This window comes from Constrictibacter sp. MBR-5 (genome assembly GCF_040549485.1).
GTDB lineage: Bacteria > Pseudomonadota > Alphaproteobacteria > JAJUGE01 > JAJUGE01 > Constrictibacter.
Genome location: NZ_JBEPTK010000007.1, coordinates 170,360 through 225,917, shown reverse-complemented (window position 1 = coordinate 225,917; position 55,558 = coordinate 170,360). Strand labels below are relative to the sequence as shown.

Annotated in this window: 52 protein-coding genes (2 of these 52 cut by a window edge); 28 read left to right on the top strand and 24 right to left on the bottom strand. The window is 69.7% G+C overall.

The genetic code is table 11. The features are described 5' to 3' along the window. Positions 1-850 carry the 5' portion of a 4-hydroxybenzoate octaprenyltransferase gene (gene ubiA / locus ABIE65_RS16395; protein ID WP_354079096.1) on the bottom strand. 95 nt of this gene lie to the left of the window's left edge, so only the first 850 of its 945 coding nucleotides appear in the window; the start codon lies at positions 848-850; its stop codon lies off the left edge, out of view. A 110-nt stretch (positions 851-960) separates the two neighbouring features. Between ubiA and ABIE65_RS16390 the strand changes: the two genes are divergently transcribed. The 7 genes from ABIE65_RS16390 (at position 961) to ABIE65_RS16360 (ending at position 8,160) form a co-directional block, all read left to right on the top strand. Further along, complete coding sequence (locus tag ABIE65_RS16390; RefSeq protein ID WP_354079095.1) at positions 961-1,725, top strand: 16S rRNA (uracil(1498)-N(3))-methyltransferase; 765 nt, start codon at positions 961-963, stop codon at positions 1,723-1,725. 13 nt (positions 1,726-1,738) lie between these two features. After that, positions 1,739-3,103 carry a glutamate--cysteine ligase gene (locus tag ABIE65_RS16385; RefSeq protein WP_354079094.1) on the top strand — a complete coding sequence of 455 codons (1,365 nt, stop codon included), beginning with the start codon at positions 1,739-1,741 and terminating at the stop codon, positions 3,101-3,103. Between the two features lie 17 nt (positions 3,104-3,120). Continuing rightward, the gene (locus ABIE65_RS16380) at positions 3,121-3,891 is read left to right on the top strand and encodes an SDR family oxidoreductase (RefSeq protein WP_354079092.1); all 771 of its coding nucleotides are present in this window, start codon (positions 3,121-3,123) and stop codon (positions 3,889-3,891) included. A gap of 192 nt (positions 3,892-4,083) precedes the next feature. Next, positions 4,084-4,683 carry a hypothetical protein gene (locus tag ABIE65_RS16375; protein WP_354079091.1) on the top strand — a complete coding sequence of 200 codons (600 nt, stop codon included), beginning with the start codon at positions 4,084-4,086 and terminating at the stop codon, positions 4,681-4,683. A gap of 37 nt (positions 4,684-4,720) precedes the next feature. After that, positions 4,721-6,406, top strand: coding sequence for a methyl-accepting chemotaxis protein (locus tag ABIE65_RS16370; protein WP_354079090.1), 1,686 nt, complete (start codon positions 4,721-4,723; stop codon positions 6,404-6,406). 150 nt (positions 6,407-6,556) lie between these two features. Further along, positions 6,557-7,102, top strand: coding sequence for a PAS domain-containing protein (locus tag ABIE65_RS16365; RefSeq protein WP_354079089.1), 546 nt, complete (start codon positions 6,557-6,559; stop codon positions 7,100-7,102). Positions 7,103-7,221: 119 nt separating this feature from the next. Then, positions 7,222-8,160 carry an AEC family transporter gene (locus tag ABIE65_RS16360; protein ID WP_354079088.1) on the top strand — a complete coding sequence of 313 codons (939 nt, stop codon included), beginning with the start codon at positions 7,222-7,224 and terminating at the stop codon, positions 8,158-8,160. Between the two features lie 3 nt (positions 8,161-8,163). On the opposite strand, the gene ABIE65_RS16355 is transcribed toward ABIE65_RS16360, so the two are convergent. Beyond that, positions 8,164-9,042, bottom strand: coding sequence for a metallophosphoesterase family protein (locus ABIE65_RS16355; RefSeq protein ID WP_354079087.1), 879 nt, complete (start codon positions 9,040-9,042; stop codon positions 8,164-8,166). A gap of 101 nt (positions 9,043-9,143) precedes the next feature. Here ABIE65_RS16355 and ABIE65_RS16350 point away from each other — a divergent pair, with 101 nt between their 5' ends. From ABIE65_RS16350 to lpdA, 3 genes are all read left to right on the top strand, one after another. Continuing rightward, positions 9,144-9,476, top strand: a complete 333-nt coding sequence (locus tag ABIE65_RS16350; protein WP_354079086.1) for a four-helix bundle copper-binding protein — start codon at positions 9,144-9,146, stop codon at positions 9,474-9,476. A 156-nt stretch (positions 9,477-9,632) separates the two neighbouring features. Next, a complete protein-coding gene (gene odhB, locus ABIE65_RS16345; protein ID WP_354079085.1) occupies positions 9,633-10,853 on the top strand; it encodes a 2-oxoglutarate dehydrogenase complex dihydrolipoyllysine-residue succinyltransferase in 1,221 nt (406 codons plus the stop codon). Positions 10,854-10,878: 25 nt separating this feature from the next. After that, positions 10,879-12,282: a dihydrolipoyl dehydrogenase gene (gene lpdA, locus ABIE65_RS16340; RefSeq protein ID WP_354079084.1), complete on the top strand. Its 1,404-nt coding sequence runs from the start codon at positions 10,879-10,881 to the stop codon at positions 12,280-12,282. A gap of 115 nt (positions 12,283-12,397) precedes the next feature. Here lpdA and ABIE65_RS16335 read toward each other — a convergent pair whose 3' ends face one another. Genes ABIE65_RS16335 through ABIE65_RS16325 form a run of 3 tightly spaced genes read right to left on the bottom strand, consistent with a single transcriptional unit; the run spans position 12,398 to position 15,086 of the window. Then, positions 12,398-13,375, bottom strand: coding sequence for an NADPH:quinone oxidoreductase family protein (locus tag ABIE65_RS16335; RefSeq protein WP_354079083.1), 978 nt, complete (start codon positions 13,373-13,375; stop codon positions 12,398-12,400). Positions 13,376-13,377: 2 nt separating this feature from the next. Further along, positions 13,378-14,607 carry an MFS transporter gene (locus tag ABIE65_RS16330; RefSeq protein ID WP_354079082.1) on the bottom strand — a complete coding sequence of 410 codons (1,230 nt, stop codon included), beginning with the start codon at positions 14,605-14,607 and terminating at the stop codon, positions 13,378-13,380. Next, positions 14,604-15,086, bottom strand: coding sequence for a nuclear transport factor 2 family protein (locus ABIE65_RS16325; RefSeq protein WP_354079081.1), 483 nt, complete (start codon positions 15,084-15,086; stop codon positions 14,604-14,606). The genes ABIE65_RS16330 and ABIE65_RS16325 overlap by 4 nt, the downstream gene beginning before the upstream one ends. Before the next feature lie 181 nt (positions 15,087-15,267). On the opposite strand from ABIE65_RS16325, the gene ABIE65_RS16320 reads away from it, so the two are divergent. Then, positions 15,268-16,269, top strand: a complete 1,002-nt coding sequence (locus tag ABIE65_RS16320) for a glutathione S-transferase N-terminal domain-containing protein (RefSeq protein WP_354079080.1) — start codon at positions 15,268-15,270, stop codon at positions 16,267-16,269. Here ABIE65_RS16320 and cydC read toward each other — a convergent pair whose 3' ends face one another. The 3 genes from cydC to ABIE65_RS16305 form a co-directional block, all read right to left on the bottom strand. Then, the gene (cydC, locus tag ABIE65_RS16315) at positions 16,270-19,845 is read right to left on the bottom strand and encodes a thiol reductant ABC exporter subunit CydC (protein ID WP_354079079.1); all 3,576 of its coding nucleotides are present in this window, start codon (positions 19,843-19,845) and stop codon (positions 16,270-16,272) included. It lies immediately after the preceding gene. Positions 19,846-19,959: 114 nt separating this feature from the next. Beyond that, the gene (locus ABIE65_RS16310; protein WP_354079078.1) at positions 19,960-21,354 is read right to left on the bottom strand and encodes a class I SAM-dependent methyltransferase; all 1,395 of its coding nucleotides are present in this window, start codon (positions 21,352-21,354) and stop codon (positions 19,960-19,962) included. Continuing rightward, positions 21,351-21,581: a hypothetical protein gene (locus ABIE65_RS16305; RefSeq protein ID WP_354079077.1), complete on the bottom strand. Its 231-nt coding sequence runs from the start codon at positions 21,579-21,581 to the stop codon at positions 21,351-21,353. The genes ABIE65_RS16310 and ABIE65_RS16305 overlap by 4 nt, the downstream gene beginning before the upstream one ends. Before the next feature lie 243 nt (positions 21,582-21,824). On the opposite strand from ABIE65_RS16305, the gene ABIE65_RS16300 reads away from it, so the two are divergent. Further along, complete coding sequence (locus ABIE65_RS16300) at positions 21,825-23,420, top strand: hypothetical protein (RefSeq protein WP_354079076.1); 1,596 nt, start codon at positions 21,825-21,827, stop codon at positions 23,418-23,420. Here ABIE65_RS16300 and ABIE65_RS16295 read toward each other — a convergent pair. Together ABIE65_RS16295 and ABIE65_RS16290 are read right to left on the bottom strand one after the other, a co-directional pair. Continuing rightward, on the bottom strand, positions 23,417-24,046 hold the full coding sequence (locus ABIE65_RS16295) for a 2-hydroxychromene-2-carboxylate isomerase (protein ID WP_354079075.1): 630 nt from the start codon (positions 24,044-24,046) through the stop codon (positions 23,417-23,419). The genes ABIE65_RS16300 and ABIE65_RS16295 overlap by 4 nt on opposite strands. 5 nt (positions 24,047-24,051) lie before the next feature. After that, positions 24,052-24,789 carry an SDR family oxidoreductase gene (locus ABIE65_RS16290; protein ID WP_354079073.1) on the bottom strand — a complete coding sequence of 246 codons (738 nt, stop codon included), beginning with the start codon at positions 24,787-24,789 and terminating at the stop codon, positions 24,052-24,054. Between the two features lie 96 nt (positions 24,790-24,885). Between ABIE65_RS16290 and ABIE65_RS16285 the strand changes: the two genes are divergently transcribed. The 3 genes from ABIE65_RS16285 to ABIE65_RS16275 all read left to right on the top strand — a co-directional run bounded on the left by ABIE65_RS16285 (position 24,886) and on the right by ABIE65_RS16275 (position 27,792). Continuing rightward, the gene (locus ABIE65_RS16285; protein WP_354079072.1) at positions 24,886-25,344 is read left to right on the top strand and encodes a winged helix-turn-helix transcriptional regulator; all 459 of its coding nucleotides are present in this window, start codon (positions 24,886-24,888) and stop codon (positions 25,342-25,344) included. A gap of 649 nt (positions 25,345-25,993) precedes the next feature. Next, positions 25,994-27,259, top strand: coding sequence for a thiolase C-terminal domain-containing protein (locus ABIE65_RS16280; RefSeq protein ID WP_354079071.1), 1,266 nt, complete (start codon positions 25,994-25,996; stop codon positions 27,257-27,259). 14 nt (positions 27,260-27,273) lie between these two features. Beyond that, positions 27,274-27,792 (top strand): Zn-ribbon domain-containing OB-fold protein, encoded by a 519-nt coding sequence (locus tag ABIE65_RS16275; RefSeq protein WP_354079070.1) that lies wholly within the window; start codon positions 27,274-27,276, stop codon positions 27,790-27,792. Positions 27,793-27,794: 2 nt separating this feature from the next. Here ABIE65_RS16275 and ABIE65_RS16270 read toward each other — a convergent pair whose 3' ends face one another. The 7 genes from ABIE65_RS16270 to pehA are packed head-to-tail and all read right to left on the bottom strand — an operon-like array spanning position 27,795 to position 35,628. Then, the gene (locus ABIE65_RS16270) at positions 27,795-28,538 is read right to left on the bottom strand and encodes a glycerophosphodiester phosphodiesterase family protein (protein WP_354079069.1); all 744 of its coding nucleotides are present in this window, start codon (positions 28,536-28,538) and stop codon (positions 27,795-27,797) included. Between the two features lie 26 nt (positions 28,539-28,564). Continuing rightward, the gene (locus tag ABIE65_RS16265; protein WP_354079068.1) at positions 28,565-29,455 is read right to left on the bottom strand and encodes an ABC transporter permease; all 891 of its coding nucleotides are present in this window, start codon (positions 29,453-29,455) and stop codon (positions 28,565-28,567) included. Between the two features lie 7 nt (positions 29,456-29,462). Continuing rightward, positions 29,463-30,398, bottom strand: a complete 936-nt coding sequence (locus tag ABIE65_RS16260; protein ID WP_354079066.1) for an ABC transporter permease — start codon at positions 30,396-30,398, stop codon at positions 29,463-29,465. Positions 30,399-30,403: 5 nt separating this feature from the next. After that, the gene (locus ABIE65_RS16255; RefSeq protein WP_354079065.1) at positions 30,404-31,399 is read right to left on the bottom strand and encodes an ABC transporter ATP-binding protein; all 996 of its coding nucleotides are present in this window, start codon (positions 31,397-31,399) and stop codon (positions 30,404-30,406) included. Continuing rightward, a complete protein-coding gene (locus tag ABIE65_RS16250) occupies positions 31,396-32,409 on the bottom strand; it encodes an ABC transporter ATP-binding protein (protein WP_354079064.1) in 1,014 nt (337 codons plus the stop codon). Before ABIE65_RS16250 ends, ABIE65_RS16255 begins: the two co-directional genes overlap by 4 nt. Positions 32,410-32,419: 10 nt before the next feature. Beyond that, positions 32,420-34,048 (bottom strand): ABC transporter substrate-binding protein, encoded by a 1,629-nt coding sequence (locus tag ABIE65_RS16245; RefSeq protein ID WP_354079063.1) that lies wholly within the window; start codon positions 34,046-34,048, stop codon positions 32,420-32,422. A 20-nt stretch (positions 34,049-34,068) separates the two neighbouring features. Further along, positions 34,069-35,628 carry a phosphoric/sulfuric ester hydrolase PehA gene (gene pehA / locus ABIE65_RS16240; protein ID WP_354079062.1) on the bottom strand — a complete coding sequence of 520 codons (1,560 nt, stop codon included), beginning with the start codon at positions 35,626-35,628 and terminating at the stop codon, positions 34,069-34,071. A 151-nt stretch (positions 35,629-35,779) separates the two neighbouring features. Between pehA and ABIE65_RS16235 the strand changes: the two genes are divergently transcribed. From ABIE65_RS16235 to ABIE65_RS16225, 3 genes are read left to right on the top strand one after another with little or no spacing between them, the layout of a single operon-like run. Next, the gene (locus ABIE65_RS16235) at positions 35,780-36,748 is read left to right on the top strand and encodes a WD40/YVTN/BNR-like repeat-containing protein (protein ID WP_354079061.1); all 969 of its coding nucleotides are present in this window, start codon (positions 35,780-35,782) and stop codon (positions 36,746-36,748) included. Between the two features lie 41 nt (positions 36,749-36,789). Then, positions 36,790-37,758 carry an NAD(P)H-dependent flavin oxidoreductase gene (locus ABIE65_RS16230; protein WP_354079060.1) on the top strand — a complete coding sequence of 323 codons (969 nt, stop codon included), beginning with the start codon at positions 36,790-36,792 and terminating at the stop codon, positions 37,756-37,758. A gap of 12 nt (positions 37,759-37,770) precedes the next feature. Beyond that, complete coding sequence (locus tag ABIE65_RS16225; protein WP_354079059.1) at positions 37,771-38,172, top strand: lysozyme inhibitor LprI family protein; 402 nt, start codon at positions 37,771-37,773, stop codon at positions 38,170-38,172. Positions 38,173-38,193: 21 nt separating this feature from the next. Here the strand turns inward: ABIE65_RS16225 and ABIE65_RS16220 are convergent, their stop codons facing one another. The 3 genes from ABIE65_RS16220 to ABIE65_RS16210 form a co-directional block, all read right to left on the bottom strand. Next, positions 38,194-38,439: a DUF1272 domain-containing protein gene (locus ABIE65_RS16220; protein ID WP_354079058.1), complete on the bottom strand. Its 246-nt coding sequence runs from the start codon at positions 38,437-38,439 to the stop codon at positions 38,194-38,196. A 29-nt stretch (positions 38,440-38,468) separates the two neighbouring features. After that, positions 38,469-40,031, bottom strand: a complete 1,563-nt coding sequence (locus ABIE65_RS16215; protein ID WP_354079057.1) for a helicase HerA-like domain-containing protein — start codon at positions 40,029-40,031, stop codon at positions 38,469-38,471. Between the two features lie 68 nt (positions 40,032-40,099). Then, the gene (locus ABIE65_RS16210; protein WP_354079056.1) at positions 40,100-41,692 is read right to left on the bottom strand and encodes a PAS domain-containing sensor histidine kinase; all 1,593 of its coding nucleotides are present in this window, start codon (positions 41,690-41,692) and stop codon (positions 40,100-40,102) included. A gap of 373 nt (positions 41,693-42,065) precedes the next feature. Here ABIE65_RS16210 and ABIE65_RS16205 point away from each other — a divergent pair, with 373 nt between their 5' ends. Continuing rightward, a complete protein-coding gene (locus tag ABIE65_RS16205; protein ID WP_354079054.1) occupies positions 42,066-42,758 on the top strand; it encodes a Crp/Fnr family transcriptional regulator in 693 nt (230 codons plus the stop codon). A 16-nt stretch (positions 42,759-42,774) separates the two neighbouring features. Here the strand turns inward: ABIE65_RS16205 and ABIE65_RS16200 are convergent, their stop codons facing one another. Beyond that, complete coding sequence (locus tag ABIE65_RS16200; RefSeq protein ID WP_354079053.1) at positions 42,775-43,650, bottom strand: universal stress protein; 876 nt, start codon at positions 43,648-43,650, stop codon at positions 42,775-42,777. A 208-nt stretch (positions 43,651-43,858) separates the two neighbouring features. Between ABIE65_RS16200 and ABIE65_RS16195 the strand changes: the two genes are divergently transcribed. The 8 genes from ABIE65_RS16195 to ABIE65_RS16160 all read left to right on the top strand — a co-directional run bounded on the left by ABIE65_RS16195 (position 43,859) and on the right by ABIE65_RS16160 (position 52,396). After that, positions 43,859-46,102 (top strand): TonB-dependent receptor, encoded by a 2,244-nt coding sequence (locus ABIE65_RS16195; RefSeq protein WP_354079052.1) that lies wholly within the window; start codon positions 43,859-43,861, stop codon positions 46,100-46,102. A 69-nt stretch (positions 46,103-46,171) separates the two neighbouring features. Beyond that, a complete protein-coding gene (locus tag ABIE65_RS16190; RefSeq protein ID WP_354079051.1) occupies positions 46,172-47,338 on the top strand; it encodes a PepSY-associated TM helix domain-containing protein in 1,167 nt (388 codons plus the stop codon). Beyond that, positions 47,335-47,529, top strand: coding sequence for a hypothetical protein (locus ABIE65_RS16185; protein WP_354079050.1), 195 nt, complete (start codon positions 47,335-47,337; stop codon positions 47,527-47,529). Before ABIE65_RS16190 ends, ABIE65_RS16185 begins: the two co-directional genes overlap by 4 nt. Positions 47,530-47,622: 93 nt before the next feature. Continuing rightward, the gene (locus ABIE65_RS16180) at positions 47,623-48,777 is read left to right on the top strand and encodes an alpha/beta fold hydrolase (RefSeq protein ID WP_354079049.1); all 1,155 of its coding nucleotides are present in this window, start codon (positions 47,623-47,625) and stop codon (positions 48,775-48,777) included. After that, entirely contained in the window at positions 48,774-49,367 is a 594-nt protein-coding gene (locus ABIE65_RS16175; protein WP_354079048.1) for a hypothetical protein, read from the top strand. The genes ABIE65_RS16180 and ABIE65_RS16175 overlap by 4 nt, the downstream gene beginning before the upstream one ends. A 31-nt stretch (positions 49,368-49,398) precedes the next feature. Continuing rightward, positions 49,399-50,421, top strand: a complete 1,023-nt coding sequence (locus ABIE65_RS16170; RefSeq protein WP_354079047.1) for an efflux RND transporter periplasmic adaptor subunit — start codon at positions 49,399-49,401, stop codon at positions 50,419-50,421. A 5-nt stretch (positions 50,422-50,426) separates the two neighbouring features. After that, the gene (locus tag ABIE65_RS16165; RefSeq protein WP_354079046.1) at positions 50,427-51,689 is read left to right on the top strand and encodes an ABC transporter permease; all 1,263 of its coding nucleotides are present in this window, start codon (positions 50,427-50,429) and stop codon (positions 51,687-51,689) included. Next, positions 51,686-52,396 carry an ABC transporter ATP-binding protein gene (locus ABIE65_RS16160; protein ID WP_354079045.1) on the top strand — a complete coding sequence of 237 codons (711 nt, stop codon included), beginning with the start codon at positions 51,686-51,688 and terminating at the stop codon, positions 52,394-52,396. The genes ABIE65_RS16165 and ABIE65_RS16160 overlap by 4 nt, the downstream gene beginning before the upstream one ends. 5 nt (positions 52,397-52,401) lie before the next feature. On the opposite strand, the gene alkB is transcribed toward ABIE65_RS16160, so the two are convergent. Beyond that, positions 52,402-53,043 carry a DNA oxidative demethylase AlkB gene (gene alkB, locus ABIE65_RS16155; RefSeq protein ID WP_354079044.1) on the bottom strand — a complete coding sequence of 214 codons (642 nt, stop codon included), beginning with the start codon at positions 53,041-53,043 and terminating at the stop codon, positions 52,402-52,404. Positions 53,044-53,048: 5 nt separating this feature from the next. Beyond that, complete coding sequence (locus ABIE65_RS16150; protein ID WP_354079042.1) at positions 53,049-53,765, bottom strand: 2OG-Fe(II) oxygenase; 717 nt, start codon at positions 53,763-53,765, stop codon at positions 53,049-53,051. 230 nt (positions 53,766-53,995) lie between these two features. Between ABIE65_RS16150 and ABIE65_RS16145 the strand changes: the two genes are divergently transcribed. After that, positions 53,996-54,856, top strand: a complete 861-nt coding sequence (locus ABIE65_RS16145) for a DUF2189 domain-containing protein (RefSeq protein WP_354079041.1) — start codon at positions 53,996-53,998, stop codon at positions 54,854-54,856. Positions 54,857-54,901: 45 nt separating this feature from the next. Here the strand turns inward: ABIE65_RS16145 and ABIE65_RS16140 are convergent, their stop codons facing one another. Continuing rightward, positions 54,902-55,558, bottom strand: partial view of a glucose 1-dehydrogenase gene (locus ABIE65_RS16140; protein ID WP_354079040.1) — the 3' portion only. The gene runs 138 nt beyond the window's last position; the window shows 657 of its 795 coding nt (coding positions 139-795); the start codon falls outside the window, past its right edge; the stop codon is at positions 54,902-54,904.

The window sequence follows — 55,558 nt, the reverse complement described above, 5'->3', positions numbered from 1 at the left end:
GACGCTCGATGTCGACCGCGCGGATCTGCCACCCCATGTGAACCGCCGCCGCGGCAATGCCGATCAGGAAGGGGAGGCCCAGCCCCGCGACGGCTCCCGCCGCGGCGAGCAGAATGGCCGTCAGGCCGTAGAACATGACGAGCCAGCGCTTCGTCCGCGCGCCGAACAGCAGGGCCGTGGAGCGGACCCCGATGAGCGCGTCGTCCTCCTTGTCCTGGTGGGCGTAGATGGTGTCGTAGCCGAGCGTCCAGGCGATGCCGGCGGCATAGAGCAGCAGCGCGGGCGCATCGAGGCCGCCGGTCACCGCCGCCCAGCCGACCAGCGCGCCCCAGTTGAAGGTGATGCCGAGGAAGGCCTGCGGCCACCACGTCACCCGCTTCATGAAGGGGTAGATCGCGATCAGCGGCAGCGCGCCCAGCCCGACGGCGATCGCCGTCCCGTTCAGCGAGAACAGGACGAGCGCGCCGACGGTGAGCTGGACGGCCAGGAAGACCCAGGCGCCGCGCAGGGTCACGGCGCCGCTCGGCAGCGGGCGCAGGGCGGTCCGGGCTACCTTGGCGTCGAAGTCGCGATCGGCGATGTCATTGAAGGTGCAGCCGGCACCGCGCATCACGACCGAGCCTATGGCGAACAGGAGCGCCAGCCAGAGAACCGGCATGCCGTCGATCCCGGGATCCGCCGCCCAGGCCATGCCGGCGCCCCACCAGCAGGGGAACAGGAGCAGCCACGTCCCGATCGGCCGATCCAGCCGTGCCAGCCGTGCGAACGGCAGCAGCGGGGCCGGCAGCAGCCGGTCGATCGGGCCGCCGACGCCGATGTCGGTCGCAGTCGAGGCGTCCTGCCGAGCCATCGCGTCTCTCTCGTGTCTCGCCGCGCGCCGCCGACGCGGTGGCGCCGGATCCGACGAAGCCGTAGCCTAGATGCAGGCTCGCGAGGGCCGTGGCAATAGGATGGGACGACGTGACGCCGCGCCAGCCGAAAGTGCGCCTGTTCGTAGAGGCCGATCTCGCATCGGGCGTGGCGTCGCCGCTGTCGGCGGACCAGGCGCACTACGTCACGCGCGTCATGCGCCTGACCGACGGCACGCCGCTCGCCGTCTTCAACGGGCGCGACGGCGAGTGGTCGGCGGTGCTGGCGGTTGCGGGGAAGGCGCGGTGTGCGGTCGTGCCGGATGTGCGACTCCGGGCGCAGACGGCGTCGCCGGACGTCCACCTGCTGTGCGCGCCGATCAAGCGCCAGGCGTTCGATCTCGTGGTGCAGAAGGCGACGGAACTGGGCGTGGCGGCGATCCGGCCGGTGCTGACCGAGCGCACGGTGCCGGAGCGCGTCAACCTGGATCGGCTGCGGGCCATCGCCGTCGAGGCGGCCGAGCAGTGCGAGCGGCTCGACCTGCCGGACGTCCGCGAGCCGGCGGCGCTCGGCACGATTCTCTCCGGCTGGGACCCGAACCGGCGCATCCTCGTCTGCGACGAGCGGGGTTCGGTGCCGTCGATCGCAGCGGCCTTGGGCGAGGCGGCGCGCGGCTCCTGGGCAATCCTGACGGGTCCGGAGGGCGGCTTCGCGCCGCGTGAGCTTGACGGCCTGCGCGATCTGCCTTTTGTTACCGCGATTGGGCTGGGGCCGCGCATCCTCAGAGCCGAGACTGCGGCGATCGCCGCCCTGTCCGTATGGCAGGCACTCCTCGGCGACTGGGCGAGTGCACCGTCGTCAGACCCTCTCCGATAGGACAGGACCGAGCATGGCTGCACCACCGGCGCCAGGCGGCACGCCGATCACCGACCGGCGTCAGCTCGTCGAATGGTTCGAGCAGGGCAACAAGCCGGCCTCGGCATGGCGAATCGGCACCGAGCACGAGAAGTTCGCCTTCCGGCGCAGCGACCTCCGCCGCCTGCCCTATGAGGGGCCGGACGGTATCGGCGCCGTGCTGAACGGGCTGCTGCGCTTCGGGTGGGAACCGATCAGCGAGGGCGGCAACATCATCGCCCTGGCCAAGGACGGCTGCAGCATCACGCTGGAGCCCGGCGGCCAGTTCGAGCTGTCCGGCGCGCCGCTGGAGACGCTGCACCAGACCTGCGACGAGGTGCATACGCATCTCGCCCAGGTGAAGGCCGTCGGCGATGAACTCGGCATCGGCATGGTCGGCCTCGGCTTCGATCCGAAGTGGCGGCGCGAGGACATCGGCTGGATGCCGAAGGGCCGCTACCGCGTCATGCGCGAATACATGCCGAAGAAGGGCAAGCTCGGCCTCGACATGATGCTGCGCACCTGCACCGTGCAGGTGAACCTCGACTATTCCAGCGAAGCGGACATGGTACGCAAGTTCCAGGTCTCGCTGGCCCTGCAGCCGGTGGCGACGGCGATCTTCGCGAACTCGCCCTTCATCGAGGGCAAGCCGGCGGGAATGCTGAGCGCCCGCAGCCACGTCTGGACCGACACCGATCCCGATCGCTGCGGCATGCTCGACTTCGTCTTCGAGGACGGCTTCGGCTTCGAACGCTACGCCGACTACATCCTCGACGTGCCCATGTACTTCGTCTATCGCGACGGGAAGTATGTCGACGCGAGCGGCCAGTCCTTCCGCGACTTCCTGGAGGGCAGGCTCCCGGCGCTGCCGGGCGAGAAGCCGCTGATCACCGACTGGGCCGACCACATCACCACCGCCTTTCCCGAGGTTCGGCTGAAGCGCTACCTGGAGATGCGCGGTGCCGACGGCGGCCCCTGGCGGCGCATCTGCGCGCTGCCGGCGCTCTGGGTCGGGCTGCTGTACGATCAGGCCTCGCTCGACGCCGCGTGGAACCTGACGAAGGACTGGACGCGGGAGGAGCGCAACGCCCTGCGCGACGAGGCGCCCCGGCTCGGGCTGGCGACGCCGTTCCGCGGCGGCACCCTGCGCGATATCGCGGTCGAGGTCCTGAAGATCGCGCGCGCCGGCCTTCGTGCCCGGGCCCGCCTCGACCGCGCTGGCGAGGACGAGAGCGGCTTCCTGACGAGCATCGAAGAGGTGGTGTCCAGCGGCAAGACACCGGCCGAAGTGCTTCTCGACGCCTACGCGACGCGCTGGAACGGCTCGGTCGATCCGATCTACCACGAACTCGCCTACTGACGGGCGTCCCGACCGCCATGCCGGCGCCCGCCGCCTTCGCGCTCGACGGCCGGGTCGCCCTGGTGACCGGGGCGAGCCGCGGCCTCGGCTTCGAGATGGCGCGGGGGCTGGCGGCCGCCGGTGCGCGGGTTCTGCTGAACGGACGGGATCCGGCGGCGCTCGAGCGCGCCTGCGCCGCGATCGCGGCGGAAGGCGGCGTCGCGGAGCCACTGGCGTTCGACGTGGCTGACAGCGGGGCGGCGGATGCGGCGGTCGCGGACCTGCTGGCGCGCTCCGGCCGGTTCGACATCCTGGTCAATAATGTGGGGCAGCGCGACCGCCGGCCGCTCGACGCCTTCGCCCTGGACGACCTGCGCGCGCTGCTGGAGGTCGACCTGCTCGCGCCTTTCGCCCTGGCGCGGCTGGCGGCGGCGCCGATGCGGCGCGCGGGCCGCGGGCGGATCATCAACGTCACCTCCATCGCAGGACCTCTCGCGCGTGCCGGCGATGCCGCCTACACGATCGCCAAGGGCGGGCTGGCCGCGCTCACCCGGGCGCTCGCCGCCGAACTCGGGCCCGCCGGCATCACGGTCAATGCCATCGCTCCCGGCTTCTTCGCCACCGAAGCCAATGCCGCCATGGTCGCCGACCCGTCGATCGAAAAATGGGTCCACGGCAGAGCGTCGCTGCAGCGCTGGGGACGACCGGGGGAGATCGCGGGTGCGGCGGTCTTCCTCGCGTCGGATGCCGCGTCATACGTCACGGGCCATACTCTGATAGTGGATGGCGGAATCTCCGCACACTTCTGAAGGCTCAACTACAGATCACGCGCGCGTGATCCGTATCCGTGATTGCCGGCCAGCAAGACAATCCCTGACGAGACGGAATGGCAGGTCATTTTGTCCGCCTGTTTATGCGGATCGTTAGGCAGGTCTTATCGGATTGCGGGCACTTATCATCAAAGCGTTAGTCCAACGATTTGGTGCCCAATGAAACGCTTCATGCCGAACCTGATCGCCGCGGGCGCGGTCACTGTCTTGCTGGCAGCACCGGCTCTGGCGGAGAAGCCGTCCACCCAACTGATCGACGCTCGGTTTCTCGAAGAAATCCGCTCCTGGGCGGCGGCGCCGACGGTCCATCTGATCCTGCGTGCGCAGAACGAGCGCAACAGGGACATAACCGAAGAGCAGATCCTCGCGCTCGACAAGCAGTGGCGGGACGAGACGAAGGCCGACGCGCAGCCGATCATCGCGCAGCTCATCGGCAACCCGCTGTCGCAGTATCTGCTGCAGATCCAGGCGCGGTCGCTCGGTCTCTATCCGGAGATCTTCATCATCGACGCGAAGGGCCTGAACGTCGGGCAGAGCAGCGTCACCACCGACTATTGGCAGGGTGACGAGGCCAAGTGGCAGAAGACCTTCGCGGTCGGCCCCGAGGCCGTCTTCATCGACGAGGTCGAGTTTCACGAGAAGACCCGCACCCACCGCGTGCAGGTCAATATGACGGTGATCGATCCGGTGACCGCCAAACCTTCCGGTGCCATCACCGTCGAGGTGAACCTCGACGAACTGCAGCGGCGCAAGGCCGCTCCCACGACCTGATCTTCCGATCGCCTCGCGTATCTCTGGAGCCGACCCCATGAACGCTCTCGCCAACCTGCGCGTCGCGCACAAGCTGTTGCTCGCCTTCGCGATCCTGCTCGCCGTTATCGCGGCGACGAATGCAACGATCTTCTTTCAGGTCCGGACCATCGAGGAGGTACGCGATGCCGTGGCCGAGATCGAGGTGATTTCCGACGGGGCTGTCATGCTTCAGGAGGCGGCCGAGGATCAGCTCAACAGCATCCGCGGCCTGCTGATCAGCGGAGATCGCGCGCACGCTGCCGCATTCGAATCGTCGGTGGGCGACTTCGACGCACGACTGGCCCATCTGATGATGCTGCTCGCCGACGAGCCGGTGCTGCGAGCCGAGGTCGAGGCGTTGGCCACGACGGTCAGCGCATGGCAGTCGGGGGTCGCGCGGGTGCAGATCGACCGCACCCTCCACCCGATGACGCTGAACGAAGCGCGTGCCATCGAGGCGACGGGCGCGGGCGACGCCTTCCACAGGTCGATGCGCGAAGCGGCGCATCACATCAAGCGCGATCTCGCCGAGCATGAGGCCGAACTCGACGGTGCGATGCAGGGGGCCGTCGCGACGGCCGTGACCGCCGTGCTCGCCGGCGCCGCCATCTCGATCGTCCTGGCGGTCGGTGCCGTGCTCGTGCTGATCCGCGCCATCGGCGGGCCGATCCGCAGCATCACGTCCACCATGCGTACCCTGGCCGACGGGGACACTGGCGTCGTCGTGCCCTTCGCCGACCGCCGCGACGAGATCGGCGCCATGGCCGCCGCCGTAGAGGTCTTCAAGAACAATGCGGTCGAGCGGACCAAGCTCGAAGCCGAGCAGGCCGTCGAGCGCGAGGTCAAGGAGCGCCGTGCGGCGCAGGTGCAGGCGCTCGCCTCGGCCTTCGGACAGGCGGCCGAAGGCGCACTGGCAGCGGTCACCGGTGCCGCGACGGAACTCGAGGGAACGGCGCGGAGCATGAGCAGCATCGCCGAGGAAACGACGCGTCAATCCAGTGCCTCGGCCGCGTCGGCGCAGCAGACCTCTGGCAACGTGCAGACGGTGGCCGCGGCGGCGGAGGAGATGGCGTCGTCGCTGGGCGAGATCGCCCGCCAAGTGTCGCGTGCCTCCGAAGTGGTCCAGAATGCGGTTCGCGAGGCGGATCAGACCAACACCCAGGTCGGTGCGCTGAACGACGCCGCGCAGCGGATCAACGAGGTCGTGCGCCTGATCTCCGACATCGCCTCACAGACCAACCTGCTGGCGCTCAACGCGACCATCGAGGCGGCGCGGGCCGGCGAGGCCGGCAAGGGCTTCGCGGTGGTGGCCTCGGAGGTCAAGAGCCTCGCGAACCAGACCAGCAAGGCCACCGACGAGATCGCGGCGCAGATCGCGGCCATGCAGTCGGCCACCGGCAGCGTCGTGAGCGCCATCGGCGGCATCGGCAGGACGATCAGCTCCATCGACGAGATCACGACGACGATCTCGGCGGCGGTCGAGGAGCAGAACGCGGCGACGGGCGAAATCTCGTTCAGCGTGCAGCAGGCGGCGGCCGGCACGATGGAGGTCTCGCGCACGATCGAGGGCGTCCGTGAGGCCGCCGACGAGACCGGCAACGCAGCAAGCCAGGTTCTCGAAGCGGCGGACAGCATGGCCCGCGAGGCCAACACGCTGCGCGGCGAGATCGAGAAGTTCCTGTCGGGGCTGCGCGCGGCATAGGGACCGGCCGGGTCGCGGAGCCGAGGGCGAGAGAGCGCCGAAGGTGGGCCCTCTCGCCCACCGTCTCCGACGGTCGCCCTATCCGCACCCGCGCCTTACCGCGGAGTGTCGCCGCCTGTAATCTTCCCGTGTGGGGTGGGACCGAGTGTCATGCAGACGGAGCAGCCCTGGATATTCGACAACCTGAGCAAGGCCCTGGCGGACCCGGCCGCATGCGTGCCGACGGCCTTCTCTGGTGACGAGATCCGGGGCCGGATCCGGGAGGAGCGGACCCGATCCCTGCTGACCTTCTACGAGTGGCTGCCTGCGGTCGCCGGCCCCCCGCAGCGAAGCCTCGCCGACGCCTTCTCGCTGAAGCCGTGGCTGGGCAGCCTGATGATCCTGGAGCCGCTCGAAGACGGCGCCGACTTTCGCTATCGCCTCTACGGCAGTGCGATCGTCGAGGTGGCCGGCTTCGACATGACGGGCCGGAAGGTGAGCGATTTCGGCAGCCGGACCGGCGCGTTCTTCATGAGCATCTACCGGCGTTCCCTCTCCTCCGACAAGGTCTGGCTCACGCACAATCTCGGGGAGCACGCCAGGCGCTTCGTGGTGTGGGAGCGGCTGATCCTGCCTTTTGCGACCAGTGCGGGCGGGCGGCATCTCGTGGTGTCGAACATTCCCATCGCGGTGGCGCTGCCATCGGGCAAAGGCTAGTCCGACCGAACCGCGCGGGTTAGTGTCCCGGTCTCCCTTCGCCGCTTCGGGCGCGGAATGACCGCAAAAGCCATCTTTACGGGCTTCGGCGCCGGATGGCGCCGAAGCGGGACCGCCGCATGAGCGCGGTGGTCGAGATCGTCGTCCCCGTCTTCGCCCTCATCCTCTGCGGCTGGGGATTCGCGCGCGGCGGACTGCTTCCGCCGGGCGGTGCCCGCGCGGTCGGCGTCTTCGTCTTCAATCTCGCGATACCGGCGCTGCTGTTCCGGGCGATGGCGCGCGGCCTGCCGCCGTTCGGCGAGTCGGGCGGCCTGCTCGCCGCCTATTACGGCGGCGTGGCGCTGATCTATCTCACGGCCGAGCTGCTCGGTCGGCGCCTTTTCCGGATCGGCGCCGCCGAGCGCGCCGTCATGGGCATGAGCGCCGGCTTCTCGAACGTCGCCGTCATCGGATTACCGCTTGTGGCGCTCGCCTACGGCCATGACGGGCTGATCCCGGCCGTCCTGATCATCGCCTGCCATTCCCCCACCCTCATTACGACGACGACGATCCTGGTCGAAGCGGCCACGGGGCGCGGCGAGGGCGGACTGCGCGTGGCGCTGGCGACATTCGGATCGCTGCTCCGCAATCCCATCGTGGTCGGCGTGCTGGCCGGCATCGTCTGGGGCGGCGTCGGCCTCGGCATTCCGGGACCACTGCAGCGTTTCCTCGACCTGCTCGCGGGGGCCGCACCGCCGGCGGCGCTGTTCGCGCTCGGCGCTTCCCTGGTCGAGTTTCGCATCCGCGGCGCACTGCGCGAGAGCCTGCTGGTCGTGGCGCTGAAGCTGGTGGCGCTGCCGCTGCTGGTGTGGATCCTCGCCGCCTTCGTGTTCGACGTGCGGCCGCTCTGGACCGCCGTGGCCGTGCTCTCCGCCGCCCTGCCGACGGGGGCTAACGCCTTCCTGCTCGCGCAGCGCTACGACGTCTATGTCCAGCGCAGCGCCACCATCGTGCTGGTCTCCACGGTCGCGTCGATCGTGACGCTGTCGCTGCTGCTGACCCTGGTGCCGCCGCCGTGACCGTCAGTCGGCGGGGGCGGCGATCGAGGCGCGGCGATGGGCGCGCGGCGGCAGGTGGATGGTGCTGCCGACGGCACGGTTCCAGTTGCTGACGTCCTGGTTGATGAACAGCCCCGGCTCGACGAAATCGTGGCCGACGCGGTCGCCCTCGAAGCGCCAGACGATGTAGCCGGACCGGTTCGTGACGCCCAACTCCGCCCGGCGCTGCGGATGCACGAAGGCGGTGGTCGGCGCCCATACATACGGGATGCCGTCTCGCACGAACCGGTGATAGCAGTGCAGGTGGCCGGACGTCACGAAGCCGGGTCGCCGGTCCCGCAGCAGTTGCAGCACCGGCATCCGCGCCGAATCGAGCACGGATCCGCCATGTTCGCCCTTCGCGTCCGGTGCCGAGAGGAAGAGGGGCTTGTGCAGCATCAGGCCGATCCGTCGGTCTCCGGCCGTGGCGAAGGCGCGTTGGAGAAAGGCCGACTGTTCCGCCTCCGCCGGCAGGCCGCTGCCCATGATCTCGCTGTTCAGCAGGACGAAGCGCCAGCCGGGCATGTCGTGGACATGGCGGTCGGTGCCGAAGACGTCGCGCCAGACGGCCAGGCGGGCCGCCGTCACCGGCTGCTTGAGCCGCGGCCGGTTGCCCGGTTCGCCGACGTCGTGGTTGCCGGGTATCGCCAGCCACGGCACCCGGAGCCGTTCGATCTGCTCGCGCGCGAAGACGATGTCGTCGGGTGCATCGGGTCCGTTGAAGCTGACGTCGCCGCTGTGCAGGACCAGGTCCGGGTTCAGGCGCGCCATCTCCTCAAGGAAGATTTCCCAATTGTCCTGGAAATAGGCGTGGGTGCGGCTGAGATGGGTGTCGCTGACCTGGACGATGGTGAAGGCCGGCATCTGTTGCGTCCGACTCCGGTATTGGCGGTGAGAAATCCTAGCACGGGTGAACGATTTTGCCGTGCGGCTGTTGCCGGAGCATCCGAACAGCGAGGACGGTCATGCTCCAGATGAACGACGACATGCGCCGCTGCGTAGCGATCTGCACCGAGTGCCATCAGACCTGCCTGAGCGAGGCTTCGCGCCATTGCCTGGAGGCCGGCGGCCGGCACGTCGAGCCTGCGCATCTCCGCCTGATGCTCGCTTGCGCCGAGATGTGCCAGACGAGCGCCAGGTTCATGCTTCTGGGCGTCGACCTGCACCGACACACCTGCGGCGTCTGCGCCGACGTCTGCGAGGCCTGTGCCGTGAAGTGCGCCGAGGTGGGCGACATGGACCATTGCGTCGAGGTGTGTCGGCGCTGCGCCGAGCACTGCCGCAGCATGGCTGCCTGAAATCGGTCCGCCTCGGGGAAATGGACCGCGCGCCGGCCGCCGGCCGATGGCCAAAAGCGCCGAATCCGGCCGGCCACCCTTGACCATCGCGCCCGCATGCCGGATAGAGTGACGCGCGGGCGACGGCCCGACGACCGAGAGACGCAGAAGGACCACATGGCGACGGACATCAAGGTGCCCGCCCTGGGCGAGTCGGTTACCGAGGCGACTGTCGCCCGTTGGATCAAGCAGGCGGGCGACGCCGTGGCGATCGACGAGCCGCTGGTCGAACTGGAAACGGACAAGGTCACCGTCGAGGTGCCGGCGCCGAGCGCCGGCGTGCTGTCGGAGATCCTCGTGGCCGAGGGCGACAATGTCGAGGTCGGGGCGCTGCTCGGCCGGATCGGCGAAGGCGCCGGCAAGGCCGCCGCACCGGCGGCGAAGCCGGCTGCCGCACCGAAGGCCGAGGCGCCGAAGCCGGCGGCCGCACCCGAGGCCAAGCCGGCAGCAGCCGCCACCGCAGCACCCATGCCGCCGTCGGTCCGCAAGCTGGTTGCCGAGAACGACGTCGATCCCGCCGCCGTCGCGGCGTCCGGCAAGGACGGCCGTCTGACCAAGGGCGACGTGCTCGCCCATCTGGAGCAGAAGGCGGCCGCGCCCGCCGCGTCCGCCGCACCGGGCTCGAAGCCGGCGCCGGAGCGTGGCGAGGAGCGCGTGCGCATGTCGCGCCTGCGCCAGCGCATCGCCGAGCGCCTGAAGCAGGCGCAAAACACCGCGGCCATGCTGACCACCTTCAACGAGGTGGACATGACCGAGATCATGGCGCTGCGCGCGCGCTACCGCGACAGCTTCGAGAAGCGCCACGGCGTGCGCCTCGGCTTCATGTCCTTCTTCGTGAAGGCGGCAATCCAGGCCCTGAAGGAAATCCCGGCGGTCAATGCCGAGATCCAGGGCAACGAGATCGTCTACAAGAACTATTACGACATCGGCGTCGCGGTCGGGACCGAGAGCGGCCTCGTGGTGCCGGTCGTGCGCGACGCCGACAAGCTCGGCTTCGCCGAGGTCGAGAAGACCATCAACGGCCTCGGGCGCAAGGCGCGCGACGGCAAGCTGACGATGGAGGACCTGACCGGCGGGACGTTCACGATCTCGAACGGCGGCGTCTACGGCTCGCTGCTGTCGACGCCGATCCTGAACCCGCCGCAGTCCGGCATCCTCGGCATGCACAAGATCCAGGAGCGGCCGATGGTGATCGGCGGCAAGATCGAGGTGCGGCCGATGATGTATCTCGCCGTCTCCTACGACCATCGCATCATCGACGGGTCGGAGGCGGTGACCTTCCTGGTCCGCATGAAGGACTGCCTCGAGGATCCGCAGCGCCTGCTGATCGACGTCTGATCCCCGCGGGGGACGGGAGAGAACAATGGCTGACAGCTTCGACGTCGTCGTCATCGGCGGCGGCCCTGGCGGCTACATCGCCGCGATCCGTGCGGCACAGCTCGGCATGACGGTCGCCTGCGTCGAGAAGGAGAAGACGCTCGGCGGCACCTGCACGAACGTCGGCTGCATCCCGTCCAAGGCGCTGCTGCACGCCTCGCACATGTACGAGGAGGCGCAGACGGGCTTCGCCGGCTTCGGCATCAGCACGGGCAAGGTCTCCATCGACGTCGCCAAGCTGATCGCCGCCAAGGCCGACATCGTGTCCGGCAACGTCAAGGGCATCGACTTCCTGTTCAAGAAGAACAAGATCGAGCGTGTCCTGGGCAAGGGCCGGATCGCGGCGGCGGGCAAGGTGGCGGTCACCGGCGAGGGCGGCGAGCGGATGCTCGACGCGAAGAACATCATCATCGCCACCGGCTCCGAGGTCATGCCGCTGGCCGGCGTCGAGGTGGACGAGAAGCGCATCGTGACGTCCACCGGCGCGCTCGACATGACCAAGGTGCCGAAGCACCTGATCGTTATCGGCGGCGGCTATATCGGCCTGGAGATGGGCATGGTCTGGCGCCGCCTGGGCGCCGAGGTGACCGTGGTCGAGTATCTGGACTCGATCCTGCCGAACATGGACGGCGAGATCGCCAAGACCATGGACCGGCTGCTGCGCAAGAAGGGCTTCAAGATCCGCACCGGCCTGAAGGTGACGGGCGCCAAGACGACCAAGTCGGGTGCGGCCATCACGGTCGAGCCGGCGAAGGGCGGCGACGCCGAGACGATCGAGGGCGACATCGTCCTGCTCTCCATCGGCCGTCGGCCCTACACCGCCGGGCTGGGCCTGGAGGATGTCGGGGTGAAACTCGACGAGCGCGGCCGCATCGAGATCGACGACCATTTCCGCACCAGCGTCCCCGGCATCTACGCCATCGGCGACTGCGTGCGCGGCGCCATGCTGGCGCACAAGGCCGAGGACGAGGGCGGCGTCTGCGCCGAGATCATCGCGGGGCAGGCGGGCCACATCGACTACGACGCCATTCCGGCCGTCGTCTACACGTGGCCGGAGGCCGCCACGGTCGGCAAGACCGAGGAGGAGCTGAAGAAGGCCGGCGTCGCCTACAAGGTCGGCAAGTTCCCCTTCTCGGCCAACGGCCGGGCGCGGACGATGCACGAGGGCGACGGCTTCGTGAAGATCCTGGCCGACGCCAAGACCGACCGCGTCCTGGGCTGCCACATCATCGGCCCGGACGCGGGCACGATGATCGCCGAGGTGGCGCTCGGCATGGAGTTCGGCGCGGCGGCCGAGGACATCGCCCGCACCTGCCACGCCCACCCGACGCTGAACGAGGCGGTGCGCGAGGCGGCCCTCGCGGTGGACGGTCGCGCGCTGAACATGTGAGGCGCGCGCCTCGTTTCGTGTGTCATTGCCGGACTTGATCCGGCAATCCATCAACGGCTCAGGCTGAAGGTGGATGCCCGGATCAAGTTGGGGATGACACTCGGTTTGAGGATCCTCACCCCACCGTCATCACCGCCTTGCCGAGCACCTTGCGGTCGGCGACCGTCTGCAGCGCTTCGTGGACCTGGTCCAGGGTGAAGCGGTGCGAGATGTGCGGGCGAAGCTTGCCTTCCGCGACCCATCCGAGGAGCGTGCGGCGGCTGTCTTCCAGCAGCGACGGGTCGTGCCGCGTCGCCTCGCCGGCGCGGATGCCGAGGATCGACGCACCCTTGATCAGCACGTGGTTGACCTTCGCCTCGGGTCGGCGGCCGCTGGTGAAGCCGATCACGCAGACCCGCGCGCCCCACCTGAGACAGCGCATCGACTCGTCGAAGACGTCACCGCCGACGGGGTCGAAGACGACGTCGACGCCCTTGCCGCCGGTCAGGGCCTTCACCGCATCGCGCAGCGGTCCCTTCGTGTAGTTCACGACGTCGTCGGCGCCGAGGCGGGCGACCTCCGCCAGCTTGTCGTCGCTGCCGCCCGTCGCGATGACGCGGGCGCCCATCACCTTGCCGATCTGCACCGCCGCGAGGCCGGTGCCGCCCGAGGCGCCATGGACCAGCAGCGTCTCCCCTGCCTTCAGGTGGGCGCGCTGCGCCAGGGCGTGATAGGCGGTGTGGAAGGCCGAGCGGAAGGTCGCCGCCTCGGCGAAGTCGAAGCCCTCCGGCACCGGCCACAGCTTGTCGGCGCCGCACACGGCATACTCGGCGAAGGCGCCGGGCCGGTGCGCGGAGATCACCCGGTCGCCCACGGCGACGCCGGTCACGTCCGGTCCCAGCTTGCGCACCGTTCCCGCCGCTTCCAGGCCGGGCACGAACGGCAGCTCCGGCTTCAGCTGGTAGCCGCCGGCGCACATCAGCATGTCGACATAGTTGACGCCGACCGCGGCGACGGCGACCTGGACTTCGCCCGGCCCCGGTTCCGGCTCGGGCCAGTCCTCGATCCTCAGCAGGTCGTGCGGACCGAATTCGCGGCAGACGACGGCGCGCATGGTCAGCTCTTCTCCGTTCGATAGGCGGATGTGGTGAGGAACAGCACGGAGACGACGGCCGTGCCGATTCCCAGGATGATGAAGCCGGAGGCGTAGCCGCCGGTGGCCGACACGAGCAGCGTCAGGGCCGGCGGGCCGAGGACGACGCCCGAGAAGGTGACGCTGAGGACGCCGCCGGTCGCCTCGCCGACGCGGCCGGCGGGTGCGGCGCGGGCCGTCTCCGCCAGGAAGACGCCGTTCCAGCCGATCACAGTGGCGCCGATCGCGGCGCACACGGCGGCGATCACCAGGAAGGGCGTCGCGGCGGTGAACAGCGTGACCGCCCAGACCGACAGGCTCATGCCGAAGCCGAGCAGGGCCAGCATCACCCGCGGCGAGACGAGCCTGTCGGCGAGCCCACCCCAGAGGATGCGGCCGATCACGGCGGCGACCTGGGCGCAGGTCAGCGCCATGCCGGCCGCGACGAGGCCGAGACCCACACCCTCGGCGAGATAGGTGACGAGGAAGGCCGTGACGCCGATCTGCATGGCGGCGAACACGAGCGATGCGACGGCGAGCAGCCGCAGCGGCGGATGGGAGAAGACGAGACGGAGCGGGCCGGTCACGGCGCTCATCGAGAAGGGCCGGCGGACCCCGCGGTCGTCGTCGAAATCCTCACGCCAGAACTGCAGGAGTGCCGCCATGGCGACGCACAGGGCGGCAGCCGACCAGGCGGCGGTCCGCCAGTCCCAGGTCACTACGATGACGGTCAGCAGCGAGCCGGCGATGGCGTAGCCGATCGGCACGCCGGTCTGCTTGACCGAGAAGATCAGCGACATGAATCGCTGCGGCGTCCGGCGTGCCAGCAGGTGCGAACTGGCCGGCGTCATCGGGCCGTAGCCGAGGCCGACCAGCAGCGCGCTGGGCACCAGCATCCACGCCGCACCGGTCGGCAGCAGCGCCAGTCCCGCAGCCGAGGCGACGAGCGACACCTGGCTGACGCGGATCGGCCCCCAGCGCGAGACGAAGCCGCCGCTGACCAGCGTGGAGACGACCGCGCCGACATACATGATGCCGGAATACATGCCGATCCAACTCGGCGCGATGCCGAAGTCGGGTGCCGCCGCGGGCGCCATCACCGCGAGCGTCAGGTTGGCCATCGAGCCGAGTGCCTGCACGGCGAGCATCGCGGCCACCAGGACCGCGACCATGGCGTTCGACTGTCGTGCGGCCGGCGTGTCCTGCCCGGTCAATCGTGCAGATGCCGGCTGTCGACGTGGCGCTGGCGGACGCCTTCCGCGGCACGCTGGAGAATCCGGTGCACGCGCTCGGGGGCGAAGTTCGTCTGCGTCAGGGCGATGCCGATGTCGAAGACCTCGCCATAGTGGCGGATCAGCGTCCCGGACAGCTCGAACTTGCTCATGCCCTCGAACACGACGCGGCGCCCCTTCGCCTCCGGCAGCTTGGACGTGTAGCTGAAAACCCACCGGGCATAGCCGCGGTCGCCCTCGTGCACGGGGTCGAGCATGTCCCAGCGGAAGTCGTGCGCATCCCGCCAGAAATGTCCTTCGAGCATTCCGGCGATCGCCGTCGGGCCGGTGAAGGCCCCGTAGAACGTGTCGTGATAGACGCCGTCGGGTGAGAACAGGGCGCCGAGCCGCTCGCCGTTTCCGGATTCGACCGCCTTCGTGAAGCTGTCGAGTAGTGACATGAAACTCATCGTTTCCTCCATGGCGCCATTCTCCGGGCTAAGGCCGGAGAGGACAAGGGAGCCCCGCACCACCCGAGTCACCTCGGGGCGGGCCGTTGCCGGCCACGCCGCGGCCCGCTAGCGTCCCGCGATGTCGCCGCGGGGAGAGTGCGGCCGGGCCAGACGATTCGGTCCTCCCGCGGCATGTCCGGAAGGAATGAGCATGCGCTATCGTCTCGTCGGCTCCAACGGGTCGCCCTATTCAGTCAAGTTGCGATCCATCATGCGCTACCGGCGCCTGCCGTTCGACTGGGTCCTGCGGACGCCCGCGGTCCGGGCGGAGATGGCCGGCCTGAAGGTCCAGCTCGTGCCAGCGCTGCGCCTGCCCGAGGACGGGCGCTATCTCCTGGATTCGACGCCGATCGCCTACGAATTGGAGCGGCGCCATCCGGACGGGCGCGGCATCGTTCCGGAGGATCCCGGGCTCGCCTTTCTCAGCCACCTGATCGAGGACATGGCCGACGAGTGGGTGACCAAGGCGATGTTCCTCTATCGCTGGGAGGCGCCCGAGGACCAGGCCTATTGCAGCCGCTGGATCATCGCCGATTCGCGGCCCGACCTGTCGGGGGAGGCGTTCGAGGAGGCGGTCCGGGCGATCCGCGACCGTCAGGTCGGCCGCATGCCACTGGTCGGCTGCACGCCGGAGAACGCGCCCGTCATCAAGGAGAGCCTGCGGCGGGTGCTGGCGATCTTGGAGGCGCATGTGGGGCACGGCCGCTTCCTGTTCGGCAGCCGGCCGGCCCTCGCCGATTTCGGCCTGTTCGGCCAGCTGAAGACGCTGGACACCGATCCGACGCCGGGGCGCCTGATCCAGACCACGGCGCCGATGGTCGAGCACTGGCTGCGCCAGCTCGACGACGCGTCGGGCATGGAGGGCAGCTGGATCGATCCGGCGGCGCCGTTGCCGGCGGTGGTGATCGACCTTCTGAAGCATGCCGGCGAGGTCTATCTGCCGTTCCTGCTGGCCAATGCGCGGGCGGCGGATGCCGGGGAGGCGGGCTTCGGCCTCGACCTGCCGGGCGGGCGCTACGAGCAGGCGCCCTTCGGCTATCAGGCGAAGTGCCTGCAATGGCTGCGCGACGAGTACGCCGCCCTGGAGGGAGAGCCGGCCCGCCGGGTCCGCGACGTGCTCGGCGCGACGGGCTGCCTCGCCGCCTTCGACTGATCAGGCGGCGGCACCCGCCATCTGGCGCGCGACCAGGTGCGCGTAGAGGCCATTGCGGGCGAGCAGGGCGGCGTGCGTCCCCTGCTCGACCAGCCGGCCGTCGTCCATCACCAGGATCAGGTCGGCATTGCGGACGGTCGACAGGCGGTGCGCGATGACCAGCGTCGTGCGGTCCGCCATCAGCCGGTCGAGCGCCTTGCGGACCTGGATCTCGCTGAGCGCGTCGAGGTGCGAGGTCGCCTCGTCGAGGACCAGGATCGGCGCATCCTTCAGGAAGGCGCGGGCGATGGCGACGCGCTGGCGCTGGCCCCCCGAGAGCTGCGTGCCGCGCTCGCCCACCATGGTGTCGAGGCCGCGCGGCAGTGCCGCGACGAACTCCGACAGGGCGGCATGGTCGATGGCCGCCATCAGTTCGGCCTCGCTGGCGTCGGGTCGGGCGATGGCGATGTTGCCGCGCAGGGTGTCGTTGAAGAGGTAGGTGTCCTGAGCGACCAGCGCGATGCGCCGGCGCAGGGCATCGAGCGTCCAGTCCCTGGCGTCGCGGCCGTTCACGCTGACCGTGCCCGCCTCGGGGTCCCAGAAGCGCAGCAGCAGCTGCGCGATGGTGCTCTTGCCCGCGCCCGAGGGACCGACGATGGCGACCGTGGCGCCGGCCGGGGCCGCGAAGCCGACGTCCTGCAGCGCCGGCCGCGTGCGGCCCGGATAGGTGAAGGTGACGCCGCGCATGGCGACGGCCGGGGCGGCGGAGTCGATCGCGTCCTCGCCGACGCCGGGGCCGTCCTGCACCGGCACGGGCTCGGCGTGGATGCCGTGGACGCGCCGGGTGGCGGCGATGGTGTCGGCGAGGCGCCGGCCGATCTCGGCGATCTCCGCGACCGGCAGGAAGGCGGCCATCGCCAGGATCGCCAGCAGCGGCAGCATCGCCGCCTCCAAGGTGCCGGCGGTGACCAGCATCGCGCCGACGGCCACCACCGCGAGGCCGCCCAGGCCGATCGCCGCGTCGAGCACCGCCTTCTGGACGGCGAGGTCGCGGAAGAAGGGCAGGCGCGCGCGATAATAGGCGTCGCCGAGGCGGTCGAGGGCGTCACCGCGCGCCGCCTGCTGGCCGTAGGCGACGACCTCGGCCATGCCCTGGATGCCGTCGATCGCGTGGGCGTTGAGGCCGGCGAGGGCGGCGCGGGAGCCCGCACCCGCCCGGTCGAGCCGCCGCCGCGCGAGGAACGGCGTGGCGCCGACGAGGAGCAGGAACGGCAGCAGGACGGCGGCCAGCTGCCAGCCGCTGAGCAGCAGGGTCGCCAGCACGGCGCCCGGGACGAGCACCGCGACGAAGGCCGGTGCGATGGTGTGGGCGAAGAAATATTCGATCAGCTCGACGTCGTGGGTCGCCATGCCGACGAGGTCGCCGGTCCGCCGCCGCACCAGCCAGGCCGGCGCCAGCCGGTCGATCTTGGCGAACAGCGCGATCCGCATTTCCGACAGCAGGCGGAAGGCGACGTCGTGCGACACCCAGGATTCGAGCCAGTGCAGGATCGCCGTCGCCGGCGCCAGCACGAACAGCAGCGCCAGCCAGGGGCCGTAGGGCTCGCCCTGCTTCAGCGCCAGGACCACGAGACCGCCGGCGACGCCGACGCCGATCAGCGTGACGACCCGCAGGATGCCGAGAACCAGCGCCCCGATCAGCTTCCCCTTCCACGGGGCCACGAGGCGCAGCAATTCGCGGAAGACGGCCAGCGTGCCCATGTCGTGCGCCGCGAGGATCGAGTCGGTCTCCGTCTCCTCCGGCTCCTGCCGTGCAGCCGTGGGTAAGTCGGCGAGCGGCGCGCGCACCGAACCGGAGTCGGCGCCGCGCGCCTCGGCGGCCTGCTCCGCCATCAGGGTGGCGTAGACCCCGCCGGCGCGCATCAGGTCGCCGTGCGTGCCGGTCTCGACGATGCGGCCGCGGTCGAGGACCAGGATCCGGTCGGCGCCGATCACGCTCGACAGGCGGTGCGCGAAGATCAGCGTGGTGCGGTCGCGCATCAGGCGGTCGAGCGCCTCCTGGATGATCCACTCGTTCTCGGCGTCGACGGCGGACAGCGCCTCGTCGAGCACCAGGATCGGCGCGTCGCGCAGCAGGGCGCGGGCGATGGCGATGCGCTGCCGCTGGCCGCCCGACAGCCGCACGCCGCGCTCGCCGACCAGCGTCGCATAGCCCTGCGGCAGGTCCGAGACGAAGCCGTGCGCATTGGCGGCGCGGGCGGCGGCCTCGACCTCGGCCCAGCTCGCATCCGGCCGGCCGAGCCGGATGTTCTCCTCCACCGTGCCGTGGAACAGGACCGTGTCCTGGCTGACCACGGCGATGCGGGCGCGGATGTCGGCGAGGGCGAGGGCGCGCAGGTCGACGCCGCCCAGGCGGATGCTGCCGCCCTGCGGATCGTAGAGCCGCAGCAGCAGGCGCAGGATCGACGACTTGCCGGCACCGCTGGCGCCGACGATGGCGACGCGCTCGCCGGCGGCGACCCGGAAGGAGAGGGCGTCGTGCGCCGCCCGGCGGCCCCCCGGATAGGCGAAGGAGACATCCTCGAAGGCGACGGTCGGCTCGAACGGTTCGGCGAGGCGGGCCGGGGCGGGCGGGTCAGCCACCTCCGGCTTCGCGTCCAGCAGCCGGGCGATGCCCTCGGTCGCCGACAGCCCGACCATGCCGTAGTGCAGCAGGTTGCTGAGTTCGCGCAGCGGCCGGAAGGCCTCGGTGCCGAGCATCACGATCACCAGCAGGACGGCGAGGTCCATCTCGCCCGCCGCGACGCGATGCGCCCCAAGGGCGAGTGCGGTCGCCGTGCCGAGCGCGATGCCCGCCACCGTGATGCCGTGCGTCGCGGCGTTGCTGGCGAGCACCCACATCGTCGTGCGGAACACGTCGCGCGCCCGCTCGGCGAGGGCGGCGGCGCGCGGCGCGCTCTGCCCGAAGGCCTTGAGGGTGCCGAGCCCCTGGATCGCGTCCAGGAAGTCCGAGGCGAAGGAGCCGTAGGCCGTGCGGCGGCGCAGCGCGAAGCGCCGGTTCCAGCGGTGGAAGACCGTCGGCGCCAGCAGCGTCGCCAGCGCCGCGATCAGGATCACCGCCGCCACCGGCAGGTCGAGGAAGGCGAGGAAGGCGAACAGCAGCAGCGGCGTCAGCGCGGCGATGGCGAGTTGCGGCAGGTAGCCGCCGAAATAGACCTCCAGCTGCTCGACGCCGTCAACGAGGGAGAGGGCGACGTCGCCGCTGCGCTCCTGCCCCACATAGCCGGGGCCGAGGACGGCGAGGTGGTCGTGCAGGCGCCGCCGCAGCGCGCGCTGCACCAGCGCGGCCGTCGCGTGAGCCGTCGTCTCCTTCAGGTACATCAGCACGCCGCGCGCCGCGATCACGGCGACGATGGCGGCACCGATGCCGGCGAGTTCGCCCGTCGGTGCGCCGGCATAGATGCGGCCGATCAGCCAGCCGAGCAGCGCCAGCCGCGCGATGCCAGTCGCCGCCGCCAGGACGCCGATCAGCACCGTCAGCGCGATTCGCCCTCGCAGACCCGCCGTGAACGCCCATAGGCGCGCATCGAAATACATGCCGAACTCCCCACCGCGAGCGGGAAGTCTAATGTCCCTCCGGCGTCGTTGCCACGCAGTAGGCCGGCACGGGCCCAGTCGCCAGGCCGGTGGTGCCTGCGGTGCAATCGCGCCTTACGGCCTGCGGTCGTACCAGACGAGCAGGCGTCCGTTCGCCGAAAGGTGGTGCGACGAGACGATTCGGGCGCGTGCGCCGAGGGCAGCGAGGAAGGCGTCCTCGTTGTAGTCCGGAAAGATGTCCTCCCGCAGGGCGAGGAGGCGCTGCACCATCGGGTCGGTCTTCGGCGGAAACTCGACGACTCCGACGGGGGCCAGATCCATCAACCAGTCGAGCGCCATCGGAAGCGGCACGTTGCGGCCGATGGCGATGTGATGGATGAAGGCGAGGGCGACGAGCGCGTCGGCGGGACCGCGCTGCCGGAGCCCGCGCCGTTCCGCCTGTGCCCATCCCTGCGACGGGCTGGGGTTCGCCGCATCCAGCCAGAGCGGCAGGAACGGCCGCCCCTCCCGGCCGAACCGGTCGAAGGCGCGATCGAGCGCGGCGTGGTCGTAGTCGAACCCGACGACGTAGCCGGCACCGGCATCGAGCGCCGCAGCCGAATAGTCGCCGGAGTTGCAGCCGAGATCGAACAGCATGCCGGGCCGGACCGCCGCCACCATCTCCTGGACGAACCTGCGCTTTTCCGCGGCCTGGGCGTCGCTGTAGCTGTTGGCGCCGGCATAGTCCGACCAGACGGTACGGCCGGACGGCGGCTTCAGGCCGGCGATGTGGTTGCGCAATCCGGACAGCAGACCTTCGAACGCCGCCTTCGGCAGCCGGCCCTGATGCAGCCCCGCCCGGGAAGGCTTCCGGCCGATCGCCCGGCGCTGCAGCGAGGCCTGAGCGACGACATGGCTGAAGACGGTCCAGGACAGCTTTCTGCGCAGCGGCAGCAGCGGCGCGATGTCTTCCGGCGCAATCCCGTCCAGGCTGCCGCGGAACCACGCGTTTGGGGCGCTGCCGAAAGCGCTCCAGAACAGCAGCGGGTTCAGGAACTGCATGCAGAACTGGCGATGGCCGGTCCAGAACTCGCCGTCGCGATAGGGGCGCAGCGAGAGGTGGTCGATGAAGACCGGCTTCGTGCCCTCGAACTGCACATTGTAGGCCGTGGCGTCACTGAGCGTGAAACCGGATTTCAGTGCCGCAAGATGCAGGTCGAGATGCAGCAGAGCCGCCGCGCGGTGGACCGAGAAGCTCCATTCGTACGGATAGGAGACGAAGGGAATGCGCGGATGCTCGAGCGCGTGCACGGCACTGTCCGCATGCGGAGCGAGGTCATCGAGGGCGATCTCGCGCGACGGCAGCAGCAGTCCGTCCGCCGCGAGACGCTCGTACAGGTCGGTGGCGTGCGCCGCCTCGTAGGCGGCCGCGTTGGGGCGCATCACCGCCCGCAGTACGCGCGGACCCTGCAGGAAGACGCGGCCGCCCGGGTCGCGGAACGAGGCGGGATCGGCCTGAAGCACGCTCATTCCGGGGCGCGGCGTCCGAAGGATTTGAGCCAGGCGGCCGACTGCTGAAACCGGTCCCTGATCCGGGCGAGATAGCTGCGCCCGAGCACCAGGCCGCACGCGACAGCCCCCATCACGGCCTGCAGTACGATGCTGCCCGTGCCGGGATCGAGATAGGCATGCGACGGCTGCGTCGATGCCAGTACGATCGCGATCACGAGTGCAGAGTCGTAGACGATCCGCGTCAATGCACAGTCCTCCGTTGCTGGTCTCCGACCTTCGGCGAGGGAGGTGAACGGGTCGTTAAGCCGGCGCAAAAGCGCGCTTTGGTTGCGGAAAGCGGCAACCGGTCGACGTATCGCCGGCCTTTCGGTGCGGTCCTCACACCGGAGGCGATGCGTCCGTTCAACCTTTTTTAGGCATGGGCGCCGACGATGTTCGCCTCGGGAGGCACCCCGTCCCGCCGCGCCGATGACATCTGGAGATATTGCGTGACCGGAGATCCGCCCGGCCGTCCGACGTCGATGCAGGAGACACCACTACGGGTGACCGCAGCGGGGGCGCTCGTCCTCGTGGCATCGTTCGTCAACTATGCGACGCACAACGGCTACCCGCTCCTCACGCCCGAGGTCGGGCTGGTCTCTCTGGGGCTGCTGGCGCTGGTCGCTGCGGCGAGTGCCGTCTATGCGGCGGCTGGTCGCCGGCTGCGCACGGTGCTGATCGTGCTGCTCTGCTTCTCGGCCGTACAGATCAACTTCGACGGCGGTCTGGTTGTCACGGCGCTGACCCTCGCGCTGCTGCTTCTGGGGCGGGCAAGAACGCCGCTGCTCGCAGCGGTCGCAGCGACCATGCTCATGGCCGACCTCGTGACCAGCATTCCGACGGGCAACGCGATGCAGCCGGAATCGTCCGTTACGCCGGGTCGCTCGACCGACGAACCGGTGCTGCTGCACCTCGTGGTCGACGAGCATGTGGGAATCGAGGGGTTCCCGGTCGGTGATCCCGATCTGGAAGCCGCGCGCGATGCGGTGGTCGGGTTCTACGATGGCCAAGGATTCAGGCTCTTTGCCGGCGCCTACAGCCTCTTCAACAACACGGTGAACGCGCTTCCGACGATCCTGAACTTCGGTGACATCCAGCCGTGGGCCCCGGAACATCTGGACGGCATCGATCTGGACGAGAACGCATACTTCGAGCGACTGGAGGCCCTGGGCTTCGATCTCACCGTCTATGAGAGCGACTATATCGGCTATTGCGGACAGGCGGCGGTGGACCGGTGCGTCGTCTACGGGATCAACGATCTCTCCGCGGTCGCCGCGAGCGCACTGCCCGTATCGGCGAAGGCATCGGTCGTCGCCTATGGCTTCGCCTCCCTGTCGGGAGTCGCCCTCGCGGTGACCAACGCGTATGACCGACTTGCGCTGTACGCGCGCGACCGCGGCTGGTTCGAGCTTCCCTTCATCGAACTGCAGTTGCGCAGCGTCTTCGGTTCGCTCAGTGCGACCGCCGCATTCAACCGCCTGGTGGACGATCTGCGTGACGCGCGGCCGGGACAGGCCTACTTCGCCCACCTGCTGCTTCCGCACTATCCCTATGTGCTCGCCGCCGACTGCACGCTCAAGCCGATCCGCGAATGGGGGCTGCGTCAGTCCCTGGTGTCGAGCCTGGACGAGAGGCGGCTGGCCTATGCCGAACAGGTGCGCTGCGTGACGACGAAGATCGGCGAGGCCCTCGCCGCGCTGGCGGATTCGCCCGGCGGAAAGCGGACGATCGTGATCGTGCACGGCGACCACGGCTCGCGCCTTACAGAGTACGACCCGACGCTCGAAGCGATCGACCTCTTCACGGACGACGACGTCGTCGCCAGCCACTCGACCCTGTTCGCCGTGCGTGCCGAGGGGATCGACGCCGGCGTCGAGGAGCGGCGGCTGCCGGTCTCGCAGATCCTGAAGACCCTGTCGCAGTCGGCGTTCGGGTCGGCGGCCGTCGACGTTCCGGATGGATTCGTGCCGGAGGTCATGCTGGTGCGCAGGGATGCCGAGCCCGTGCGCGCCTACGCGCTGCCGTCTTCCTGGGTCGCCGACTAGCGCGAAGCGGGAGAGGCTCCGGTGATCGCTTCCTCGACGTCGCGCAGGCGGTCCTTGCCGAACCACATCTCGTCGCCGACGAAAAAGGTGGGGGAGCCGAAGCAGCCGCGCGCCACGGAGGCCTCGGTTTCGGCGATCAGCCGCTGTTTCACGTCGGCGTCCTGGATACGCGCCGCGATCCGGTCGGCGTCGAGACCGGAGGCCTTCAGCGCGGCCAGCATGACCGCGGGATCGTCCATCTTCTTCGGCTCCTCCCACATATGGTGGAAAGCGGCCTCGACATAGGCGTCGAGCGTCCCGTCGATCGCCGCGGCCGCCGCACCGCGCATGAGCGCCAGGGTGTTCACCGGGAAGAACGGGTTGCGCGTGAAGGCGGTGAGCCTGTGCCGGGCGATGAAGCGGTCGGTCTCGCGTCGCTCGTAGTCGAGCTTGTTGCGGATGCCGGCGAAGGCCTCGCCGGGCGAGCGGTTGCCCGTCGCCTTGAACACGCCGCCGAGCAGGACGGGGACATAGCGGAATTGCGTCCCGGTACGCTGCTCGATCCCCGGGATGACGCGGTGCGCCAGATAGGCGTTCGGGCTGCCGAAATCGAAATGGAACTCCGGCGTGACGGGCATCGCGGTCATGCGGCTCACCAGGTCTCGGGTGCGGGGCGGATGTCGAGTTCGTGCGTCCAGGCGTCGGGCGGCTGGCGGTGGATCTGCCAGTAGGTCTCGGCGATCGAGGCCGGATCCACCAGCCGGCCCGGCTCCAGCCGCTCGACCGTGCCGGCCTTCTGGATGCGCTCGCGCACCCATGCGGTGTCGACGCCGGCGTCGATGACGAGGTGCGCGACGTGGATGTTCTGCGGCCCCAACTCGCGCGCCATGCTCTGCGCCACGGCGCGCAGGCCGAATTTGGCGCTCGCGAAGGCCGCGTAGCCCTTGCCGCCGCGCAGGCTCGCGGTGGCGCCGGTCAGCAGGATGGTGCCGCGCCCGTGCGGCAGCATGCGCCGCGCCGCCTCTCGCCCGGTTAGGAAGCCCGCGTAGCAGGCCATTTCCCAGACCTTGCGGAAGACGCGCTCGGTCGTATCGAGCAGGGGGAAGTTCACGTTGCCGCCGATGTTGAACACGGCGACCTCGAGCGGCGCCGCCGCGTCGGCATCCGCCATGAAGCGGACGACCTCGTCCTCCTTGCGGGCATCCAGGCTGCGCCCATGCGCGCGCCCGCCGGCCACCTCGATCTGCGCCACCAGAGGCGCCAGCTTGTCGCCGTTCCGCCGGCCGCAGAAGGCGACGTAGCCCTCGCGCGCGAACCTTCGGGCGATGGCGGCGCCGATATAGTCGCCGGCCCCGACCACCGCGACGCTGGCATTCCGTGGCTCCACCATCGGATGTCCACCCTGGGTTTCGTTTTTATACGCACAGTGTGCGTTTGGAAAACGACCCGTCAAGCTATGCTCCCGGCGCAGGGGTACGGAGGCGGGATGCGCTGGAGCGAGATCGGAAGCGAGGATTGTTCGGTCGCGCGCACCGTTTCGATCGTCGGCGACCGCTGGACGCTGCTGATCCTGCGCGACTGCTTCCTGGGCGTCCGCCGCTTCGAGGCGTTCCAGGAGAAGATCGGCGTGACCCGGCCGATCCTGTCCGACCGCCTGCGCAAGCTGGTCGGTGCGGGGGTGCTGGCGAAGGTGCCCTATTGGGAGCGGCCGCCGCGGCACGACTACCGCCTGACAGAGAAGGGACTGTCGCTCTATCCGATCATCGTCGGCCTCGCCCATTGGGGCGACACGCACCTGTCGGGCGAAGACGGCCCACCGCTGCTCCGCCGCCACAAGGCCTGCGGGCACCTTTTCGATCCCGTTCTCACATGTTCGGAATGCGGCGAGGCGGTGGGGCCGCGGGACGTATCCGTCGAAGCGCGTAGCGCCCGGGCGGGCGACTGACCGCCCGGATGGTCTAGGACGCGAAAGCGTGTCGTCGGCGCCGCCGCCGCCGGAGCCGTTGGCGGCCTCTTCCAGTCCTTCGATCGTCAGCACTGGGGCGTCCATCGCTGTCTCGTGGCGGAGGGCACAATGCGGACAGGAGACGCGGTCGTCAGAGAGCCGGCCGCCGGCCGTGGGGAAGCCCCGACGGACGCAGGGTCGGCCGGCACGCCTTCAGGGGGGGCGCTGCGCAAGGCGGACATTCAGGAAAAGAAGGTGTCGTCTGCGCCGGTGCTACCCGCGCCCACCGCCGCATCGCAAATCGTCTCGCGCGTCAGCTTCGGAGCGCTCCGGCGCTTCCTGCCGCTACCGCGGTCTTCGTCGGCGCTACACGCCGTTTCCCGTCCTTCGAAGCCGCTACGGGCGGAGAATGATCTGCATCACGATCAGTTCATGCGCTTGTCGCGGACAATTGTGCCCGCCGAAGGCTTAACGCCACCATGATAGCCCTGTCGGTGGCGCCTTGAAGCCGCTCTGCGTGCGGCCGGCCGGCCGCACAGCGGCGGCGACGCTCGGGCCGGAGCGATGCCGCGGCAATTCATCTGCCCTTTGACTGGACAAAAGCCGCCGCGCTACCGTCCTCCCAAGAACGACGGAGGAGGATGGCCCGATGAGTCTGGACAGCGTGTCGGAGATCGACACGACGACGCCGCGCACCTTGCGCGACCGCTACGCGATCGTCGGGGTGGGCGAGACGCCCTATGTGCGCGGCGCAGGCCGGACGACGCGGTCGCTGGCGACGCTCGCCATCGGCAACGCGATGCGCGATGCCGGGCTGGAGGCCGGCGACATCGACGGCATGCTGTCCTACTCGATGAACGATTCGACGCCGGCGCCCTTCATCGCCGGCGACCTGGGCATCCGCCTCAACTTCTACATGGACTGCTATGGCGGCGGATCGTCCACCGAGGCGCTGATCGGCATGGCGACCGGCGTGATCGCCGCCGGCATGTGCAAGACGGTCGCCGTGTTCCGGGCGATGAACGGCTTCTCCCAGGTGCGCATCGGCGGGACGGGCGCACGGTCGGCGATCCCCACCGTCGGCGACGACCTGCACAGCCGCGCCTACGGCTGGCAGAGCGCCGGGCAGATGTTCGCGCCCACCTTCCTGCGCCACATGTACGAGTTCGGCACGACGCCGGAGCAGGTGGCCATGGTCAAGGTCATCCATTCCGAGCATGCGTCGCGCAACCCCAAGGCGCTCTACCCGAAGCCGGTGACGGTGGACGAAGTGCTGAACAGCCGCATGATCTGCAAGCCGCTGCACCTGCTGGACTGCTGCGTCGAGACCGACAACGCCACCTGCGTGATCGTCACCAGCGCCGACCGGGCGAAGGACTGCCGGAACCCGCCGGCGCTGATCCGTTCGGTCGTCGGCCGTGTCTGCAAGCCGCGCATCGACATGCACTATCAGCGCGGTCCGATCACCACCGTTGCCGGGCATTACGGCAAGGACATCCTGTGGCCGAACGCCGGCCTCGGGCCGGAGGACGTGGACGTCACCGGCTCCTACGACGCCTTCACCTTCACGACCATGCTGCAGCTTGAGGATTACGGCTTCTGCAGGAAGGGCGAGGGCGGCCAGTACGTCTCGGACGGCACCATGCGCCTGGGCGGGCGGCGGCCGAACAACACCAGCGGCGGCCATCTGTGCGAGGGCTATACGCACGGCATGAACATGGTGATCGAGAACGTGCGCCAGATCCGCGGCGAGGTGGACGACGACTGCCCGATCGGGCCGGACGGCAAGCGCCAGCACACCTACGACTACGGCCACAACGGCCGCTGCCGCCAAGTGAAGGACGTGAACGTGACGGCGAATCTGGGCTGGGCGCATCCGGGCACCGGGTCCGCCATGATCATGGCGCGGGCGTGAGGGAGGACCGGCAGATGCTGCAAGGCGATCATATGGGGATGACGCTCACGGTGCTCGACCTCGACACCGAGAACCTGGGCTATTTCGGCCACTGCGCGAAGCACGCGTTCCATCTGCAGCAATGCGCGAAGTGCGACCTGCTGCACTATCCGCCGACGACGACCTGTCCCTTCTGCGGCAATCCGGAGCAGACGTGGACGCCGGTCGAGGGGAGGGGCACGGTCTACTCCTATGCCGAGGTGCACCACGCCATCCAGCCGGGGTTCAAGGGGCACACGCCCTACATGGTCCTGCTCGTCGAACTCGACACGCAGAAGGGCAAGCCGACCGAGCACGACGCCCTGCGCGTCGTCGGCAACTTCGTGACGCCGGACGGCGAGATGGCGCCGCCCGAGATGGTCAAGACGATCGGCATCGGCTCGCGCATGCGCATGGTCTTCCGCGACGTGTCCGAGGGCCTGTCGCTGCCGATGTGGACCCTGGACGAGGCGGCGGACCAGCCCGCGACGCCCTGGCGCTACGCGCAGGAGTAGGCTCAGGCGGCGCGGGCGCTCCGCATCGCCAGGGCGAGGTCCGGGCGGTCGGTGGTGAAGACGTCGACGCCGAGGGCGAGGGCATTGGAAATGGTCGGCTCGTCGCTGCAGGCGTAGCAGCCGGCGCCGAGGCCGGCCGCGCGGCAGGCGGCGACCATGTCGGCCGTCACCTGCCGGCCGTGGATGGCGAGCGCCAGGGCACCGCGGCGGCGGGCGAGGCCGATCAGGTCGTCGATGTCGCCGATGTCGCGCAGGACATGCTGTGCCACCAGCCAGATCAGGTCCTTGGGCGCCGCTTGGCGGGTCACCTCTTCCAGCGTCGAGAGCTGGAATGCGGTGATCACCGTGCGCTCGAGCACGTCGTGGCGGCGCAGGGCGTTCAGGATCTCGCCCACATGCCCGGGGTAGGGGCGGCCGTCGGCGTCGGGCTTGATCTCCAGGCGCAGGGTGAGGCCGGTGGGGCGGAAGATCTCGATCACCTCGTCGAGGAGCGGAATCCGATCGGCGCCGGTGCCCTTGATGCGGAGCTGCGACAGGGCGTGCCAGTCGATGTCGCAGACGCGGCCGGTGCCGTCGGTGGTGCGGTCGACCGTCGCGTCGTGGATCACCACCAGCCGGCCGTCGCGGGTCGGATGCACGTCGAACTCGACCTGCTCGACCCCGAGCTCGACGGTGCCATAGAAGGCCGTCGGGCTGTTCTCCGGCCAGAGCAGGGCTCCGCCGCGGTGCGAGGCGATCTCGGTCATGCGGTTTCCCTCAGCGCAGGGTGGGCTCAGCGTAGGGTCGGGTCGAGGCGGTCGCGCAGCCAGTCGCCGAGGATGCTGATCGCGAGCGTCGTCAGCACGATGATGACGCTTGGCGCCAGCATGATCCAGGGGGCCGACTGCATGTATTCGCGGCCGTATCCGACCATGTTGCCGAGGCTGGTGAGCGGCGGCTGGACGCCGAGGCCGAGGAAGGAGAGGCCCGATTCCAGCAGGATGATCTCAGGGAAGCTGAGGGTCATGCTGACCAGCAGCGTCCCGGCGATGTTGGGCAGGATGTGCAGCCCGTAGACGCGCCAGGGCGAGCCGCCGAGATGGCGCACCGCACCGGCATAGCCCTGCTCGCTGGCGGCGATGGCGAGGCCGCGCGCGATGCGGGCGAACCGCTCCCAATTGTTCAGGCCCATCAGCGCGATGAACAGCGGCAGGCTGTTGCCGAAGAAGGCGAGCACCGCCAGCGCGATGATCATGAAGGGCAGCGAGGCCTGCATGTCGGCCAGCGCCATCATCGCCTCCTCGATCCAGCCGCGGAAATGCGCGGCGAGGAAGCCCACCGAGATGCCGATGAAGGCGGAGAGGAGGGTGCCCAGGAAGGCGACCAGCAGGCTCATGCGGATCGAATGGATCAGCCGGCTGAGCACGTCACGGCCCAGTTCGTCGGTGCCGAGCAGGTGCGCGGTCGTGCCGCCGAAGCCCCACGGATCGGCGAGCCGCGCGCGCAGGTCCATCTTGGTGAAACCCTGCGGCGACAGCTGGTCGGCGAAGATCGCGACGAACAGCATGGCGACGATCCAGGCGATCGCCAGGATGACGCCGGGCGGCCAGGCGGTGAGGAAGCGGCTGCGCCGGCTGGGCGCGGGCGCCGTGGCTGCGACAGGGGGGCGTACGGATATGGTCATCGGTGTCTCAGCCCGCTCCGGCGGCGCGGTGGGTGCGGACGCGGGGGTCGATCCATCCATAGGTGAGGTCGACCAGCAGGTTGGCGACGACCATGCAGGAGGCGATCAGCAGCAGGATCGACTGCACCACGGCGAGGTCGCGGTTGGCGACGGCGACGACCAGCAACCGTCCGACGCCGGGCCAGGAGAAAACGCTCTCGACCACCACGGCACCGGCGATCAGGCCGCCGATCATGAAGCCGATGACGGTGACGGTGGGGATCGCGGCATTCGGCAGGGCGTGCCCGGTGACGACGCGGCGCCACGGTAGGCCCTTGGCCGTGGCAGCCCGGATATAGGGCTGGCCCAGCACTTCGATCATCGCCGAGCGGGTGAAGCGCGCCAGCACGGCGGCACCGGCGAGGCTGAGCGTGATCACCGGCAGGATGGCGTGCTGCACGGTGCCGTAGCCGCCCGACGGCAGCCAGCCGAGATTGACCGCGAACACCAGCGCCAGGACGAGCCCGAGGACGAAGCTCGGCATGGTGTAGCCGGCGACCGAAAGCGTCATCGTCATCCGGTCGGCGAAGGCGTTGCGGTGGAGCGCGGCGAAGATGCCGGCCGACACGCCGATACCGATCTTGAGCGCGAAGGCGGGAAGGGTGAGGGCGAGCGTCGCCGGCACCCGTTCCCAGACGACGGTGAAGGCGTCGCGACCGTCGCGCATCGAGCGGCCCAGGTCGCCGTGCAGCGCATTGTCGAGGAAGTGCAGGTACTGCACCCACATCGGACGGTCGAGGCCCCAGGACTTGCGGAATGCCTCGATCGCCTCCGGCGGCGCGTCGACCGACATGATCAGCAGGGCGGGATCGCCGGACAGGTTGAGGATCGCGAAGGCGAACGTGCTGACGGCCAGGATCGTCAGCAAGGCGCGCAAGAGGCGGGTGGCGAGGTAGCGCAGCATGGTGGCTACGCCGCCCGGCGTGCGGCGATGTCGCCGTGCGTCATGTGGCAGGCGACACGCGTGCCGTCGGCGAGCGGTCGCAACTCCGGCCGGCGCTCGGCGCAGAGCGGCTGCGCCCAGGCGCAGCGTGTGCGGAATGCGCAGCCCGAGGGGACGTCGACGGGGTTGGGCGGGTCTCCCTGCAGGAGGATGCGCTCGCGCGCCTTGGCGCCGCGGGCCGTCGGGATCGCGGAGACGAGAGCTCGGGTATAGGGGTGTTCGGGCTGGGAGAACAGCCGGTCGGGATCGCCCTGTTCGACGACGCGGCCGAGATACATGACCGCGACCTCGTGGCTGACCTGACGCACGATGCGCAGGTCGTGGCTGATGAACAGGTAGGCGACGCCGAACTGCGCCTGGATGTCGCCGAGCAGGTTGACGACCTGGGCCTGGATCGAGACGTCGAGGGCCGATACCGGCTCGTCGCAGACCAGCAGGCGCGGCTCCAGGATCATCGCGCGCGCCAGGACGATGCGCTGACGCTGGCCACCCGACAGTTCGTGCGGATAGCGGCCGAAATGGCTGGCGCCCAGGCCGACGGCTTCCAGCAGCGCCATGGCCCTGTCGCGCCGTTCGTTCGGCATGCCGATGCGGTGGATCGCCAGCGGCTCCATGATCTGGCGTCCGACGGGCAGGCGCCGGTCGAGCGCGCCCAATGGATCCTGGTAGACCATCTGCATGTCGCGGCGCTGGCGGCGCCATTTGGCGTCGTGGCGCGCCTGGACCGGCTGGCCGTCGAAACGGACCGCGCCGCCGGTCAGGGGGACCAGCCCGAGCACGAGCTTGGCCGTCGTCGACTTGCCGCAGCCGCTCTCGCCGACGAGACCGAGCGTGCGGCCGGGCGGCACGGCGAAGGAGACGCCGTCGACGGCGCGCAGGCTGCGGCGCTTGCCGAGCAGGCCGTCGCGGCGCACCTCGTAATGGCGCTCGATCGCGTCGGCGACCAGCAGGGGGGCCGTCACCAGACGAGTTCCCGTGTCGGCGCGGCGACATCGGCGCCGGCGACCCGGATACAGGCGGCGCGGCGCCGGCTGCCGGAGGCCAGGAGCGGCGGAACGCCGGCGGCGCAGGCCGGGACGGCGTCCGGACAGCGCGGCGCGAAGCTGCAGCCGGGCGGCAGGCTCCATGGCTCCGGCACAGTGCCGGGGATCGCGACCAGGGCGCGCCGCGGGCCGTCGAGGTCCGGCAGTGCCGCCATCAGGCCGCGCGTATAGGGATGGCGGGGATCCTCGAAGAGGGCGTCGCTCGGCGCTTCCTCGACGATGCGGCCGGCATACATGACGGCGATGCGGTCGCAATTCTCGGCGACGACGCCGAGGTCGTGCGAGATCAGCACCATGGCCATGCCGCTGTCGCGCCGGATCTCGCGCAGCAGGTCGAGGATCTGTGCCTGGATCGTCGCGTCGAGCGCCGTGGTCGGCTCGTCGGCGATCAGCAGGTCGGGGGCGCCCGCCAGCGCCATCGCGATCATCACGCGCTGGTTCATGCCGCCGGACAGCTGGTGGGGGTATTCGTCGAGCCGCTGCTGGGCATTGGCGATGCGCACCCGGTCGAGCAGGCGGCGCGCCTCGACGCGGGCGGATGCGCCGCTCAGGCCGCGGTGCAGCCGGACCGCCTCGGCAAGCTGGCTGCCGATGCGGTGGACGGGGTTCAGGGCGCTGGTCGCGTCCTGGAAGATCATCGCCATGCGGCGGCCACGCAGCTTCTCGACCGCCGGCTCCGGCATGTCGGGGATCGAGGCGCCGTCCAGCAGGATCTCGCCGCCGATGCGCGCCCGGGGCCCGAGCAGCCGCATGACCGCCATCCAGGTGACGCTCTTGCCGCTGCCGCTCTCGCCGACCAGCCCGAGCGCTTCGCCGCGCCCGAGCTTGAGGTCGACGCCGTGCACCGCCCGGACGATCCGTTTGCCCGTGTCGAAATCGACGGTCAGGCCGGCGATCTCGAGGATGGGCGGCGGTGCGAGGCCGAACATCACGCGATCCTTACGCCTTGATCGCGAAGTTGCCGGCACGGAAGTCCATCGACTGGCGCGGCGACCAGGTCCAGGCGATGTCCTTGCGCTTGCCGTAGAACAGGGCGGTCTGGTGCAGGACGGTATAGCCGGGGTCCTCGCGCTCGGCGATCTCCAGCATGCGGCGGAAGGCGGCGCGGCGCTTCTCGAGGTCGGTGCTGGACTCCAGCACGCCCGACAGCTTGTTGAACTCGGCGTTCGTCCACTCGCCGACCTGCTGTTGCTGGCCGCGCGGGCCGTGCTGGTTGACGAGCGAGCTCACGGGATCGCTGAACGGGGCGGAGTTCGACCAGTCGCGCGCGCCGCGCACCGTGCTCTTGTCGAAGATCTGCTGCCAGTTCTCCTTCATCTCGATCTGGACGTTCAGGCCGACCTCGCGCCACATCTCGATCAGGATCTGCGAGGTCGGGACCTGGTTCGTGTAGTAATTGTTGAGGACGCGGTAGGGGATGGGATCGCCCTTGTATCCCGCTTCCTTGAGGAGCGACTTCGCCAGGGCCGGGTCGAATGCCGGCACCGTCCAGTCGCGGATCAGCATGTCGCCGTAATAGTCCCACTGCAGGCCCTTCGGCACGGTCGTCCGGCCGAGGAAGAGGCTGTCGACGATCAGCTGCCGGTCGATCGAATGAGTCATGGCGCGGCGGATCCGCGGATCGGCCAGCACCGGATGCTCCTGCGCGAAGCAGAGCAGGCGGTGGTTGAGGATCGGTCCGCCGACGACCTCGTAGCGCGGATCGCGCTCGACCGTGGCGATCTGGTCCGGGGGAACGTCGGTGATGAAGTCGTACTCGCCGGAGAGCAGGCCGTTGATGCGGCTCGCGACTTCCGGGACGACGACGAAGCGGATGCGCGCGATCGGCGGCCGGCCGAGCCAGTGCTCGTCGAAGGCTTCCAGGACGAGCAGATTGTCGGGCTTGAACTCGGCGACGCGGTAAGGACCGGTGCCGACCGGCTTGCGGGCCCAGGACGGCCAGTCGCCGGCCTCAAGGAACGCCCGCTTCGAAACGACCTCCGAGGCGCGGGCGAGACGGCCTTCGAGGGTCACGTCGGGAACCTTGTTGACGAGGCGGACGGTGTACTTGTCGACGATTTCGATCCGGTCGAGGGCCGGCCAGAGGCGCTTGGCGACCGCGGCCACCTCGGGCGGCAGCGAGGGGCCGGTCTGGCCCGTCTGCCGGGTGAAGAGGGTTCCCTGCGTCGCCTCCTGGCCCGTGCCGAACATGCGTTCCGGCCCCCAGGAGAAGGCGACGTCCTCGGCGGTCATCTCGTCGCCGTTGTGGAACTTGACGCCCCGGCGGAGCTTCAACTCCAGCGTCTTCTCGTCGATGCGCTTCCACTCGGTGGCGAGGCCGGGCTTCAGCGACAGGTCGCCCTGCCGGTCCGCGTCGATAAGATGGTCGAAGATCGAGTAGAAGATGCGGGCGCCGACGTTGCTCTGCTCGCGCAGCGGCTCCAGCGCGCCGCTGTTGACCACCTGCTGGACGGCGATGGTGATGGTCGGCCGCTTCAGGCTGTCGGCGAACAGCAGGCGCGGCGTCGCGGCGAGGGCGCCTGCGGCCATGCTCGTTGCGATGAAGCCGCGGCGTGTGATGCGGGGCATGGAACTCTCCGTTCTAAAGTCTAGGCGCGCTGTTCGAGGCCGCGCGGCGTGGCGCGGTAGCCGGTGAGCGTCCGCTCGGCATATTCCAGCCGCCAGGACAGCATCTTCTGGGCATAGTCGCGGACGAGAGCGGCGTAGGCCGGCTCGGCAGCCAGGTTGACGAACTGGTGCGGGTCGTCGCGCAGGTCGAAGAAGAGCGGCGGCAGCGCCGCGAAGTGCACGTATTTGTACCGCTCGTCCTGCACCACCGCGAGTGCGGCCTGGTCGAGCTTCAGCCCGAGCCCCGTCTGCGGCTCCGAATAGAAGACGTCGCGGAAGTCGAACTCGTAATGCACTTCCGTGCGCCAGTCGGCCGGCGGTTCGGCGGCGCAGAAGGGCAGGACGGACCGTCCGGCGCACTGGCGCGGCACCGGCATGCCGAGCCAGTCGAGGATGGTCGGCATCGTGTCGATCGTCTCGCTGAAGCGGTCGACGATCGTGCCGCGGCCGGCGTCGGCATGGGCGTCCGGATCGCGCACGATCAGCGGGATGCGGAAGCTCTCGTCGAAATAGCCCACCTTGCCGAGCAGGTGGTGGTCGCCGAGCTGTTCGCCGTGGTCGGAGGTGAAGACGATCAGCGTGTCGTCCCACTGGCCCGTCTCCTTCAGGAAGGCGAAGACGCGGCCGAGTTGGTCGTCGATCTCGGACATCAGGCCGTAATAGGTGGCGCGCATGGTGCGCACCGCGTCCTCGTCCATGTCGCGGGCGAGGCCCTTGCCGCCCTGGAAGAAGCTGCCCTGGCCGATATGCTCGATGTACCAGCGGAGCAGCGGGTGCTGCGCCGCCTCGGCCTCGGCCGTGGCCGCACGCACCGGCGCTGGCATGTCGGCCGGGTCGTACATGTCGTTGTAGGGCGCCGGCGCGATGAAGGGTGGGTGCGGCCGGTAGTAGCCCAGATGCAGGAACCAGGGCCGGTCGCCGCAGCCGCGCAGATAGTTGATGGCGCGCTCGGTGAACCAGGACGTATCGGACAGGGCGGCCGGAATGCGCGACGGGCGCCGGGTCGGTCCGCTCTCGGCGTCCTCGCCTTCGGGCAGCCAGATCGAATCGCGGTTCGCGGGCAGCGCGTAGCCGTGGCTGGCGACCCAGGCGAAATAGGCTTCCTTGTTCGGCTCGAAGGCGCCGACCGGGCGGAAGCCGTCCATCAGGTCGCCCAGGGTGAAGAAGCGCGGATCGTCGGCGGTGGTACCGCGCGGGTCGGGCGTCGTCGTCGTGTAGCCGACCAGGGCCGGGTCGTAGCCGCCCTTGCGCAGCTCCAGCGCCAGGTTGGTGAAGCGCGCGTCGAGCGGGATCGTGTTCTGCACCGCCCGGTGCGTCATCTGGTACTGGCCGGTCAGCAGCGACGCCCGCGCCGGACCGCAGGGTGCGGCCTGGGTGAAGTGGTTGCGGAAGGTCGTCGCTTCGGCGCACAGCGCGTCGATGTTCGGCGTGCGCAGGCCCTTCGTGCCGAGGGCGGGCAGGATGTCGCCGCGCCACTGGTCGACCACGACCAGCAGCACGTTGCGCCGGCGCGGCCGGTCTTCGAGGGAGCGTGCGTTCATGGCGGCAGCGTTTAGCAGCGCCGTGTGACCGGCGGTTTTCCGTGCCGCGACGCTTCCGTGACGGTGGTCGCTCCGTCGACAGCGGTCGGCAGCGAGCCTAGAATCCCGGAACAATCGCGCCGGCGAACCGGCGCCGCTTCGGAGGAAGCCCATGGATGCGACGGTGTGCGTCGGCACGGCCGGCATGTCGGTCTGGTTCAGCGACGATCGCGGCGAGACCTGGACCCGGCCCTACAGCGAATCCGGCCTCTACCTGGAATCGCGGGTCTGGTCGCTCGCCGACCATCCCGACCGGCCCGGCGAGGTGCTGGCCGGCACCGACCTCGGCCTCTATCGGGCACGCCTGAAGGACAAGGCTTGGACGCACATTCCGTCGCCGATGGACGACCGGCAGATCTGGTCGCTCGCCATGGCGCCCTGGGATCCGGACCTGATCGTCGCCGGGACGCAGCCGGCCGGCATCTTCCGCTCGACGGACGGCGGCCGGACGTGGTCCGAAGCGAAGGGTACCTTCGCCGAGGCCTGCATCTTCGTGCACAAGCCGCGGGTGACGCAGATCCTGTTCGATCCGGAAGTGCGCGGCCGGGTGTGGTGCGGCATCGAGATCGACGGCATCCACCGCTCCGACGACGGCGGCGCCAGCTGGACCAAGGTGGCGGGCGAGGGGCTGGTGTCCGAGGACATCCACGGCATCTGCATCACGACCGAAGGCGGCCGGCGCCTGTGGGCGGCGACGAACAAGGGCTTCCACGTCAGCACCGACGACGGCGCCACCTTCACGTTCCGCAAGCTCGACGCGCCGTCGCAATATACCCGCTCGGTGCTGACCGCCGCGGACGGCGAGGGCACGATGTACCTGACCAGCGGCAACGGTCCGCCCGGCGACGACGGCCGCCTGCTGCGCAGCACCGACCATGCCGAGACCTGGATCGATGTCGGGCTGCCCGGCAAGCTGAACAGTACGCCGTGGTGCGTCGCGACGCACAAGGCCGACCCCAAGCTCCTGTTCTGTGCCAGCAATCTGGGCCAGCTCTTCCGGTCCACGGACGGCGGTGCTACCTGGACCAAGCTCGCCCGCGAACTCGGCGAGGTCCGAACCATCCTCTGGGCGCCGCGCTGAACGGGAGCGGCGCTCCATCACCTGCCCCTGGAGCGCCGCTCGTGCCCGAGTCCCGCCGTGGCCGCCCGCTGCCGCCGTCCATCACGAGCCGCCTGCGCCTGCCGGTGATTTCGGCACCCATGCTGCGGGTTTCCGGCCCCGACTTGGTGGCGGCGGCCTGTCGCAGCGGCGTCGTCGGCGCCTTCCCGACCGCGAACGCGCGGACGGTCGAGGAACTCGACGCGTGGCTGACGGATATCGGCGGCCGGCTGGCGGAGGCCGAACGGCCGGCCGCGCCCGTCTGCCCCAACCTGATCATCCGCCAGCCGCGGCTGCCCGAGGATCTCGCCTGTCTCGTCCGGCACCGGGTCGAGATGGTCATCACCAGCGTCGGTTCGCCGGCTGCGGTCGTCGGTCCGCTGCACGACATCGGCTGCCTCGTCTTCGCCGACATCGCCTCGCTGCGCCATGCCGAGAAGGCGATCGAGGCCGGCGCCGACGGGCTGATCCTGCTGACGGCGGGGGCGGGCGGGCAGACCGGCTGGGCCAACCCCTTCGCCTTCGTGCGCGCGGTGCGGGCGATCTTCGACGGGCCGATCGTGCTCGCAGGCGGCGTCGGCGACGGCCGCGCGCTGCGTGCGGCCGAGGTTCTCGGCTGCGACCTCGCCTATATGGGCACGCGCTTTATCGCCACGACCGAGAGCATGGCGGCACCCGCCTACAAGGCGATGCTGGTGGCGTCGGGCATGGACGACGTGCTGCTGACCAGGGCCTTCACCGGCCTCGATGCCAGCATGCTGCGGCCGTCGATCGTCGCCGCGGGCCTCGACCCTTCTAAGCTGGACGAGGAGGTCGCCGCCGACCGCGCCAAGGAATTGTACGGCGGCGGTGCGGGCCAGGCCTTCGGCCGGCCGAAGCGCTGGACGGACATCTGGAGCGCCGGCCACTCGGTCTCGGCGGTCGATGAAGTCATGGATACGGCCGACCTGATCGATCGCCTGTGCGTCGAGTACGCGGCCGCCGCCCCGTAACCGGAGAAGCAGATGCGTTCTCTCGTCTTCGCCGCCATTCTCGCGGTCGCCGCTCCGGTATCTGCCGGCGCATCGGCGTGCCGGGATGCCGAGACGCAGGCCGCGATGAACGCTTGCGTGGGCGAGGCATTCGCCGAGGCCGACGCGGCGCTCAACCGCGACTATGGACGGCTTCGCGCGCGACTGAAGGAGGACGCTTCGGCCGAGCGGAAGCTGGTCGCGGCGCAGCGCGCCTGGATCGCGTTCCGCGACGCCGAATGCGCCTTCTCGGCATCGTCTGTCGAAGGCGGGAGCGCCCACGGAATGGTCGTGGCCGAGTGCCGGACGCACCTGACGCGCCAGCGGGTCAAGGAACTGGGCTACTACCTCTCCTGCCGGGAAGGCGACCTCAGCTGCCCGGCGCCGCTGCGTTGACGCGTGCGGTAGCCGGTGCGGTCACGCGGCGCCGCACTTCTCGGGCTTGAGGATCCGCTCGGTCGAGGCGGGATATTTGGCGAGAAGCGCCTCCGGCCGGATGGGACGCGCGACGAGGCCGCCGCCGCAGTTCGGGCAGCGACCGTGGAGGCGTTCGTCGGCACATGCCCGGCAGAAGGTGCATTCGAAGGAACAGATCATCGCATCGGCGGATGCCGGCGGCAGATCGGTGTCGCAGCATTCGCAGTTGGGCCGGATCTGAAGCATCGGTTCGTTCCTCCCTCGATGGATCCCGTTCAGCGCCGCAGCATGCTGCCCAGCACGCCGCGGACGAGGGCGCGGCCGATCGAACTGCCCATCGAGCCGGCGATGCTGCGGCCGACATTCGCGGCGACCTGTCCGGCGATGCGGTTCGCCACGGTGCGGGTGACGTCGCGCGCGACGCGCTGGCCGGCGGTCAGGGGACGGCTGCGGCCGGCACCGGTGCCGAAGATCGAGCCCAGGAAATCGCCGATCCCGCCGGCTTCGGCCGGCGGTTTCTCGGTCAGGGCCGCGGCGGCGCGCTGCTGCAGCATCTCGAAGGCCGAGTCGCGGTCGACCGGCGTGTCGTAGTGGCCAGCGAGTGGACTGTTGTCGATCAGGCCGCGCCGTTCGGACGGTGAGAGCGGGCCGAGGCGCGCGGCGGGCGGCCGGATCAGCGTGCGCTGGACCATCGAGGGGACGCCCTTGCCGTCGAGCGTCGAGACCAGCGCCTCGCCGACCTCCAGGGCGCCGATCACGTCCACCGTCTTGAAGGCGGGGTTCGGCCGGAAGGTTTCCGCCGCGGCACGCACGGCCTTCTGTTCGCGCGGCGTATAGGCGCGCAGGGCGTGCTGTATGCGGTTGCCGAGCTGGGCCGACACGGCGTCGGGAACGTCGAGCGGGTTCTGCGTGACGAAATAGACGCCGACGCCCTTGGAGCGGATCAGCCGGACCACCTGCTCCACCTTGTCGACCAGCGCGTCCGGCGCCTCGTCGAACAGCAGGTGCGCCTCGTCGAAGAAGAAGACCAGCTTCGGCCGCTCCGGGTCGCCGACCTCAGGCAGGGCCTCGAACAGTTCGGACAGCAGCCACAGCAGGAAGGTGGCGTACAGGCGCGGGCTCTGCATCAGCCGATCGGCGGCCAGGATCGAGACATAGCCGCGTCCGTCGCGGGTCGTGCGCATCAGGTCGCCGATCTCGAAGGCGGGCTCGCCGAAGAACCGGTCGCCGCCCTGCTGCTCCAGCACCAGCAGGCGGCGCTGGATCGCACCGACGGTCGCCTTCGACACATTGCCGTAGCGCGTGGTCAGGACCGACGCGTTCTCCGCGATGTGCGCCAGCATCGCCTGGAGGTCCTTCAGGTCGAGCAGCAGCATCCCCTGTTCGTCGGCGATGCGGAAGGCGATGTTGAGGGCGCCCTCCTGCGCATCCGTCAAGTTCATCAGCCGGGCGAGGAGCAGGGGCCCCATCTCCGAGACCGTCGCGCGGACCGGATGTCCCTGGTCGCCGAACAGGTCGAGCGGCACCGCCGGAAAGCGGTCGTGGGCGTAGTGCGCCATGCCGATCGCGGCGGCGCGGGCGGCGAGGAAATCGCGCGGCTCGCCCTGGGTGGCGATGCCGGACAGGTCGCCCTTGATGTCGGTCACGAACACCGGCACGCCGGCGTTGGAGAAACCCTCGGCGAACACCTGAAGCGTGACTGTCTTGCCGGTGCCGGTGGCGCCGGTGATCAGGCCGTGCCGGTTCGCGCGGCGCAGATCCAGATATTGCGGGAGTTCAGCACCGCCGATGAAGATCCTGCCGTCCTCGTCCACCGTCAGCCCCTCGACCGAACCCACGCGCCACACTTTAGGCGAGGCGCGGGAGCGCGGCCAGCGCGGCCGCCGGAGGAATCGTGCGCGGCGGTTCAGCCGGCGTTGCGATCGACCGCCGTCGACCAGCGCTCGATACCCGGGAAGCGGAGCGTGACCGTGGTTCCGGCATCCGCGGCGCTCTCCAGGACGAGGCTGCCGCCGTGCATCTCCACCAGCCGCTTGGTCAACGGCAGCCCGAGCCCAGTCCCCTCCTTGTCGCGCGCCAGGGCGTGCGGCACCTGGCGGAACGGCTCCATCACGGTCGCCAGATCCTCGGCGGCGATGCCGATGCCGGTGTCGCGCACGGTCAGCAGCAGGTCTCCGTTCTCCCCAATTTCGGCGGCGATGGTGACGCTGCCGCCAGCGGGCGTGAACTTGACCGCGTTGGAGAGGAGGTTCAGCAGGATCTGCTTGAAGCGCTTCGCATCGCCCCGGAGCACATGCACATCCGGCGCGAACGACGCCGTCGTATGCAAGCCCGCCTTCGCCATGCTGGGACGCATCATGCGCAGGCATGTCTCGACCTCGCTGCGCACGTCTAGATCAGCCCACTGCAGGACGAGTTTGCCGGCGTCGATCTTCATGAAGTCGAGGATGTCGTTGATCATGTCGAGCAGATGCTGGCCCGATGTGAGGATGTCGGTGGCATAGGACAGGTAGATTGTGTTGGCCACCGGGCCCATCGTCTCCGTCCGGATCATGTCGGCGAAGCCGATGATCGCATTGAGAGGCGTCCGCAGTTCGTGGCTCATGCCCGCGAGGAAATCGGACTTGGCGCGGTTGGCGCGCTCGGCCTCGGCGGTGGCGGCGCGCAGCTTTTCCTCGGTCTGCTTGCGCGTGCCGATATCCCGCAGGACGGCGGTGAACGTGGTGGCCCCGCCCTGGGTGAAGTGGGAGATCGACGCCTCGGCAGGAAAGTGGCTGCCGTCCTTGCGCCGTCCGATAACCTCCGCGCGCTCGCCCATCATGCGGGAAGGCACCGGCGCGAAGGCGAATGCCTGCATCCATCCCGCGTGATCGTGCCGGATCTCCACCGGCAGGAGCATCTCCAGTCCACGGCCCAGCACCTCTTCCGCCGTGAAGCCGAAAATGCGCTCGGCCCCCTTGTTGAACAGCGTGATCCTATGCCGGGAGTCGGCCGAAACGATGGCGTCGTCGGCGATGTCGAGAAGCCGCGCGAGCCGGGCCTCCGACTCCCGCACCTTCCGCTCCGCGGCCCGCCGGATCGTGATGATCCGCAGCGTCAACACCAGGAGCGTCTCGCCGCCGACCACGGCATCGACGGCATTGACCGCAACGGGCACGAGTTGCCCGGAGCCGACGACGATGTCGATATCCGCCGCACGCCGCCGTCGCAGCCAGCGGACGACGGCCGCAGAGACAGGCCGCCGGCGGCGATCGGTCGGCGGAAGCAGAACCTCGATCGGCAGGCCGAGATAGGCGCTCTTTCCGGCGTCGAAGATGGCCTCGGCGGCGGGATTGAGATAGCGGATCGCGCCGCCGCGGGTTACGGCGAGCACGCCTTCCGACACGGCCTCGACCACCGCCCGAAAAAAACACTCGATGGTGTCGACGCCTGCGTCTGGGTCGTGGTTCGACGAACGACCGCCGGAAGGGAGCGGCCTCTCGGCCCGGTCGGAACTCATCGCTGTCTAGGGACGACCATTATGGACGGCGGGCCATGTCTGCGTGCGGCAGGAGGCCGTGGCCGTTGTTCCGACTGCGGGTGCACTGCGGCCCTCCCCGCGACGCTGTGGCGCGGCCCTCGCCCTGTGCAACGACTGTATCATTTGCCGAAATTACCAGCATTGGCGCGCGCCGCTCAATATTGGCGGGCGCAATGCTTGAGAGATAAATGCCGCAATTAAGTAATCTATGTTACCGGCCGCGGCCGCGGGATCGTCTATGCGTGTGCTCCTGGGGCCGGCACGGCGCCGTAGCCATGACGCGGGATGATGGACGCCGCCGAGCCTGTTCGCGCGTTTCGCCATGCCCGGCCCGTCTGGGAGGCGTGAAGCGGTGAAGCGACCGATGTTCGGGTGTGGCGAATGTCCGGTGCGGGACATCGCCTTCTACGGGTGTACGCTCGACCTGGAGCGGCAGCGCGGCGTTGTCCGGCGCCTGCCCGCGCGGTCGACGATCACGACGGCGTGCACCGATGGATCGTCGATCTACACCCTCCGGTCCGGGTGGGCCATCGCCTACCGGCAGGCACCGGGGGGCCGCCGGCAGATCCTCGACTTCGTCCTGCCGGGCGACATCGTGAACCTCGAACTCCTGGTGGGGCGCGAGACCACCTGCTCGGTGCGGAGCATTACGCCAGTCGTGCTGTGCGGCTATTCCGCCGCCACGATCCAGGAGATTCTATCGCGGCACCCGGCGGCTCAGGCGCGGTTGGTCAGGTCGCTGCTGCAGACGCTGCGCGATGCGGGGAACCGGATCGTCGACCTCGGCGCGCGGTCGGCCGCGCAGGCCATCGCGGCCATGGTGCTGGATGTCCGCCGCCGGCTGAGCGAGCGTGGGATGGTCCGGGGCAACCGCTTGGACTGGCCGGTGACGCAGGAGATCGTGGCCGACCTTCTGGGGATCTCTCGCGTCCACGTCACGCGCATGTTCGCGCAGTTGCGGAACGAAGGTCTCATGGAGGTTCAGTCGGGAGAGATGGTCATCCCGGACCACGAGCGGCTCAGGGCCTTCGCGGAGGGCATGTGACGCACGCTGGCGTCCTTCACCGGAACATCAGGACGGGGATTCGGCACGAGCGCACCATCTCGGTCGTGGTGCTGCCGATGATCAGGTGGCGGATGCGCGAATGGCCGTAGGCGCCCATGACCAGCAGGTCGGCACCGCCATCGTCGACGCGCGCCGCGATCACCTCCTCGGGATAGCCGGGCTCCACCGCCGCGACCACGTCGAAGCCTGCCCCGCGTAGCCGGGCGGCGGCGGCGTCCAGTTGCCGCCGCGCCTCGCTCTCGGTGGACCCGGCGAGCAGGATCGTACAGCGCAGGCCGCGCAGGAGCGGCCCGGCGGCGATGTACTCGACCGCCTTGATCGCACTCGGCCCGCCGTCGAAGGCGATCAGGAACCGGCGGATCGGGTGGAACGCGCGCGACGCCACCAGGATCGGCCGTCGGCTCGCACGGGCAATCCGCTCCAGGTTGGAGCCGAGATGCAGCTTGGCGAAGTCGGCCGCCTCGCCCCGCTTGCCGATCACGAGCAGGCTGGCCTGCTCCTCGATCTCCGCCAGGGTCTCGACGATGTCGCCGCTGCGCAGCGCCGTCGTCACCGACGGCCGATCGAACCCTGCCTCCGGCAGGGCCTGTGCCGCGATGCGCGCCTTGGCCTCGTCCAGGATCAGGCCGGCGCGGGCATGGGCGAGCTTCGCCTTCTGCTCGTCGAGGGCGGCGAGCTCCGTCAGCAGCATCTCCTGGGCACCCGCGCCCAGGCTGCCGCTGAAGTCCGTGGGCAGCGTCGAGATCTCGCGCCGCCCCAGCACATGGACCAGCTGCAGCGGTGCCCCGGACCTGGCGGCCGCCCAAGCGGCGTGGTCGCAGACGCTGTGCGAGTAGGCGGATCCGTCGATGCAGGCGACCACCTTGTCCATCTGCCGCTCCCGCTGTGCGCCCGGCGCGCGTGTCCCGCTTCAGGATCATACGCCAAAGGCGGCCGATCAATGGCCGGTCGACTGCGCCCGTCTGCCTGCGATCGTCGCGATTGCGAGTTGTTCGCACATCCTCTAGGTTCCGGCCGCGCGTTGCGATTGAGATCGCATCGCAACAACTTTTCGAGCACGGTTGGGGGCGGATCGGAAAATGTCGAGTGGCCATACGGGGCGAACAGAAGGACGGCGGGGCGGCTCGGCTCGGCTGTGGACGACGGCCGCTGCCGGCGCGGTGATCGCGACGCTGGCCGGGGCGGTGCCGGCCAACGCGCAGACGGGGGGTGTCCCGACAGCCGGCGATGATCGACCCGCGGATCCCGCGACGGCCGTTCTCGCCCCGATTTCGGTCGAAGCCGTTGCCGGACCGCCGCCGACGGCGTCGATCGGAACGACGCCACCGGCCTATGCCGGCGGGCAGGTGTCCCGCGGCGGACGCCTCGGCGCGCTCGGCAATCGCGACATGATGGACGTGCCGTTCCAGGTCACCGGCTATACCGAGGAACTGATCCGCAATCAGCAGGCCGAGACGATCGCCGACGTCCTGGCGAACGATCCGTCTGTGCGGACGACCAACACCTTCGGCAATTTCGGCGAGCAGTTCGTCATCCGCGGCTTCCCGGTGACGGGCGAGGACATCGCGATCAACGGCCTGTACGGCATCGCGCCGCGCCAGATCATCGCGACCGAGTTCTACGAGCGCGTCGAACTGCTGCGCGGCGCCAACGCGTTCCTGAACGGCATCGCCCCGTCGGGCGGCGGGATCGGCGGCAGCATCAATCTTGTCCCGAAACGGGCCGGCGACGCGCCGCTGACTCGCTTCACCGGCAGCTGGGCGCAGGATTCGCGCTTTGGTGCGGCCGCGGACATCGGCCGCCGCTTCGGCGCCGACAATCAGTTCGGCGCGCGGGTGAACGCTGCCTATCGCGACGGCGAAACCGCCATCGAGGACGAGACCCGGGCGCTGACCCTCCTCGGTCTCGGCCTCGACTGGCGCGGCGAGGACGCACGGGTGACGCTCGACGTGGGATATCAGCGCCAGCGCGTCGATAATGGCCGCCCCGTCGTGAACCTCTCGGGCCCCGGCGTGCCCGACGTTCCGGACGCGGACGAGGGCTACGCGCAGGACTGGTCCTTCTCCAAGATGCGCGACACCTTCGCACAACTCTCGGGCGAGTACGACTTCGCGCCGAACGTCACCGGACACGCCACCTTCGGCATCCGCGACATGCGCGAGGACGGCGACTATGCCAATCCGACGGTGGATCGGAACGGCGACGGCACCGTCGGGCGGCTGACGGTGCCGCGCGAGGATCTGGCGCTCAGCGGTCAGGCGGGGGTGCGCGGCGAGGGCGTGACAGGACCGGTGATCCACCGCTTCGATGCCGGCGTCTCGGTGCTGCGGACGACCAATCGCAACGCCTTCTCCTTCGGCTCGAGTCAGGCCTTCGACCTCGACGACCCGGAGAAGCTTCCGCGTCCCGGCACGACGTTCAGCGGCGGCGATTTCAGCGACCTGCCGAAGGTGAGCCGCGTTGATCTGCACAGCGTCTACCTGTCCGACACGCTCGGTTTCCTCGACGACCGGGTGATGCTGACCCTCGGCGTGAGGCAGCAGTGGCTCGAGGCGCGCAACTACGACCGGAATACGCGGAGCAAGACCGAGACGTTCGACCAGCAGGCGATCTCCCCGGTCGTCGGCATCGTCGTAAAGCCGACCGAGGATATCTCGCTCTATGCGAACCGAATCGAGGGGCTGACCCAGGGGCCCACAGCCCCACTGACCGCGATCAATGCGGGTGAAATGTTCGACCCCTACAAGTCGGTCCAATACGAAGTCGGCGGCAAGTGGGACCTCGGCCGCTTCGCACTGTCGGTCGCATTGTTCCAGACCAAGCAGCCGGTGGGCTTCACCGATCCCACCACGCTCGAATACGACGTCGACGGCGAACAACGGCATCGGGGCCTGGAATTCACGATGTTCGGCGAGCCGATCGACGGGCTCCGCCTGCTCGGCGGCGCGGTGCTGACCGATGCCGTGCTGAAGAAGACGGCGGGCGGGACGAACGACGGCAATGACGGCGTCGGCGTGCCGGAATACCAGCTGAACGTCGGCGCCGACTGGGATCTGCCGTTCCTGCGCGATGTCGCCGTCTCCGCGCGGGTGCTGCATACGGGCAGCCAGTATGCGAACGCGGCCAACACGCAGAAGATCGACGGCTGGACCCGGCTCGACATCGGCGCGCGCTACACGCTCCAGGTCGACGAGCACCCGGTCGTCATCCGCGCCAACGTCCTCAACGTCACCAACGAAGCCTACTGGGCATCGGCGTTCAACGGCTACCTGACGCAGGGGGCGCCGCTTACGGCGAAGCTCTCCGTCGGCGTCGACTTCTAGGTTCCGAGGCACCGGCGCCGCCCCTTTCCGGTGTGGCGCGGCACCCGCCGTCTCCGCAGGGCTCGCGACATGACCAACCGCGCGATCAAGGCTTGGTACCTCGTCCACAAGTGGACGAGCCTCGTCTGCACCGTGTTCCTGCTGATGCTGTGCCTGACCGGACTGCCGCTGATCTTCCACGACGAGATCGACGCGCTGCTCGACGAGCAGCCGCCGCTTGCCGACCTGCCGGCGGACACGCCACTGCTGTCGCTCGACGACATGGTCGCCGCCGCGGTCCTCGCCTATCCCGGTGAGCGGCCGCTCTACATGAGCTTCGATATCGACCGCCCCGTGGTCAACGTCACCACGGGGCCGACGGCGGCGGCCGCGGTCGACCAGATGCACATCACGCCGATCGACCGCCGGACGGCCGAGATCGTCGGCAACATCGTGGAGGAAGGGATCATGCACGTGATCTTGCGTCTCCACGTCGACATGTTCATGGGCCTGCCGGGCGAGCTGTTCCTCGGTTTCATGGGCTTTCTGTTCTTCGTCGCGATTGTGTCGGGCGTCGTCGTCTACGCGCCGTTCATGCGCAAGATTGCCTTCGGCACGGTGCGCACCTCGCGCAGCCGCCGGCTGAAATGGCTCGACCTGCACAACGTGCTGGGCATCGTCACGCTGATGTGGGCGAGCGTCGTCGGCCTGACCGGCGTCGTGAACACCCTGTCGACGCCGCTGGTCGACGTCTGGCGGCGCGATCAGCTGACGGCGCTGGTGGCGCCCTATGCCGGGCAGCCGCCGTCGGAGCGGTTCGACGCCGTCGATGCCGCGGTGCGGACGGCGATGGCCGCCGCCCCCGGCACGCGGCCACAGTTCGTGGCCTTTCCCGGCGTGCGCTTCAGCAGCAACCACCACTATGCCGTCTGGCTGCGCGGCGCCACGCCCGCTACCCAGCAGCTGCTGACGCCGGCGCTGATCGATTCGCAGACGGGCGAGCTGACGGCGATGGCCTCGATGCCGTGGTACATGCTCGTCCTGCGCCTCTCGCAGCCACTGCATTTCGGCGACTATGGCGGCATGCCGATGAAGATCCTCTGGGCGGTGCTCGACCTCGTCACGATCGTCATCCTGGGGAGCGGCCTCTATCTCTGGCTCGGCCGGCGGCGGACGTCGATCGATGCGCGCCTCAGGGAAGTGGACAGCGGCGGCCGCGCCGGCAGCGCCGGCAACGTGGCGGAACCGGCGGAATGAACGCGTCGGCGCGCCGGGCGCGGAATTCCCTGGCGGCGATCTTCGCCGCCCCGACCGCGATCGCCCTGGTCAGCATCGTCGGCCTCGTCGCGGGCCTGCTCGGGGATGGGTGGCACGACCTGCTCTCCTGGGTCGGCCTCGGCGTCCCGGCCACCGTCATCCTTTGGTCGCTGGCGCTCCGGAGGCGATAGGCCGCCTGTTTCCCGCCTCAATACGGCATTGTACGTTCGCGCCGTACCCGCCGCCCTACACCGGCATGACGAATCGCGGGACTGGAGACGCGCATGAACGAGATGGCGCCCCTCGGGGCCGACGTCCTGCCGGCAGGCGTACGCGGCCGGTTCGTCGACGGGATCAACGGCCTGCGGGTGCACGTGCTGGAGGCGGGGTGGGAGACGCCGGGCCGTCCCTGCGTCCTGTTGCTGCACGGCTTCCCGGAGATCGCCTACAGCTGGCGCAAGGTCATGCCGGCGCTGGCGGCGGTCGGCTACCACGTGCTGGCACCCGACCAGCGCGGCTACGGCCGGACGACCGGCTGGGACGCGAACTATGACGGCGATCTCGGCTCGTTCCGGCTGCTGAACCTGGCGCGGGACGCGCTCGGCGTGCTGTCGGCCTTCGGCCATCGTTCGGCCGCGGCCGTCGTGGGACACGATTTCGGCGCGTCCGTCGCCGCCTGGTGCGCACTGGTGCGGCCCGACGTGTTCCGCGCGATGGTGCTGATGAGCGCACCGTTCGCGGGGCCGCCGGCCGTGCCGTTCGGGACCGCCGACAGCCCGGCTCCCGGCCCGGCCGGACCCTCGATCCACGACGATCTCGCCGCCCTCGACCGGCCGCGCAAACACTATCAGTGGTATTATTCGACCCGCGACGCGAATGCCGACATGTGGCGGGCGCCGCAGGGCGTGCACGATTTCCTGCGCGCCTATTTCCACCAGAAGAGCGCCGACTGGACGGACAACAAGCCGTTCCCGCTGAAGGCGTGGACGGCCAGCGAACTGGCGCAGCTGCCGACCTACTACGTCATGGACCGCGACCGGACGATGGCCGAGACGGTGGCGCCGGAGATGCCGTCGCCGGAACATGTCGCCGCCTGCCGCTGGCTGACGGAGACGGAGCTCGCGGTCTACAGCGGCGAGTATGGCCGCGTCGGCTTCCAGGGCGGCCTGCAATGGTATCGCTGCCGCACGTCCGGCCGCTTCAACGGCGAACTGGAGCTGTTCGCCGGCCGCACCATCGATGTGCCGTCGCGCTTCATCGCCGGCGCCAGCGACTGGGGTATCCACCAGACGCCCGGCGCGCTGGAGAAGATGCGCACCCAGGCCTGCACCCGGATGGACGGCGTCCACCTGATCGACAGCGCCGGCCACTGGGTCCAGCAGGAGCAGCCGGACGCGGTGAACGGGCTGCTCCTGGACTTTCTCGCGACACAGCGGTGAGGCCGGGCGCGGCCGGGCTGCTGCTTCTGGCGCTCGGCGGCTGCACGGCGGTCATCGTCCCGCCGCCGGCACCCGAGCGGCCGCTCCGTGCGGCGATCCTCGATCACGGCCGCCATTCCAGCCTGATGCTGGAACTGCCGGCAGGAGAGGGGCTCGTCCGCTACAGCTATGGCGACTGGGACTGGTATGCCCTCGGCCGGACCGGCGTCGGACAAGGCAGTGCCGCCCTGCTCTGGCCGACCCAGGCCGCGCTCGGCCGGCGCCGCTACGCTGCTCCGGCCGTGGCTCCCGCGGAGATGCCCGCCGCGGCCGTGGCGCCGCTGCGCGTCCCCGTCGAGGAAGCGCTCTGGTTCGCAGCTGACGAGGACCGGGTGCGCGCACTGGTCGCGCAGCTCGACGCGGTCTTCGCTGCGAACATGGGGACCAGGGTCTACAATCCGGCGTTCGACCTGGAATTCGTGCACTATCCCGCCAGCTACACGTTGACCGACAATTCCAACGCCAAGGTGGCCGAATGGGCGACGGCGCTCGGGGCCGACGTCCAGGGGTCGGTCCTGCTGTCGGCCTGGGCGTTGAGGGAGCGGCAATGACGGTCGACCTGCGAGCCGACGGAGCGTAGGCGTGAGGTATCTTCGGCTGCTGCTGGTTCTTTGCGCCGTCGCTGCCGCTGCCGCCGGCGCATACTGGTGGTGGTTCGGCCGTCCTGTGCCCGTCGCGACCGTACAGCCGACGCGCGGCGACGCGGCCGAACTCGTCTATGCGAACGGCGTGGTCGAGCCGCGCTACTGGGCCAAGGTGACGCCGCTCGTCCGCGAGCGGATCGTCGGGCGATGCGACTGCGAGGGGGCGGAGGTGACGCGCGGCGCCGTGCTCGGGCGCCTCGATACGCGCGAGGCCGAGGCGACGCTCGCCGAACTGGAGGCGCGGCGGCGCCTGGCGCTGGCGGAGCGCGATCGCGTCGCCGCACTGGTCGGGCGAAACATCGCGGCGGCCAAGGACCTCGACCGAACGCGCAGCGACCTCGCCCAGATCGAGGCGTTGATCGTCGGCCAGAAGGCGCGGCTGGAGAACTATGTCCTGCGCGCGCCGATGGACGGGACCGTCCTGCGCGAGGATGGCGAGGTCGGCGAGATCGCCGAGCCGGGTGAGGCGCTATTCTGGGTCGGCCGGCCAATCCCGCGCGTGGTCATCGCGGACGTGAACGAGGAGGACATTCCGCGCGTCGCCGTGGGCCAGCGCGCGTTGCTGCGGTCGGATGCTTTCGTCGACCGCAGCCTGGAGTCCGTCGTCGACAACATCACGCCCAAGGGCGATCCGGTGGCGAAGACATACCGCGTGCGACTGATGCTGCCGGACGATACGCCGCTGATGATCGGCATGTCCGTCGACGTGAACATCGTGGTGCGCGTATCGGCGGATGCGCTGCTGGTGCCGTCCGTGGCGCTCGACGGCGACAGGCTCTTCGTGGTCGAGGGCGGGGTGGCGGAGCGTCGTGCCGTGAGGCCCGGGATCCGTGGCACCGAGGCGACCGAGATCCTGTCGGGGCTCGATCCCGGCGCCCGCGTGATCTCGCCCTATCCGGAGACCCTCGCCGACGGCGCGCGCGTCGAGACGACCGCCGCTGCAGCGGGCAGGGCTGAGTAGCGCGGATGCGCCTCGTCCTGGATATCGCCTTCACCCACATCGCCGGCCGCGGCCGGCAGACGCTGGTGGCGGTGGTCGGCGTCGCCGTGGGAGTCGGCTTCTCGATCGCGATGGCCGCACTGATGCAGGGCAGCCAGGACGATTTCGTCGAGCAGCTGATCAACGCGATGCCGCACGTCCAGATCACCGACGACCGACGCACGCCGCCGCGCCAGCCCGCGGAGGACGTCTTCGCCGCCACCGCCATCGCCGGACTGCGCCCGCGCGAGGATCGCCGCGGCATCATCAATCCGACGGCCGCACAGGCCTGGCTGGACGGCTGGATCGGTGCCGGCGAGGGACGGCTGCACGGGCGGCTCGCGCCGAGCCTCCGCACCCAGGGGGTGGTGCGCTATGCCGGGCGCGACGTGGGGGCCGCCATCATCGGCATCGAGCCGGATGCCGAGCGCGGTGTCTCGCCGATCATCGAGGATTTCGTGGCCGGCAGTTTCGCGGCGCTGGCGGCGGGCGGCAACAATGTCGTCGTCGGCGACCGGATGGCCGAGCGGCTGGGGGCGACGTTCGGCGACACCGTCACCCTCGTGTCCTCCACCGGCCTGACGCGCGGCTTCAAGATCGTCGGCCTCTTCCACACCGGCACGACCGCCCGCGACGAAGGCGAGGCCTATGTGCTGCTCAAGAACGCCCAGATCGTCAGCGAGCGCCCGAACGCGATTAACGAGTTCCGCATCAAGCTCGGCGACCCCAACGCGGCGCCCGCCGTCGCGCGGCGCGCCGAGGCGCAGCTCGGCTACAAGGCGGTGGCGTGGCAGGAGGCGAACGAGTCGCTGCTGGAGGCGCTCGTCGTGCGCAACGTCATCATGTACACGGTCGTCGCCGCCATCATGCTCGTCGCCGGCTTCGGCATCTTCAACATCGTCTCGACGATCACCCACGAGAAGGCGCGCGACATCGCCATCATGAAGTCGCTCGGCTTCAGCCGGGGCGACATGCAGAGCCTCTTCGTCGTCGAGGGCATCGTCATCGGCGCCGCGGGCTCGGTTGCCGGCTGGCTCCTAGGGTTCTCGCTGGTCTATGCGCTCTCCCAGGTCCGTTTCGAGCTGGCGGCGACGGGTCGCGAGATGACGCACCTGCCGGTCGCCTGGAGCCTTCTGCACTATCTGCTCGCCGCGGCCTTCGCACTGGCGTCGGCGGCGGTGGCCGGCTATCTGCCGGCGCGGCGTGCGGCGCGCCTGAACCCGGTCGAGATCATCCGGGGCGCGTCGTGAGCGACGGCACGGCACCGCTGATTGAGGCCGAGCACCTGACGCGCGTGCTGCCGGCGACGGTGCCGGTGACCCTGGTACAGGACGTGTCGCTGTCGATCGGGGCGCGCGAACTCGTCGCTGTCACGGGGCCCTCGGGGTCCGGCAAGTCGTCGCTGCTCTACCTGCTGGGCCTTCTGGACCGGCCGACCGGGGGCGTGCTGCGCATCGCCGGCCGGGATGCGGGGCCGATGAGCGAACGCGAGCGGGCGGAGACGCGGCTCGCGCTGCTCGGCTTCGTCTTCCAGTTCCACTTCCTGCTGCCCGAGTTCACGGTGCGCGAGAATGTCGAACTGCCGATGCGCAAGCGCGCCCGGCTCACCCGAGGGCAGATGCGCGAGCGCGCCGCGGGGCTGCTCGGCTCGCTGGGGCTCGGCGATCATCTCGACAAGCGGCCGGATCAGCTCTCCGGCGGCCAGCGCCAGCGGGTGGCCGTCGCGCGGGCGCTGGCCAACGATCCGCCGGTGGTGTTCGCCGACGAGCCGACCGGCAGCCTGGACACGAAGAGTTCGGCGCAGGTCTTCGCGATCCTCGAGGATCTGGTTCGGACGGGCGGCAAGACCGTCGTCGCGGTCACGCACGACCTGGACATGGCATCGCGCATGGACCGGCGCATCCACCTGGTGGACGGCAGGCTCGAGAGCGACGAGCGCAACGGCCGAGGCGCCTGAACCTCTCAGAGTGCCTTGCGAAAGGTGAGGTTGATGCGCGCCCGTCCGAGCAGCGGGTGCGTGCCGTCCTTCAGCGGTGCGACGCCGTGGAAGGCGAGGCGGGCCGGGCCGCCCCAGACGACCACGTCGCCATGCGCCAGGGGCACCCGGCGGGCTTTGTCTGTCCGTTCGGAGCCGCCGAACAGGAAGGTCGCCGGCAGGCCGAGCGAGACCGACACGATGGGCGCGTCATAGTCCCGTTCGTTGCGGTCCTGGTGGAGCGTCAGCCGCGCACCGGGCTCGTACCGGTTGATCAGGCAGGCATCGGGAACGAAGCCGGGGAAGCCTCCGGCCGCGGCGGCCCGGGTCGCGAGCACGCCGAAAGCCGCCGGCATGGCGGGCCATTCCGAGCCTGTTTCCGGATCCGCCGCATCGTAGCGGTAGCCGCGCCGGTCGGTGATCCAGCCGGCATTGCCGCAGTTGGTCATGGCGACCGACATGCGGAATCCGCCGGGTGTCGTCATGTGGCGGAAGGGTGCCGCAGCGGCCACGGCGGCCACGCCGGCCAGGATCTCTTCCTCGAACGGCAGCGCGAACCCCGGCAGCAGCACCGCACCGTCGGCCAATGGCACCGCCGATCGCTCGGTCTCGAACAGGTCGCGGGTCATGGGCGTCACGTCGCGTCGTGGAAGATGATGCCGAGGGTGTGGCGCCGGCCGCTGCGCACGGTACCGACGCCGTGCCGCATCTGCACGCGATAGTCGCCGCGCGTTCCCGCCACGGGCCGGTGGCGGACGGCGAACACCACCGCGTCGCCCTGGCGCAGCGGCACGACATCGGCGCGCGACTGCATGCGCGGGCGCTGCTCGGTCAGCACGAACGCGCCGCCCTCGAAATCGCGCTCCGGCTCGGAGAGCAGGATCGCCATCTGCAGCGGGAAGACGTGCTCGCCGTAGAGATCCTGGTGCAGGCAATTGTAGTCGCCCGGGCCGTAGCGCAGCAGCAGCGGCGTCGGCCGGGTCTGGCCGGCGGCGTGGCAGCGCTCGAGGAATGCGGCGTGCGCCCCCGGGAACCGGGGCGCCAGGCCCATGCGCTCGTGCCAGCGGTTCGCCACTGCCGCCAGATGCGGGTAGGCGGCCGTGCGGAGGGCGCCCACGAGATCCGGCAGCGGGTAGGCGAAGTATCTGTATTCGCCGCGGCCATAACCGTGCCGGGCCATCACCACGCGGCTGCGGAAGCGCGATTCGTCGCCGTCGTAGAGGGCGGCCACCGCATCGCATGTCTCGGGTGTCAGCAATCCGCGGATCGCGGCGCTGCCAGCTGCATCCAGGTCGCCCGCGATGCGTGGCCAGTCGAGGGCATCGATGCGGGCGCTGATCGTCTCTGACATGGCTTCTTCCCGAACGGTGCGTCGTGACGGGGAGGTAGGCGCCGCCGGATCGGCGCGCATTCCGATTCTTGCGGCGGCCGTCACGGTCTTCACGCGTGAAGGGCGATGCGCTGACGTTCGACGAGGTCTATAATAAATAAACAGGTCGCGGATGCTCGTGGCCGTCGACCGGCCAGAGAGCCTGATGGTTCGGCCGCGGCCTCCCAAGCCTTGTAGCGGGAGGAACGCAGATGACGATCCGAAACCCCGTCGAATGGGTCGCCGACCAGTTCGGCAATACGGTGCATGGGCTGGATGCCGCCGGCCGTTCCCTCAGCGTGACCGAAGAGGATCGCGGCCTGGCACCGCCAGCCGTGCGCCGGATCACGGTCGCCGATGTCCGGGAGGCGCTTCGGGCGGGCATCCGGGACTTTGCGGCCTATCGGACCGACGTCCTGTTCATCGGCGTCGTCTACCCGATCGCAGGCCTCATCCTGGCGCGGCTGATGGCCGGCTACGACATGCTGCCGCTGGTTTTTCCGCTCGTTTCGGGCTTCGCCTTGCTCGGACCGGCTGCGGCGGCCGGCCTCTACGAGATGAGCCGACGGCGCGAACGGGGGGAGGATGCCGGCTGGACCGATGCTTTTCGCGTCTTCAGTTCCCCGTCTATCGCCGGGATCGCGATCCTGGGCTTCGTGCTGGCCGCGATCTTCGGCCTGTGGCTCGTCGCCGCGATGGCGATCTATGGAGCGACGCTCGGACCCGCGATGCCGCAATCGTTCGGCGCCTTCGTGACCGAGGTGTTCACGACGCCGGCCGGGTGGGCGCTGATCGTCTTCGGTGTCGGCGTCGGCTTCCTGTTCGCCGTGCTGACCCTGACGATCAGCGTCGTCTCGTTCCCGCTTCTGCTCGACCGGCGGGTGCGGGTGACGACGGCTGTCCTGACCTCGATGCGCGTCGTCACGGAGAACCCCGTGCCGATGATGGTCTGGGGCCTGATCGTCGCGACCGGACTTGCGCTGGGTGCCCTGCCGCTGCTGCTCGGCCTGATCGTGGTGGTCCCCGTGCTGGGCCACGCCACCTGGCACCTCTACCGGAAGACCGTGGGCTGACGGGTCGGCGGCACCCGCCGCACCGTGGCGGCGGGTGCGGCGCCCTCAAACGGCGACGTAGCCGCCGTCGACATTGTAGTTGGCGCCGTTGACGTAACTGGCGCGGTCGGAGCAGAGCCAGCAGACCATTTCGGCGATCTCCTGCGCCGTCCCCATGCGGCGCATCGGCGTCATGCCCAGGATGTGCTCGCCGCGCCGGGCCATCGTGTCACGCGTCATGTCGGTCTCGATATAGCCGGGGCAGACGGAATTGGTCCGGATCCCGGCCTCGGCATATTCGATCGCGGCGGTCTTGGTCAGGCCGACCACGCCGTGCTTGGCAGCGACGTAGGCGGACGAGGTGGGAAGCCCGATCAGCCCGGCGATGGAGGCGGTGTTGACGATCGCCCCGCCGCCGCCCTGTGCCGTCATCTGCTTCAGCTCGCTGCGCATGCTGAGCCAGACGCCCTTCAGGTTGACCGCGACCATGCGGTCGAACGCTTCCTCCGACCAGTCCGCGGTCTTCTGACCGGCCGCGTCTACCTGATATCCCGCGATCCCCGCATTGTTGAACGCACAGTCGAGCCGGCCGAAGGCCGCGACGGCGGCCGCCACCATCTTCTCGACCTGGTCCCGGCTACTGACGTCGCAGGTGACGGAGATCGCCTGGCCGCCGGCATCATTGATCATGGAAACCGTCTCCGCGGCGCCGTCGGCGCTCAT

Bases quoted from the DNA above. Each gene is read 5' to 3' on its own strand.
- ABIE65_RS16270 (WP_354079069.1), bottom strand. From the start codon at position 28,538: ATGACCGAGATCGCCTCGCACCGCGGCGGAGCCCTGCTCTGGCCGGAG.
- lpdA (WP_354079084.1), top strand. From the start codon at position 10,879: ATGGCTGACAGCTTCGACGTCGTCGTCATCGGCGGCGGCCCTGGCGGC.
- ABIE65_RS16185 (WP_354079050.1), top strand. From the start codon at position 47,335: ATGAACGCGTCGGCGCGCCGGGCGCGGAATTCCCTGGCGGCGATCTTC.
- cydC (WP_354079079.1), bottom strand. From the start codon at position 19,845: ATGTATTTCGATGCGCGCCTATGGGCGTTCACGGCGGGTCTGCGAGGG.
- ABIE65_RS16280 (WP_354079071.1), top strand. From the start codon at position 25,994: ATGAGTCTGGACAGCGTGTCGGAGATCGACACGACGACGCCGCGCACC.
- ABIE65_RS16220 (WP_354079058.1), bottom strand. From the start codon at position 38,439: ATGCTTCAGATCCGGCCCAACTGCGAATGCTGCGACACCGATCTGCCG.
- ABIE65_RS16195 (WP_354079052.1), top strand. From the start codon at position 43,859: ATGTCGAGTGGCCATACGGGGCGAACAGAAGGACGGCGGGGCGGCTCG.
- pehA (WP_354079062.1), bottom strand. From the start codon at position 35,628: ATGAACGCACGCTCCCTCGAAGACCGGCCGCGCCGGCGCAACGTGCTG.
- ABIE65_RS16180 (WP_354079049.1), top strand. From the start codon at position 47,623: ATGAACGAGATGGCGCCCCTCGGGGCCGACGTCCTGCCGGCAGGCGTA.
- ABIE65_RS16365 (WP_354079089.1), top strand. From the start codon at position 6,557: ATGCAGACGGAGCAGCCCTGGATATTCGACAACCTGAGCAAGGCCCTG.
- ABIE65_RS16245 (WP_354079063.1), bottom strand. From the start codon at position 34,048: ATGCCCCGCATCACACGCCGCGGCTTCATCGCAACGAGCATGGCCGCA.
- ABIE65_RS16265 (WP_354079068.1), bottom strand. From the start codon at position 29,455: ATGACCATATCCGTACGCCCCCCTGTCGCAGCCACGGCGCCCGCGCCC.
- ABIE65_RS16190 (WP_354079051.1), top strand. From the start codon at position 46,172: ATGACCAACCGCGCGATCAAGGCTTGGTACCTCGTCCACAAGTGGACG.
- ABIE65_RS16385 (WP_354079094.1), top strand. From the start codon at position 1,739: ATGGCTGCACCACCGGCGCCAGGCGGCACGCCGATCACCGACCGGCGT.
- ABIE65_RS16250 (WP_354079064.1), bottom strand. From the start codon at position 32,409: ATGTTCGGCCTCGCACCGCCGCCCATCCTCGAGATCGCCGGCCTGACC.
- ABIE65_RS16275 (WP_354079070.1), top strand. From the start codon at position 27,274: ATGCTGCAAGGCGATCATATGGGGATGACGCTCACGGTGCTCGACCTC.
- ABIE65_RS16235 (WP_354079061.1), top strand. From the start codon at position 35,780: ATGGATGCGACGGTGTGCGTCGGCACGGCCGGCATGTCGGTCTGGTTC.
- ABIE65_RS16165 (WP_354079046.1), top strand. From the start codon at position 50,427: ATGCGCCTCGTCCTGGATATCGCCTTCACCCACATCGCCGGCCGCGGC.
- ABIE65_RS16310 (WP_354079078.1), bottom strand. From the start codon at position 21,354: ATGAGCGTGCTTCAGGCCGATCCCGCCTCGTTCCGCGACCCGGGCGGC.
- ABIE65_RS16320 (WP_354079080.1), top strand. From the start codon at position 15,268: ATGCGCTATCGTCTCGTCGGCTCCAACGGGTCGCCCTATTCAGTCAAG.
- ABIE65_RS16380 (WP_354079092.1), top strand. From the start codon at position 3,121: ATGCCGGCGCCCGCCGCCTTCGCGCTCGACGGCCGGGTCGCCCTGGTG.
- alkB (WP_354079044.1), bottom strand. From the start codon at position 53,043: ATGACCCGCGACCTGTTCGAGACCGAGCGATCGGCGGTGCCATTGGCC.
- ABIE65_RS16225 (WP_354079059.1), top strand. From the start codon at position 37,771: ATGCGTTCTCTCGTCTTCGCCGCCATTCTCGCGGTCGCCGCTCCGGTA.
- ABIE65_RS16360 (WP_354079088.1), top strand. From the start codon at position 7,222: ATGAGCGCGGTGGTCGAGATCGTCGTCCCCGTCTTCGCCCTCATCCTC.
- ABIE65_RS16150 (WP_354079042.1), bottom strand. From the start codon at position 53,765: ATGTCAGAGACGATCAGCGCCCGCATCGATGCCCTCGACTGGCCACGC.
- ABIE65_RS16285 (WP_354079072.1), top strand. From the start codon at position 24,886: ATGCGCTGGAGCGAGATCGGAAGCGAGGATTGTTCGGTCGCGCGCACC.
- ABIE65_RS16325 (WP_354079081.1), bottom strand. From the start codon at position 15,086: ATGGAGGAAACGATGAGTTTCATGTCACTACTCGACAGCTTCACGAAG.
- ABIE65_RS16370 (WP_354079090.1), top strand. From the start codon at position 4,721: ATGAACGCTCTCGCCAACCTGCGCGTCGCGCACAAGCTGTTGCTCGCC.
- ABIE65_RS16335 (WP_354079083.1), bottom strand. From the start codon at position 13,375: ATGCGCGCCGTCGTCTGCCGCGAATTCGGTCCGCACGACCTGCTGAGG.
- ABIE65_RS16145 (WP_354079041.1), top strand. From the start codon at position 53,996: ATGACGATCCGAAACCCCGTCGAATGGGTCGCCGACCAGTTCGGCAAT.
- ABIE65_RS16200 (WP_354079053.1), bottom strand. From the start codon at position 43,650: ATGGACAAGGTGGTCGCCTGCATCGACGGATCCGCCTACTCGCACAGC.
- ABIE65_RS16210 (WP_354079056.1), bottom strand. From the start codon at position 41,692: ATGAGTTCCGACCGGGCCGAGAGGCCGCTCCCTTCCGGCGGTCGTTCG.
- odhB (WP_354079085.1), top strand. From the start codon at position 9,633: ATGGCGACGGACATCAAGGTGCCCGCCCTGGGCGAGTCGGTTACCGAG.
- ABIE65_RS16290 (WP_354079073.1), bottom strand. From the start codon at position 24,789: ATGGTGGAGCCACGGAATGCCAGCGTCGCGGTGGTCGGGGCCGGCGAC.
- ABIE65_RS16350 (WP_354079086.1), top strand. From the start codon at position 9,144: ATGCTCCAGATGAACGACGACATGCGCCGCTGCGTAGCGATCTGCACC.
- ABIE65_RS16260 (WP_354079066.1), bottom strand. From the start codon at position 30,398: ATGCTGCGCTACCTCGCCACCCGCCTCTTGCGCGCCTTGCTGACGATC.
- ABIE65_RS16375 (WP_354079091.1), top strand. From the start codon at position 4,084: ATGCCGAACCTGATCGCCGCGGGCGCGGTCACTGTCTTGCTGGCAGCA.
- ABIE65_RS16355 (WP_354079087.1), bottom strand. From the start codon at position 9,042: ATGCCGGCCTTCACCATCGTCCAGGTCAGCGACACCCATCTCAGCCGC.
- ABIE65_RS16295 (WP_354079075.1), bottom strand. From the start codon at position 24,046: ATGACCGCGATGCCCGTCACGCCGGAGTTCCATTTCGATTTCGGCAGC.